General features: G+C 69.9%; 39 protein-coding genes and 2 pseudogenes. 27 read left to right on the forward strand and 14 right to left on the reverse strand.

Annotation, left to right across the window (positions count from 1 at the left end; genetic code table 11):
- Window positions 1–149: 149 nt before the first annotated feature.
- From A6A06_RS17500 to A6A06_RS43930, 4 genes and pseudogenes are all read right to left on the reverse strand, one after another.
- Window positions 150–1,166: a LacI family DNA-binding transcriptional regulator gene (locus tag A6A06_RS17500; RefSeq protein ID WP_073762238.1), complete on the reverse strand. Its 1,017-nt coding sequence runs from the start codon at window positions 1,164–1,166 to the stop codon at window positions 150–152.
- A gap of 798 nt (window positions 1,167–1,964) precedes the next feature.
- Entirely contained in the window at window positions 1,965–2,666 is a 702-nt protein-coding gene (locus tag A6A06_RS43925; protein WP_443333755.1) for a ribose-phosphate pyrophosphokinase-like domain-containing protein, read from the reverse strand.
- Between the two features lie 30 nt (window positions 2,667–2,696).
- Window positions 2,697–3,341, reverse strand: a complete 645-nt coding sequence (locus A6A06_RS42815; protein WP_073762241.1) for a hypothetical protein — start codon at window positions 3,339–3,341, stop codon at window positions 2,697–2,699.
- A 149-nt stretch (window positions 3,342–3,490) separates the two neighbouring features.
- Window positions 3,491–4,198 (reverse strand): annotated as a pseudogene (locus A6A06_RS43930) (LOG family protein); the annotation flags it as partial.
- A 631-nt stretch (window positions 4,199–4,829) separates the two neighbouring features.
- On the opposite strand from A6A06_RS43930, the gene A6A06_RS17525 reads away from it, so the two are divergent.
- The 10 genes from A6A06_RS17525 to pdxR all read left to right on the forward strand — a co-directional run bounded on the left by A6A06_RS17525 (window position 4,830) and on the right by pdxR (window position 15,238).
- Window positions 4,830–5,975 (forward strand): hypothetical protein, encoded by a 1,146-nt coding sequence (locus A6A06_RS17525; protein ID WP_199930947.1) that lies wholly within the window; start codon window positions 4,830–4,832, stop codon window positions 5,973–5,975.
- A complete protein-coding gene (locus A6A06_RS17530) occupies window positions 5,972–7,342 on the forward strand; it encodes a hypothetical protein (RefSeq protein ID WP_073762243.1) in 1,371 nt (456 codons plus the stop codon). The genes A6A06_RS17525 and A6A06_RS17530 overlap by 4 nt, the downstream gene beginning before the upstream one ends.
- 7 nt (window positions 7,343–7,349) lie before the next feature.
- A complete protein-coding gene (locus A6A06_RS17535) occupies window positions 7,350–8,093 on the forward strand; it encodes an SDR family NAD(P)-dependent oxidoreductase (protein ID WP_073762244.1) in 744 nt (247 codons plus the stop codon).
- A 30-nt stretch (window positions 8,094–8,123) separates the two neighbouring features.
- The gene (locus tag A6A06_RS17540) at window positions 8,124–9,041 is read left to right on the forward strand and encodes a TauD/TfdA family dioxygenase (protein ID WP_073762245.1); all 918 of its coding nucleotides are present in this window, start codon (window positions 8,124–8,126) and stop codon (window positions 9,039–9,041) included.
- A gap of 60 nt (window positions 9,042–9,101) precedes the next feature.
- Window positions 9,102–10,031: a hypothetical protein gene (locus tag A6A06_RS17545; protein ID WP_199930948.1), complete on the forward strand. Its 930-nt coding sequence runs from the start codon at window positions 9,102–9,104 to the stop codon at window positions 10,029–10,031.
- Window positions 10,032–10,039: 8 nt separating this feature from the next.
- Complete coding sequence (locus A6A06_RS17550; protein ID WP_073762247.1) at window positions 10,040–11,371, forward strand: amidohydrolase; 1,332 nt, start codon at window positions 10,040–10,042, stop codon at window positions 11,369–11,371.
- 318 nt (window positions 11,372–11,689) lie between these two features.
- Window positions 11,690–11,980: a hypothetical protein gene (locus A6A06_RS17555; RefSeq protein WP_073762248.1), complete on the forward strand. Its 291-nt coding sequence runs from the start codon at window positions 11,690–11,692 to the stop codon at window positions 11,978–11,980.
- A complete protein-coding gene (locus A6A06_RS17560) occupies window positions 11,965–12,885 on the forward strand; it encodes a nitrilase-related carbon-nitrogen hydrolase (RefSeq protein ID WP_073762249.1) in 921 nt (306 codons plus the stop codon). The genes A6A06_RS17555 and A6A06_RS17560 overlap by 16 nt, the downstream gene beginning before the upstream one ends.
- A gap of 32 nt (window positions 12,886–12,917) precedes the next feature.
- Window positions 12,918–13,688 (forward strand): B3/B4 domain-containing protein, encoded by a 771-nt coding sequence (locus A6A06_RS17565; RefSeq protein ID WP_073762271.1) that lies wholly within the window; start codon window positions 12,918–12,920, stop codon window positions 13,686–13,688.
- A gap of 146 nt (window positions 13,689–13,834) precedes the next feature.
- Window positions 13,835–15,238 (forward strand): MocR-like pyridoxine biosynthesis transcription factor PdxR, encoded by a 1,404-nt coding sequence (gene pdxR, locus A6A06_RS17570; protein WP_073762250.1) that lies wholly within the window; start codon window positions 13,835–13,837, stop codon window positions 15,236–15,238.
- Window positions 15,239–15,289: 51 nt separating this feature from the next.
- Here the strand turns inward: pdxR and A6A06_RS17575 are convergent, their stop codons facing one another.
- The 4 genes from A6A06_RS17575 to A6A06_RS17590 all read right to left on the reverse strand — a co-directional run bounded on the left by A6A06_RS17575 (window position 15,290) and on the right by A6A06_RS17590 (window position 20,518).
- Window positions 15,290–16,690 (reverse strand): class-II fumarase/aspartase family protein, encoded by a 1,401-nt coding sequence (locus A6A06_RS17575; protein WP_073762251.1) that lies wholly within the window; start codon window positions 16,688–16,690, stop codon window positions 15,290–15,292.
- On the reverse strand, window positions 16,687–18,726 hold the full coding sequence (locus A6A06_RS17580; protein WP_199930949.1) for an FAD/NAD(P)-binding protein: 2,040 nt from the start codon (window positions 18,724–18,726) through the stop codon (window positions 16,687–16,689). The genes A6A06_RS17575 and A6A06_RS17580 overlap by 4 nt, the downstream gene beginning before the upstream one ends.
- Window positions 18,727–18,963: 237 nt before the next feature.
- A complete protein-coding gene (locus A6A06_RS17585; RefSeq protein ID WP_073762253.1) occupies window positions 18,964–19,317 on the reverse strand; it encodes an antibiotic biosynthesis monooxygenase family protein in 354 nt (117 codons plus the stop codon).
- A gap of 85 nt (window positions 19,318–19,402) precedes the next feature.
- Window positions 19,403–20,518 carry an ATP-grasp domain-containing protein gene (locus tag A6A06_RS17590; protein WP_242440791.1) on the reverse strand — a complete coding sequence of 372 codons (1,116 nt, stop codon included), beginning with the start codon at window positions 20,516–20,518 and terminating at the stop codon, window positions 19,403–19,405.
- Window positions 20,519–21,212: 694 nt separating this feature from the next.
- Here A6A06_RS17590 and A6A06_RS17595 point away from each other — a divergent pair.
- The 13 genes from A6A06_RS17595 to A6A06_RS17660 all read left to right on the forward strand — a co-directional run bounded on the left by A6A06_RS17595 (window position 21,213) and on the right by A6A06_RS17660 (window position 36,174).
- A complete protein-coding gene (locus A6A06_RS17595; RefSeq protein WP_073762255.1) occupies window positions 21,213–22,502 on the forward strand; it encodes an MFS transporter in 1,290 nt (429 codons plus the stop codon).
- A 250-nt stretch (window positions 22,503–22,752) separates the two neighbouring features.
- A complete protein-coding gene (locus A6A06_RS17600) occupies window positions 22,753–23,862 on the forward strand; it encodes a mandelate racemase/muconate lactonizing enzyme family protein (RefSeq protein WP_073762256.1) in 1,110 nt (369 codons plus the stop codon).
- 88 nt (window positions 23,863–23,950) lie between these two features.
- A complete protein-coding gene (locus A6A06_RS17605; RefSeq protein WP_199930950.1) occupies window positions 23,951–25,231 on the forward strand; it encodes an ATP-grasp domain-containing protein in 1,281 nt (426 codons plus the stop codon).
- A gap of 926 nt (window positions 25,232–26,157) precedes the next feature.
- Window positions 26,158–27,732: a Mu transposase C-terminal domain-containing protein gene (locus A6A06_RS17615; protein ID WP_242440792.1), complete on the forward strand. Its 1,575-nt coding sequence runs from the start codon at window positions 26,158–26,160 to the stop codon at window positions 27,730–27,732.
- 6 nt (window positions 27,733–27,738) lie between these two features.
- Window positions 27,739–28,563, forward strand: a complete 825-nt coding sequence (locus tag A6A06_RS17620) for an ATP-binding protein (RefSeq protein WP_073762260.1) — start codon at window positions 27,739–27,741, stop codon at window positions 28,561–28,563.
- Window positions 28,557–29,414 (forward strand): ATP-binding protein, encoded by an 858-nt coding sequence (locus A6A06_RS17625; protein WP_073762261.1) that lies wholly within the window; start codon window positions 28,557–28,559, stop codon window positions 29,412–29,414. The genes A6A06_RS17620 and A6A06_RS17625 overlap by 7 nt, the downstream gene beginning before the upstream one ends.
- Window positions 29,411–30,898, forward strand: a complete 1,488-nt coding sequence (locus tag A6A06_RS17630; protein WP_073762272.1) for a hypothetical protein — start codon at window positions 29,411–29,413, stop codon at window positions 30,896–30,898. The genes A6A06_RS17625 and A6A06_RS17630 overlap by 4 nt, the downstream gene beginning before the upstream one ends.
- The gene (locus A6A06_RS17635) at window positions 30,895–31,716 is read left to right on the forward strand and encodes a hypothetical protein (protein ID WP_073762262.1); all 822 of its coding nucleotides are present in this window, start codon (window positions 30,895–30,897) and stop codon (window positions 31,714–31,716) included. The genes A6A06_RS17630 and A6A06_RS17635 overlap by 4 nt, the downstream gene beginning before the upstream one ends.
- An 80-nt stretch (window positions 31,717–31,796) precedes the next feature.
- Window positions 31,797–32,753 carry a hypothetical protein gene (locus A6A06_RS17640; RefSeq protein WP_073762263.1) on the forward strand — a complete coding sequence of 319 codons (957 nt, stop codon included), beginning with the start codon at window positions 31,797–31,799 and terminating at the stop codon, window positions 32,751–32,753.
- 20 nt (window positions 32,754–32,773) lie between these two features.
- Window positions 32,774–33,457, forward strand: coding sequence for a hypothetical protein (locus tag A6A06_RS17645; RefSeq protein ID WP_073762264.1), 684 nt, complete (start codon window positions 32,774–32,776; stop codon window positions 33,455–33,457).
- Between the two features lie 291 nt (window positions 33,458–33,748).
- The gene (locus tag A6A06_RS17650) at window positions 33,749–34,000 is read left to right on the forward strand and encodes a hypothetical protein (protein WP_242440793.1); all 252 of its coding nucleotides are present in this window, start codon (window positions 33,749–33,751) and stop codon (window positions 33,998–34,000) included.
- A complete protein-coding gene (locus A6A06_RS17655) occupies window positions 34,000–35,598 on the forward strand; it encodes a helix-turn-helix domain-containing protein (protein ID WP_073762265.1) in 1,599 nt (532 codons plus the stop codon). The genes A6A06_RS17650 and A6A06_RS17655 overlap by 1 nt, the downstream gene beginning before the upstream one ends.
- Window positions 35,599–36,174 (forward strand): transcriptional regulator, encoded by a 576-nt coding sequence (locus A6A06_RS17660; RefSeq protein ID WP_073762266.1) that lies wholly within the window; start codon window positions 35,599–35,601, stop codon window positions 36,172–36,174.
- A gap of 159 nt (window positions 36,175–36,333) precedes the next feature.
- On the opposite strand, the pseudogene A6A06_RS43935 reads toward A6A06_RS17660, so the two are convergent.
- Both A6A06_RS43935 and A6A06_RS17665 read right to left on the reverse strand, forming a co-directional pair.
- A pseudogene (locus tag A6A06_RS43935) lies at window positions 36,334–36,780 on the reverse strand (hypothetical protein); the annotation flags it as partial.
- A 66-nt stretch (window positions 36,781–36,846) separates the two neighbouring features.
- Window positions 36,847–37,134, reverse strand: coding sequence for a hypothetical protein (locus A6A06_RS17665; RefSeq protein ID WP_058846719.1), 288 nt, complete (start codon window positions 37,132–37,134; stop codon window positions 36,847–36,849).
- A 47-nt stretch (window positions 37,135–37,181) separates the two neighbouring features.
- On the opposite strand from A6A06_RS17665, the gene A6A06_RS17670 reads away from it, so the two are divergent.
- Window positions 37,182–38,204, forward strand: coding sequence for a nucleotide kinase domain-containing protein (locus A6A06_RS17670; RefSeq protein ID WP_242440794.1), 1,023 nt, complete (start codon window positions 37,182–37,184; stop codon window positions 38,202–38,204).
- A 36-nt stretch (window positions 38,205–38,240) separates the two neighbouring features.
- On the opposite strand, the gene A6A06_RS17675 is transcribed toward A6A06_RS17670, so the two are convergent.
- The 4 genes from A6A06_RS17675 to A6A06_RS17690 are packed head-to-tail and all read right to left on the reverse strand — an operon-like array spanning window position 38,241 to window position 40,634.
- Complete coding sequence (locus A6A06_RS17675; protein ID WP_063803485.1) at window positions 38,241–39,026, reverse strand: hypothetical protein; 786 nt, start codon at window positions 39,024–39,026, stop codon at window positions 38,241–38,243.
- A gap of 47 nt (window positions 39,027–39,073) precedes the next feature.
- A complete protein-coding gene (locus tag A6A06_RS17680; RefSeq protein WP_073762268.1) occupies window positions 39,074–39,970 on the reverse strand; it encodes an ImmA/IrrE family metallo-endopeptidase in 897 nt (298 codons plus the stop codon).
- Window positions 39,967–40,377 carry a helix-turn-helix domain-containing protein gene (locus tag A6A06_RS17685; protein ID WP_073762269.1) on the reverse strand — a complete coding sequence of 137 codons (411 nt, stop codon included), beginning with the start codon at window positions 40,375–40,377 and terminating at the stop codon, window positions 39,967–39,969. Before A6A06_RS17685 ends, A6A06_RS17680 begins: the two co-directional genes overlap by 4 nt.
- Window positions 40,374–40,634, reverse strand: coding sequence for an acyl carrier protein (locus tag A6A06_RS17690; RefSeq protein ID WP_079194095.1), 261 nt, complete (start codon window positions 40,632–40,634; stop codon window positions 40,374–40,376). The genes A6A06_RS17685 and A6A06_RS17690 overlap by 4 nt, the downstream gene beginning before the upstream one ends.
- Window positions 40,635–40,757: 123 nt before the next feature.
- Between A6A06_RS17690 and A6A06_RS17695 the strand changes: the two genes are divergently transcribed.
- From A6A06_RS17695 to A6A06_RS17705, 3 genes are all read left to right on the forward strand, one after another.
- Window positions 40,758–41,636, forward strand: a complete 879-nt coding sequence (locus A6A06_RS17695) for a nucleoside triphosphate pyrophosphohydrolase family protein (protein WP_058846725.1) — start codon at window positions 40,758–40,760, stop codon at window positions 41,634–41,636.
- 221 nt (window positions 41,637–41,857) lie between these two features.
- Complete coding sequence (locus tag A6A06_RS17700; RefSeq protein ID WP_079194098.1) at window positions 41,858–42,349, forward strand: hypothetical protein; 492 nt, start codon at window positions 41,858–41,860, stop codon at window positions 42,347–42,349.
- A gap of 70 nt (window positions 42,350–42,419) precedes the next feature.
- Window positions 42,420–44,921: a DEAD/DEAH box helicase gene (locus A6A06_RS17705; RefSeq protein WP_073762275.1), complete on the forward strand. Its 2,502-nt coding sequence runs from the start codon at window positions 42,420–42,422 to the stop codon at window positions 44,919–44,921.
- Window positions 44,922–44,944 lie beyond the last annotated feature (23 nt).

The following is a 44,944-nucleotide window of genomic DNA, read 5'->3' on the forward strand; positions in this document are numbered from 1 at the left end:
GGGCTGGGCGGTGGCGAGTGCCGGGGCCGGGCGGACCGTCCGGCCCGTGGTCCTGGCATGGCAGTGGCGCGCTCCGGGCTCGCTCCTCCCATGACTCGGGCTGATGCGGTGTGGGGGAAGACGGCCCGTGCAGGTGTGGTGGCGGTTTTTCAGCCGGCGCCGGTGGACAGTGGTGCGGGTCCGGTGGATTGCCGTATGACGAGTTCCGTTCCGAGTACGACGTCTTCGACTGCTTCTCCGATGCGGATGTCCATGAACATCTGCATGCCGTGGAAGCCCAGGTCGTTGAGGGGCAGGCGCACTGTGGTCAGGGAGGGGGTCACCAGGGAGGCGATCGGCAGGTCGTTGAAGCCGACCACGGAGAGAGCTTCGCCGACGGTGAGGCCGAGTGTGCTGGCTGCGTAGTAGACGCCCATGGCGATGTTGTCGTCGTCGCAGACGAATGCCGTCGGACGGGCGGGGGAGGCCAGTACCGCCACCAGGCGGTCTCGGACATCGCGTGGGTCCAGGGGGCACGGGAGATGGCTTGCAGTGATGCCGGGATGGCTGAGGACGCACTGGTCGAAGACGTGCGCACGCTCGGCGAACGTTGAGGTGGGGCGGTCGGCGCGCACGTGCATGATGCGTCGGTGGCCGAGCGAGATGAGGTGGGCCAGGATGTGCGCCATGCCGCCGCCGAGATCCATGCTGACGGTCGGCGTGTGACGGGTCGGGGTCTCGTCGAGGATGACCAGCGGGAGTCCGATGCGCAGATCGGCTACGTCATCGGCCGACACCGAGCAGGCCAAGACCCCGTCGATGGCCTGTTTCGGGGCGGGAAAGGGCCCGCAGCCGTCTTCTGCGGTCAGGGGGAACACCACAACGCCGATGCCGTTCGTCGCGCCCGCCCGGGCAGCGCCGGCGTGCACGGCGGAGAAGGCAGGGTTCTCCAGTGTCGGTACGACCAGAAGGATGGTTCCGGTGCTGCCCAGACGTAGACTGCGGGCAGCCTGGTTGACCTGGTAGTCGAGGTCGCTTGCCATCGTCATCACGCGCAGGGCGGTCTCCTCGCGGATCCTGCCCCTCCACTTGCCGTTCAAGACGAGCGAGACGGTCGACTGCGAAACCTGCGCCATACGTGCCACGTCGGTGGCGGTGACGGCACGAGGGGTTTGAGGTCCTTTCATCCGTATATCCGTCCACTGCAATCAGAACTCGTTCCTGCTTACGGAAGGAGTCGGCGGGACCGCAGATGATTCCGAGATCTTCTGGGTCGATCTGCTGCAATCTGCATGGAATTGGGCAGCAATGGAGTCAATATTCCTGAGGGAAGCGGTGGCAAGTCAAGTGCAAGCAGGCACGCCGATGAGCCGGGGGACGGGCCGGTCCGCGCGGCCGAGCGTGTCGCGGATGTCAAATCATGATAAAAATGCTCAAAACTGATGGGCTGTCGGCTCGTCGGGAAGGAAGCGGCCCCGTCGGGTGGAACGAGTGTGCGCGCCCGTGCCGGCGGCCGGAAAGCTTCTGCAGGCGGCAGACGGGCAGGGCTTCCGGTACGCCGGCGACGGCAGTATGCCGCGGGGCGGTGCTTGGTCCGGACAGCCCTTGCCGGGGCACCCGGCATGACGGGGACAGGGGCCCCTGTCCGTGTCGTGCCGGCGGCGGCGCCGGGATGGCCGGTGACAGGGTCTGGGGCGGTCCTTCGGTGCGATCGTGCGGTGTGTGCCTGGCTGCGCAGCCGTGCGGCCGGCGCGGGTGCCGTCCAGGGGATCGCAGCGGTGGACGAGAGCCCTTCCATGGGGGGCGTTGGCCGGCCGCGTCGGTGGTGTGCACGCTGCTGATCGCACCGCTTCCGGGCAGCCCGCCACCTGGCCGTGAACCCGGCGGGGTCAGCCTGAGGCGGGTGGCGATCACGCCGATCCGGGCGGCGGGGCTGCGTCCGCGGATCGCGGCCGTGACCGTCTCCGCGGCCGCCGCGCCGGTGATCAGGCCGGCGGCCACGGCATGCGGCACGTCACCGGTGCCGTGCGGCGCGCGCAGCGTGACGTCCGCCTGCTCCGGGCCGGTCCGCTGTTTGCCGGCCGCCGGCAGGGGCCGGTCCGGCGCCGCCGCGGGCATGGCGGCCTGGTCGGCGCCGCCCGGTCGGGAGCGGCCGGCGCCGTCTCCCGGCCGGTAAGGGGGCGCAGCAGGTCCAGATGCGGCTCGTGCACGGGCAGGAAGGCCGGCCGGGTGCCGCTCCGGGCGCACCGGCGCCCCGGCGGATCCCGTGCGCCCGAGGCGGTGGTCACGGCGTCGTCCGGGCCGGCGGTCATGGCCGGATCGGCCGGCAGGCCGGCCGTCAACGGCCTGTGCCGGCCGGGCACATGCCGGTCGTGCCGGGCGTACGTGGGATGCGGCAGCACGGCCGCAGTGCGGCCGGCGCCGTGTTCGCGGTACGACCGGGCCGGCGCCGCAAGACTCATCAGCGGCGCATCGGCGGGAGTGTGCGTGCCGGTGGCCGGCTGGCAGGGCAGGACGGTCCGGCCGGACGGATCCTTTGGCAGGCCGACGCCCAACTCGCTGTCCCAAAAGCGGCCTTCGAAGCCGTGATGGCTGCGGACGTGCCGGCCGGCCTCCTGCAGGGCCGCTTCGGCGAACGGCGCCTGGCCGGGGACGTCGGTGATGAAGCCCTCACGGAACCCGGCGATGAGCTGTGTGGGCTCATGGCCGGGGCTGCGTCACGGTGAACAGGCTGCGCACGGCGTCCTGGAGGTCATCGCCGTCGTAGGTGCGGGCCGCCGGCTCCCGCGGGTTGTCCAGGCGTTGACGGCGACGGTTTTGCTCGGGGTGCGAAACGGCGGGACGTCGCAGCCGGAGTCCTGCAGGGCGATGATCTGCCGCTCCTTGAGCCCGGGGTCCCGCTGGAGTCGCCGTACGATCTCCGGTTTGTCCTCGGGGTCGAGGATGCCGTGCGGATAGGGGGACGCGAAAACGTGATCGAAGCCCGTGAAGCACGCGGCGAACGGGTGGGGCGCCGTGGTGAGCAGACACGTGAGGACCGGACGCTCCCGCAGCCAGGCCGGGGTATCCTCCGGCCCGCCGGTCCGTGGGCAGGCGGTGAAGGCGTGCCGGCAGAGGCCGGGGCCGGCGTGCGCCCACGGCTGGAGGCGCCGCTCGGCGGACCGGGTGCTGTCGATGGGCTGGTCGCGGCAGGCGTGCTCCAGCTGTTCGGCGGTCGGCATGTCTGCGGCCGCGGGCCCGGTCTGCCGGCCGGCGGTGGTGTTCGGGAGCAGGGTGCCGTCCGTGTCGAGGGCCGCCGGCCCGGCCGGGGTCCGCGCCGTTTCGGCGGCCGGGCCGGCAAAGTCGTCAACGGGATGCGCCATGATCCCCCTCGCGCCGTCGAGAAGAGATGCGGCAGGCTGCGGTGATGTGTCAGTGAGCCCGGCAGGTCACCGGGACCGGCTCGGACGATGGCGTGGTCCGGGTGGCGCTGGTGCGCGAAGCCTTCGTCGGCCGCGTGCTGGAGGCAGCCGGGCAGGGGCTGGAAGAAGCCGTTGGTGTCGGGCAGGGCGCACGGCGTGCCGTGCAGGCCCGGCTGAGCCCACGTCAGTACCCCGGAGAACTCGCCGGCCGTGCCGAAACCGCCGGGCAGGGCGGCGAAGGCGTCACCGGGTCCGGTCATGCGGGCCTTGCGGGCAGGCGTGCCGGGCACGGTCTCCAGACGCGTCAGGCCCTGGTGCGCGACCTGGTGGCCCCCACGTTTTTCCAGGATGACACCGGCGGCCGGGGCGCCGCCCTGCAGAGCGGCGTCGGCAACGGCCCCCATGGGACCGGTGGACGCACCTGCGCAGACGATCCCCGGCCCCGGCGCGGCGGTGGTCCGGCCGGACTGGGCTGCAGCGTGATGATGCGATGACCGTCGTCCACGGAGAACACCGCGATACACCGTGACATGGCGCACGAGAAGTCCTGTCTGAGACAGGCACGGGAGAGGTGGGTGCTGCCGGGGGGCGGCTCGGCCCACGGCAGCGGAATCGGCCGGCGCAAGTCGGCGGCGCGGGTTTCGGTGCGAGAAGCAGCCGGCGGGAACCGGCCACACACACGCGACGGCGGCCTTCGGCCTTGGCGGGGGCGGCCGTTGTGCAGCGACCGGGCAGTGACCGGGCAGCGGACGGACCGTGCACCGGGACGGCCGCTGCTGCACTGCCTGTTCTTTGCCCGTGCGGCTGGTTTCCTGCACATGAGCGGGCTGCAAAGGTGCGGCTCATGCATTCGGCCGCAGGGCGCGAAACGCGCTGCCCTGCCGGCGCAGATGGCGGAAAACCGGCTCCACGCCTTTCCGGATCCCGGCACCGCCGGAAGCGCGATGAGCGGGCGCGCATGATCTGGATTCAGCCACACGGCCACATATCTGCCGGTTGTATCGAGCCAAGTACGGCGCCCGTTCCAGGCGCGGCTCGTACCGGGGGTATTTCATGATTGAACTGGGTAGTAAGCCGTCGCCGTGGGCGGCGTGTGACGGCATCTTCGCTCCGTCTGCGCAGGGGGCGCTGCAGTCGCCGACAGTACAGCCCCACGAGTTGGTCATACGTATGAGCAAGTGAGGCTTCAGCGCACCCCGAGTAGCCAACTTCCAGCAATGATCGGATACTTGTCACAGGGTCATTCGTATGACTAACCTCGTCCCCGTTCGAAGTGCTCCCTGCTGTGAACGCGCATCGCCGGCTTGCCTGCTGAGCCTGCCGGCGGCGCACGGGTGAAGCGTTGAGCATTCGTTTCTCCGGGAGCCCGTATTCCTTGCCGGCTTGCACGCTGGGGTCGGCTCTGCACGTGAGCGTGACACTTCGTCTTAATCGAGGGGGCGGTTCCACGTGAGTCAGTCTGTCCAGCTTCTTGTCGATACCCTTTTAGTCCTCGGGTTCGGAATTCAGCATTCCGCACTCGCCACGCTGAGGGTCAAACGCACGGTCAAAGCCAAGACGGGCATAGGGCCGCTGGCCTGGCGGTCCGTCGAATCACTGTCCAACGTCGTATACATCCTGGTGGCGGCCGCGCTCTGGCAGCACACCGGCAACGTGGTCTGGGAACTTTCCGGTATACCCATGGTCGTCATGTACGGCCTTGCCGCCGTGTCATGGATCTGGTACTGGCAGCTTCACCTGTTCGAGTACGACTGCGGTCTTGCCTTCGGGTCGACGACCCTCGTCGCCCAGACCGCCGGCGCTCCAGGCCCCAAGCTGATCAGCTGGAAGGTCGGCACCCGCCGCTGGATCCGGTTCCCCGTCCACACGGCCTTCTTCGGCATGTTCTTCCTGCTGCCGACCATGACCACTGACCTGCTGGTCCTGGCCATCGTGCTCAACCTCTACAACGTTGTCGGCAGCATCCTCTACGACAAGCGCCTGATCGCCATGGCCGGTGAGTCCTACCAGCGCTACATCGACGTGACGGGGCTGATCTTTCCGCCGGTGTACCGCCGCCCCCAGGGCGCGGCCGACCTGCCGATGGCATCCCCGGCGCACTGGCGCAGGCCCGCGATGCACCTGCCCGGCCTCGTCGTCGGCGTCGGCCTCGGCGCCCTGTACTACGCGCTCATCGGCCCGCACGCGGTCACCCCGATGGACATGCTGCAGGCGGGTGGCGCAGGACTGCTGGGTGCCGTCCTCAGCGGCCTGATCCTCGGCACGATCCTCAAGCCCAGCGCGTCGGAATGGGCCCAGCAGCAGACCGACCTGTCCACCACGGTCGCCCTCAACGCCGCCACCGGTGTTATCACCTGGGCCGTCATCGGCTGGGCGCAGACCGGCACGGCGCCTTCGTTCGCAGCCTTCCTGCCGCTGTGGTTCATCGTGCAGTACCTCGGCCACGTCTTCGCCTTCCTCGCCAACCGCAGGAAGTGGGGAGCGGCGCTGGGCGAGTCCGGCTCCGCCGGGCAGTCCCGGACACCGCTGGCCGCACCGGTCAAGCAGCAGGCGGGCACTGCTGCGGCAACGATCACCCCCGGAGGCATTCGGTGACGGAAACGCTCGTGACCACCGGCCTGGGACAGCGGCACACCGCCAGTCTCGGCATCCCGCTGCGCAGCCCCGCGTCCGAGACGCCGTTTTGGCACCGGGACGAGCCCGTGCTCGCCGTCGCCCGCCTCGATCCCGCGTATGCCCGGCTCAAGGAGCACTTTCCCCACGGCTGGGAGCGCCTCGTCCAGGCCAAGTCCCTGTTCGACGGCATAGCCGCCCTGGACGTCCCGCAGGTCGAGCCCTCGTCCGGGCAGCGGGAGCAGACGGTGTCCCTGGTCCGGGCGGCCGCCCGGGAACTCCTGGCGTTCGCGGACGAGGAAACCGCACCCGCAACCCAGGACGCGGTCCTGCAAGCACGAACGGCCGCCCAACGCCTGAACGCCTATGCCCGCACGGGCGCGTGGGAACCGATCACCCTGCAGGAGCCGCACCCCGACCGGCCCTGGCTCTACTGCGGCCCCATCGGAACCTGGGCCATGCGCGCGGCACAACAGTCCATCGGGTTCCTGGTGGCGGTGCCCAGCAACGATCTCCAGCAGGAGGTCGACATGGTCACCCTGCGCACGAGCTGGGTCCGTGACCGGGTGGCAGAGGTCCTGGGCAGCGAGATCAAGTCCATCCAGGACATGCAGCCGTCCATGTGCGTTTTGGACCTCCTGCTCAGCGGTGGCGAATCAGCCGTCGGACACAAGAACTTCGCGCACTTCTTCCCCCTGGAAGCCCCGCAGTCGCGGGTGAACGGGCCGGAGTTCACCGTCGTCTTCGCCAACATCCACAGACAGCGCATCCAGAACTGCTCGCTGAGGCTCTTCAAAAAGATACAGGGCGCAAACGCGCAGACACGGCTCGACGGTCTGCTGCGCACCTCGCTGCGCTGGTTCCGCGGACACGACCTCGTCCACTTCTGGCGCAAGTCCACCGTGCCCAACGAGGGCAGGCCGGCGGAGGGTCTCACCCCCTTCGAGTGCATGGCCCTGGAGGAGGCGTACGCCGACGTCCTGGGCTTGCTCTCGGCCGGGCTCTTCTCCTCCGACCTGCACCTGGGGGAGGCCTACCGGGCCGAACTCTTCCGGTACCTGTCACGACGCCACCATCACTTCGCGGACACCGCCGCCGCCGTCCTCACCGCCGGCTGGCTCCGGAGGCACCAGGTGTCCCTGGAATCGGACACGGGTAAGAACTGGCTGCCCAGCGCACGTCAGGCCCTGGAAGAACTGGCCCGCACCCTGCACAGCACGCTGTGGGAGGAGGACGCCTCCCGGGTCGCGGTCCTGCGTTCGGCCCTCGCGACGGGCGCCGACTACCAGAAGAGCCTCGCCGGCGTGTTCCGGTCACTGCCCACCGACCTGTCCTACACCTTCGGCTGAGAGAAACATGAAACAACGTACTGTCGTCATTTCCGGCGCGTCCTCGGGTATCGGCCTCGCCACCGCACGCCGCTTCGCCGCCGCAGGGGACCGCGTGGTCAATCTGGACCTTTCGAAGCCGCAGGACTGCGACGCGGTGGGCGAGTGGATCCACGCCGACGTCACGGACTGGAGCGGCATGCACTCCGTCCTGGACTCCGTACACGCCGAGCACGGCTCGATCGACGTGGTCGTCGCCAACGCCGGGATCAGCCTGCGCCGCACGTTCGTGGAGATGACCGAGAAGGACGTCCGCTCGCTCCTCGACATCAACGTGCTCGGCGTCATGGCCCTGTGGCAGGCCGCCGCCAAGCACATGATCGCCGCACGCTCCGGGGTACTGCTTGCCACCGCGTCCACGAACGCGTCCGCCGGCTATCCGTACTACGCCGACTACAACGCCTCCAAGGCCGCGGTACTGGCCCTGACCCGCACCCTCGCTCTGGAACTCGCGCCCCACATCCGCACGGCGTGCGTCAGCCCCGGCTACGTGATGACACCCATGCAGCGCGCCGAATACACCGACGCAATGTTCGCCGAGGTCAACGCGAAGATCCCGGCCGGCCGCCATGCCGATCCTGCCGAGATCGCCGACGCCTTCTTCTACCTCGCCTCCGACTCGGCACGTTTCCTGACAGGCCAGCAGATGGTGTTGGACGGCGGGGAGCTGGCCGGCGGCACGGCATCGGCGCACGGCACCGTCTTCGGCTGAGCAACTCCGCTCCATCATGAAGGGATCGATATGCAGCAAGGCTTCGAGAGTGGCCGGCATGGCAGCGGGGCAGGGACTCTCGTCACCGCCAGGGGCGATCAGCCGCTGAGCACCCTGGAGCGCGCCTGGGTGCTCGATGAACTCGCCAGGTCCGGCTACCTGCTCCTGCGGGGCTTCGCCCCGTCGATCGAGCAGTTCTCCGGGCTGGTGCAGTCGGTGTGCACCCGCACCACCCTCGACCCGGCGCGGGAATACAGCGAAGGAAAGACGGTACAGAAGGTCGACCTCGGAACCGATGCGGTGGGGCTGCACGTCGAGCACGGCACCAACCCGCTCACGCCCGACCTCACGCTGTTCATGTGCGAGAGCGCGGCCCGCGTCGGATCCCAGACCACGGTCTGCGACGGCTACCGGGTCTGGGAGCAGTTCACCGAGCAGACCCGGAAGCGGTTCGTGGACCAGGACATCGTCTACTCACGGAACATCAGCGAGGAGGCATGGCGGGCGCTGACCTCCAGCCTCCTCAACGGAGCCAAGCCGGACGACGAGATCACGGTCGACGATCTCATCGCACTGGCCAAGCTGTTCGGCGAGGACAAGCTGCAGATCCGCGCCAACGACGACGGGTCCATCCACTACGTCTACAAGGTGTCGGCAGCACACCCGACGCTCTTCGGCGACCGGCTCTCCTTCGCCAACAGCATCCTCGGCCCCTCCTATCACTACGAGAAGCCTCGTATCGCCTTCGCGAACGACGAGGAGATCCCGCAGGAGGTCATCGCGGAGATCGAGAAGGTGACGGCCGACCTGACCGAAGACCTCGACTGGCAGGACGGCGATGTCGCCATCGTCGACAACACGCGCGTCATGCACGGACGCCGGGCCATCCAGGACGCCGGCCGACGCAAGATCTACGTCGCCCTCGGATACGTCGATGACCAGCGCTGACATCCACCCGGGCGCGGCGGCGATGATCGCCGCACCCAGAGACGACGCACCGGGCGGGCAGTGAACGACGCAAGGACCTCACCGCCCGCCCGGCCCATCCAGCCGGCTGCCAAGGGCCTGTTCTACCGAAAGGAGTCCGCCATTTCTCCGCCGAAGAATTCCGTCAGCATGCTGCACGGTGCAGCGTCCGAGCTTCCGCAGCGTCGTCTCAAGGATGGCTGGTCCTACATCTACTGGAACAACACGGCACATTTCCCGCAGGAGTACCAAGACCGGATCTACTCCGTTCTCGTGGAGATCTCCACGAAGGCGTTCGGCGCGGACATGACGCCGTACTGGAGCGACCGCAAAAAAGGGCGCTTCTTCGAGAAGATCTCCAAGTTCTGCCTGCTGGTGGACCCGTTGGGCAACATCAGCGGATGGACCGGATATCATCGGCGCATCTTCGGCAACGCCCACTGCCTCTACCTGGACTCCAGCGGTGTGCTTCCCGACTCGCAGGGCGGTGGTCTCATGGGGCACATCCACGCGAAGATGATCGCCCTGGAATGCCTCAACTACGCCCCCCGGCCGGTGTATCTGGTGGCGCGGACGGAAAGCCCCGTGGTGTACCGCCTCCTGCGCAACGGGTGCGGCCCGGACAACATCTGGCCGGCCCCGGACACCGCCGTCGACAGGCAGGTCTCGCTGATTGCCACCGACGTGGCTGAATGGCTGGGCCAGAGCGACAAGTTCGACCCCGGCAGCCTGCGTATCCTCGGCGCCTACGACAATCTCGACGCCCTCTACGGCGACCTGCCCAGCTGCGGCGATCCCACCATCGACGCCTTCTTCCGCACGACCCTGCGCCCGGAGGACGCTTACATCGTGATCGCCCGAGCCGGCTTACCCAGGATCGCCCGGCAGTGGGCCAAGAGGGAGATCAAGGCGGTGCGTGCGGCGCAGTCACAGCGGTTGCCGTGGCTCGCTTCGAAACCGGCGGGAAGGTGACGGAACCCATGACTGCGCACACACCGGCCGAGGCCGAAACCGCCGAACGCACCAGGGACGTTCTGGCACCCCTGCACGCCGGTTACCTGGACGAGGCCGAGCGCCTCTACCTCGACCTGCACCGCCACCCCGAGCTGTCGCACCAGGAGGAACGCACCGCCGCCCTGGCCGCCGACTGTCTGGAAAAGGGCGGGTTCGACGTCCTCACCGGTATCGGCGGCCACGGCGTGGCAGGCGTGCTGCGCAACGGCGACGGCCCCACCGTGATGCTGCGCGCGGACATGGACGCCCTGCCAGTGCAGGAAAGCACGGGACTGCCCTACGCGAGCCAGCGGCGCGCCCTCGACAGCGAGGGCGAGGAAGTGCCGGTCTCGCACGCCTGCGGTCACGACGCCCATACGAGCAGCATGCTCACGGCGGCCGTCCTCCTGGCGCGAGCCCGGCACGCCTGGCGGGGTACTCTGCTGGCCGTCGCGCAGCCAGCGGAGGAGACCGGCGACGGAGCGCAGGCGATGTTGGAAGACGGGCTCTACAGCCGGGTCCCCAAACCCGATGTGGCGCTTGCCCAACACGTCGTACCGCTCCCGATCGGGATCGTCGGGCACCGGTCGGGGCCCATGATGGCCGCTGCCGCCGTGGTGAAGGTCAAGATATTCGGCTGCGGCGGACACAGCTCCGCACCGCAGGCGACGGTCGACCCCATCGTGATCGCCGCACATGTGATCACCCGCCTGCAGACCATCGTCGCCCGCGAGACGGATCCGGCCAGTTGCGCCGTGGTGAGCGTCGGCACCCTGCACGCCGGCACGAAGGCCAACATCATCCCGGAGACCGCAGAGCTCGGCATCAGCGTCCGGTGCTACGACGACGCTCTCCAGGACCACCTGCTCAGTGCCATCAAGCGCATCGTGGAAGCGGAAGCAGCGGCCTCCGGAGCACCCCGCCCCCCTGAGGTCGAGGTGATCGAGGGCGTCCCCGTCAACGACAACTCCCCGGTGCCCACCGCAAGGGTCCGTGCTGCCCACGAGGCATACTTCGCAGACGGCCGGGTCATCGAGATGCCGCTGCTGGCGGCCAGTGAGGACTTCCCCTACTTCGGCGCCGCGGGCGCGGGCGTGCACTATGACGGCATGGCGGTTCCCACCGTCTACTGGGTCGTCGGAAGCACGTCGGCCGAGGCGTGGCAGTCGGCTCCGGGCACCACTGCGCAGGAGAAAGTCAAGCATCTGCCCACCAACCACTCACCGCAGTTCGCCCCGGATCCACGACCCACGCTCCTCACCGCATCAGAAGCCATGGTGACGGCCGCACTCTCGTATTTGGCCGGCTCAGCCAATTGAAGGAACGACAGGTGGCGACACAACCCAACCAGAAGACCGGGATACCGAAAAGCCGCTGCGCTCGGTGCCGACGGCATCACCGGTGCCGGCATCTTCGTTCTGAGCGGTACCGCCAGCGGCATCGCCGGACCCGCAGTGACCGTCTCAACCGGTATCGCGTTCGGGGCGTCACTCATTCTCAGCCTGTGCTACGCGGAGCCGAGGTCCGTGCACGACGCCTCGGGAGACCGTACGCCCACACGAAGCGCCACCTGCCGTCGTTCGTGGCGACCGTCGTGGGCTGGGCCAACTGGGGTGCACGGGTGTGCGCCAGTTCCTGTGACCCCGGGCCTGGCGTCACCGCTGTGCTTCGTCTTCATCACTTCGGCCGGTGCCGCCGGCATTCTCACCGGCGCCGGCCGGATCGCCGTCGACGTGTGCCACGGGCAGGAGAAGAAGCGCGGTGAGCTGAACGAGCAGATGCATCTGTTGTCCGAGGATGTGCGCACCACACCGGCAACCGATGCCCTGAGCCGGCCGTGGGCGACCAGACAGGAGATCCGATCAGTGGTGAGGCGGCCTTTCATCCACTGTTCCCAGGCCAGAGGAGAAGCATGCGCGCTGTCCTGATCCAGGCTGATGTAGATCACAGCCAGCCCTTCGAACAGAGGGTCGGCGCCCTGTGCGCCGCGGTTGCCGCGCAGCGCGGCGCCGATGTCGTGATCCTTCCGGAGCTGTGGGCGACCGGCTACTTCGCCTTCGACGACTACGACCGCACGGCCGAGCCGCTCGACGGGCCGACGGTACGCGCCCTGAGGGATGCGGCGATCGACGCCGATGTCCATCTGCATGCCGGAAGCATCGTCGAACGCGGGCCAGGAGACGAGCTCTTCAACACGAGTCTGCTGCTAGGCCCCGACGGCGCCCTGCTGCACTCCTACCGCAAGGTCCACCTCTTCGGTCACCAGTCGAAGGAGTCGGCCTTCCTGAAGCCGGGGGAGATCGTGCAAGCCCTGGACACGGGGATCGGCCGGGTCGGTCTTGCGGCCTGCTACGACCTGCGGTTCCCGGAGCTGTTCCGCGTGCTGGCCGACGACGGCGCCGAGATGCTGCTGGTCGCCGCCGCCTGGCCGGCCGAGCGGATCGCGCACTGGCGATTGCTGGTGCAGGCCCGGGCGCTGGAGAACCAGGCATGGGTGCTTGCCTGCAACGCGGCCGGACGGCAGGCCGACGTCACACTGGGCGGTACCAGCCTGATCGTCGACCCATGGGGCCGGATTGTCGCCGAGGCGGACACCAGCGACGCCGTGCTGTCCGCCGTCCTCGATCCGGCCGACGTCGCTCGGGCCCGCGCCGGCTTCCCGGCCTTCTCCGACCGACGCATCCCCACCGCACGCCCGGCGGTGCGTCTGCCCGCACCGCCCGGCCGCCCTTCGCACGCACCCTCGGCGATACAGACGGCGCCCGGCGCCGCCGTGTACGACCCGGCATCCACCACGCGGCCTGCTGCGCACACCACGAGTTGCAGCCGCTGAAGAAGCCCCTGACCAACCCCGAGGAACTCTCCATGTCCCACCCCGAGACCGCAGGTTCGACCGCTCCCGCCACGCGTCGGCTCACCGTCGGCATCTCACCACGGATCGCCGCCCGCTATCCGCAGTGCCACACCGTCTTCCTGCTGGTCCAAGGCATCAAGAACGGCGAGGCATGGCCCGAGACCGAAGAGGCGCTGGCCGGGCTGGAAGCCGACGTCAGGCAGGGTCTGCGGCACATCCCGGACGAGAACGAGTCCGCCATCTTCGTCTGGCACGAACTGCTGCGCAGCTTCGGCACCAATCCCCGCCGAGCCCGCCCGAGCATCGATGCCCTGGGCCGGCGCCTGCGCACGTCGGGCCGGCTGCCCCGCGTCTCCCCGCTCGTGGACACCTGCAACCTGGTGTCGCTGACCTACATGCTCCCCACCGGCGGATTTGACCTGTCCGCATTCCACACCGGCATCGAACTGCGCTTCGCACAGCCCGACGACGTCTACGTGCCGCTGGGCGAGCCGGACAAGACCGACAGGCCACTGGAGGGCGAGGTCGTCTACGCCGACGGTCGGCAGGTGATGACCAGGCACTGGAACCACCGGGACTCCGACGTCACCAAGGTCACCGCCCGCACGCGCGACGCCGTGCTGCTGCTGGAGGGCATCGCCCCAGCCGTCTCCGCCGAGACGCTGCTGAGGGCACGCGGGGAACTCGCCGACCGCGTGGCCCCCCACGCCGAATCCGTCACTGTCCACGAGATCGACCCGCAGGCGCGGTCGGAGATTGCCTGGGAGCCGACGTCGGGATGAAGGGCGCATGACCGCCGCAGGGCGGGCCGACTGTCCAGCCGGCACCGTCGAAGGGGCCACCGCGATCCCCGCCCCTTGACCCCCGCCGCTCGCTTCAGCGCGCCTGGCCGCAGATCCCGCCGTGTGACCGAGAAGGAGAACCCGCCATGTCCTCCAGCGTCATAAGCTCCCTGGACCTGCAGTTGGAAGTGGACCTGAACCAACGTCGGGGCCGCAGCCAGCAGTTGGTGGCGGGACTGCGGCGGGCCATCGAGAGCGGCAGGCTCCTGCCGGGCGCACGGCTGCCCTCCACGCGCGGTGTCGCCGCCGACCTCGGGCTGGCCCGGGGCACGGTGACCAGCGCCTATCACCGTCTGATCGCCGAAGGGTATCTGGAGAGCGTGCAGGGCTCCGGGACCAGGGTTGCGGCCGCTCACGGTGAGGCCCGCGCCCTCCGTCCTGTGCCGGGTACGCGCGGCCCATGGCAGTGGAATCTCAGACCCGGCCTGCCGGACGTGACGATGTTCCCGCGTGCCGCCTGGGTCAGGTCTACCCAGCGGGTCCTGCGGCTGGTGCCCGCCGAGGCGCTGGACTACGGGGATCCGCGAGGCCGGCCGGAGCTGCGTCGGGCCCTGGCCGATTACCTGGGCCGCACGCGCGGGGTGGTCACCCGGCCCGAAAGGATCATCGTTTGCCACGGCTTCACCCAAGCTCTCGGCCTGATCGCGACCGTCCTTGCCGGACAGGGGACGGGGACGGTGTCGGTCGAGGATCCTTGCTATCCCCTGTTCCGAAACGTTATCGAGACGGCCGGGCTGCATGTCCACCCCGTCGGGGTGGACGAGCGGGGGCTGCGTCCGCAGGGGCTGCGCGGCCAGGCCGCGCTCGTCACCCCGATCCACCAGTACCCGCTGGGCACGACGCTGACTCCGGCACGGCGCAAGGCGCTTGTCGCCTGGGCAGAGGAGGCTGACGCGGTCATTGTGGAGGACGACTACGACGGTGAGTTCCAGTTCGGCAGGCAGCGGGTGGGGGCGTTGCAGGCGTTGGCTCCGCACCGGGTGATCTACGCAGGGACGACCAGCAAGACCCTTGCCCCGGGACTGCGGCTGGCGTGGCTCGCGGTGCCGCAGGAGTGGGTGGAGCGGATCGCGGCGGCAAAGCGGATCGCGGACCAGCATTCGGCGGCGCTGACGCAGATGGTGCTGGCGGATCTGCTGCGCTCGGGCGGCTACGACCGTCATGTGCGCCGGTGCCGTGAGCGCTACCGGATCCGTCGTGAGCAGCTCAGTGCAGCGGTGGCGCGGGGGGTACCAGGGGCATGGCTGACAGGTGAGGAGACGGGACTGCACGCGCTGGTCAGCTGGTCGCCGGACGGCCCGGGGGAGCGGGAGGTGATACAGGCCGCCCGCCGGGAGTCGCTTGCCGTGGCCGCACTGGGCGGCTACTGGGCAACACCCGGCCCCCACCCGCCGGGCCTGGTCATCGGGTACGCCACACCGCCACAGCACGGTTACGCAGGTGCGCTCGGCGCCCTGGTGCGTGTCCTGGACCGGTGCTTCGCAGCCTGACCTCCCGGGTCCGGGCGGCGAAGCAGGCCAGCAGCGGGGCGGGCCGGGAGCCTATTTCAGTGCCTGGTCCACAAGCGTTGCGGCCGCGCCGGTGTAGTGCGCGGGATCGCAGGCTGCTTCCAGTGCCTGCGGGGTGAAGATGCCGGCGGCCTGTGGCATCCCCGCCAGCACCCGCGCCAACGGGACGCCCAGCCGGGCGGCCTCGGCGGATGCCACGGTCAGCAATTCTTTAGCCGAAGCCTTGCCCAAGCGGGGTGCGAGGAGGGCGGTGACGCGTTCGGAAACGATCTGGCTGCCGGTCAGGTCGAGGTTGTGGAGCATCCGCTCTTGGCGGACGGTCAAGCCTTCGGCCAGCTCGACGGCGGTGTGAGTGGCACCGCCGGTCAACCGCAGGGCCTCCCGCAGCAGCTGCCACTCCGCATGCCAGGCTCCACCCGAGCGTTCGTCCTCCGAGACGAGGCACTGTGTCAGGCCGGTGGCGATGACCGGCACTTGCAGTGCGGCGCTGCGGATCATGGTCGACAGGACCGGGTTCTTCTTGTGCGGCATGGCCGAGGAGGCGCCCCTGCCCTCCCTGGAGGGTTCGGCGACTTCCGCGATCTCGGTGCGGCTGAGTGTCTGGACGTCCAGGGCCAGTTTGCCCACTGCTCCCGCCGTGAAGGCGAGGGCTGCCGCGACGTCGGCGAGGGGGGTGCGCAGTGCATGCCAGGGCAGCGGCGGCCGGGCCAGCCCGGTCTGCGAGGCGAAGGCGTCCAGCAACTGTTCGAGGTACTGGCCGGATGCGACGGCATCGGCGGCGCCGTCGACCCGGGCGTACTCAAGGTAGCCGGCGAGGGTGCCCGCGGCCCCGCCGAGGGAGAAGTACAGCCCGTGCTCCACTATCCGGGCCAGGCGTGTGTCGGCGTCCAGGAGGAGCTGCCGCCAGCCTGCCGCCTTGAGCCCGAATGTGGTGGGTACGGCCTGCAGGGCCAGGGTGCGTGCGGCCATGGGGGTGCAGCGGTGTTCGCGGGCCAGCGCCGCCAGGGCGTCGGCCGCCTGAGCCAGGTCGGCCCGGATGAGACGCAGAGCCCGGGCGGTGATGAGCATCGCGGCGGTGTCGAGGATGTCCTGGCTGGTGGAACCGCGGTGCACGTACTCGGCCGCCGAGGGGTGCTCTGCCGCGACCTTCTGAGCCAGCGCGCGGACGAGGCCGACGACGGGGTTGGCCGTCTCGCGGGAAGCGAGGGCCAGAGCACGGAGGTCGAAGTGTTCCGCGCGGGCCGCGTCGGCGATGGTCTCAGCTGCCCAGGCCGGCACGGTGCCGAGAGTGACCTGGGCCCGCACGAGTGCTGCCTCCGCGTCGAGCATGCCCTGAAGCCAGGCATGGTCGCCGACGGCTGCCTCGACAGGGGTGCCTGCCCGGACGGGGGAGAGAAGCCCCGAATCAAAGGGGACGCCGCACGGCGCGCTCATGAACCCGCTTCCCTTCCGCCGGACCCTGCGCCGGTGCCGGCCAAACCATCGGTTGCGGCCGGTGTACCGCCTCCATCGGTGTCGGCCAGTGCGCCGGTTCCGGACCCGCCGGTGGCCCGGGCGGGTGGGAGCGCGAGGACGGCGCGGGCGATGGCATCCGCGTCACCGAGACTGACGGAGTCGACACCGGGGCGTGCGGCGGCGGCCGTCACCCAGTGAACGGACTCGGTGGGCACGCCGTGTGCGAAGCGGCGCGGGTGGGCGCGGCCGCGGGCGTCGATGACGTGACCGGGGCAGGCAGTCACGGCAAGTCCGCCGGTCTCGTAGGCCGTTCCGCAGCCACCCTCGATCCGGAAGGGCGTGATGTGCCCGTCGTCCAGCAGCTGCCGCATCAAAGGGTCGGTGGTCCGGCGCAGGTCGGGCTCGGACAGCCGGGCCTCGATGAGGACACGTGCCCTGACCGGCGGCGCCGGTATGTCGTGGGAGGTGCACACGAAGCCCGGCCGGTGCGGGTCCGCGTGGATCTTGACGCCCGGGCCGGTCACCTGCAGGATCCCGGCCTTGATCAGCGCGACCATCTGCTCGATGCGGACGGCGGGCGGTCCGATCGACAGGAAGGCGTTGAGGGGCGTGTACCAGCCTTCCAGCTCGTTGCGGTGGGAGTTGCCGTCCAGGCCGCCGTGGTCGACGGCGAGGCGGATCTCGTTGCGCAGGTCGCGCAGAATGTCCAGGGCGGCCTTCACCGGGTTGCTCACATTCCCGCTGCGGGCCCGGAGCACATCCTGGCGCAGGTATTCGATCAGCCAGGTGTGGAAGGCATCCCGGCCGGCGAACTGCCGTCCGGCGCAGGGACGGGCGAGCCGGTCCCAGTCCCAGCGGTCCTCGGCCGCGATACCGAAGGCGTCCAGGATCTCCACCCGGTGCGCTTCAGGTTCGGCAGCAAGGTACAGCTCGGTGAACACCTCCCGATCGAAGCTGCGCCCGCAGCTGTCCAGCAGGGTGCCGTAGTAGACGCCCTCCGTCTCGCGGGCGATCAGCGGCCACAGGTCGGTCCCGAAGTAGACGCGGTCACCGTCCTGGGCGCGATGGCGCAGCTGCGCGATGCGCTGCGCGGTCAGCAGCCGCGGGACGTACCGGCCGCACGCCCCTTTCTCGTTCTCGCCGCGCGCGTGATACGGGATGCCCCGCCGCGACGTGGCGCACAACCGGGGCTCCAGCCCCGACTTCTCGTACACCAGCTCCGAGCCGTGCCGCACGAACCGGCCGCCGCGGCCACTGGTGAGCAACACCATGTGGTCGAAGAAGTTCAGGCCCAGGCCGCGCAGCAGAACCTGCTCGCCCGGGGCAATGCCGGAGAGGTCCACGTCGGACGGGTTGGCGGGAGGGACGTAGAGCAGTCCCTGCTCCCGTGCCCGGTTGGACAACAGCCGTTCTTGATCGCCGAGTTCGGCGCCGACATGCCCCTGGGAGAGGACCACGGCGTCCAGGCCCTCGATCAGCCGCCCGTTCTCCAGCAGCACGCTCTGCTGCATCGCACCGTCGTGTCCCCCGCCGAGGGCCACCGCTCGGGTGCAGTGGGTGGTGATGTCGACGTGCGGCGGGGCCGCCAGGCATATACGGGCGAACATCTCCCGCAGGTAGCTGCCGAAGAAGGCCCGCGTCGGATAGTCGTCGCTGCCCAGCCGGCGTGCCTCGGCCACAACCCACTCGTCCCGGACGGCCGCGTCATGTCCGCTCGCGCCGCTGACCTCCTGTGCCCATTCATACAGGCTGGGGCCGGGCTCCACCGGCCCGTCCATCGACACACTCCGGTCGGTCCACACCGTGATCTGGCACGCCACGGTGTTCATCAGCAGTTGCCGGGACTGATCGGTGCGCCATACCGCGCCGGCGCCGGCCGGCCAGGGGTCGACCAGATAGACGTGGACGCGCTCACGTCCTGGTGAGCGACGAGCATTGGCGCACAACCGTTCCAGTACAGAAAGGCCGCGCGGGCCGACTCCGACGACGCAGATCGACAAAGGCCTTCTGGGCACAGATATCCACTCCTGCTGCGGGAGGCGATAGGGGGTGCCGTACTCTGCGATCACCGTAGGCCGGGGCGCAGCGCCTCAACGGGCCACTTCCACGCGGCGTCACTGGTCCACTTGAGGCCGGCCGATGCGTGGCGGCCCTGGGCCGTCAGCAGCCCGTTCGGTGCGCGCACGAGTACGACAACGGGACGGCCGCCGAAGTCACGTCGGTGGCCGTCCCGTTGCCGTACTCCGCGGGACCTATGCCCGCACGAATCCGTGGCTCCGCTCCACTTTCGCCACATGGAGCGAGTAGCTCTGGTACCACTGGTCCTGCCCGCGCTTCTGCGCCGCCAGATGCTCGGCGTTGCGCCGCCACCGGGCGAGGCTGTCGGCGTCGCGGAAGTAGGCGATGGTGACGGCCAGTCCGCCGGGGGACTCCGCGAAGTCCATTCCGAGGTATCCGGGGACCTCTTTCACCAGCTCTTCCATGCGGGCGACGGTCTCGCCGTAGCCGCTCTGGTCCTCGGTGCGCACCGCGGTGAAGACCGACATGTAGTACGGCGGTTCAAAGGCATCGACAGGGGTGACCGGCGCCTTGGAGTGATCGCTCATGGCGCCATCGTAGGACAGGACGCGCCCGGCACCGAGCGGCCGACCAGGGCTGGTGATCCGGTCCGGCGGCAGAGCGGGTGCGGTTTCACTCGTCGGCCGCCTCGCCGATCACGAACGTGTCATCGGCGACCTTCTGCGCCATGGCCATCGGCAGCCAGGTCCTCTCCGTGAACAGTTCGTCCCATTCAAGTTCGATGTAGCCCTCCCTGGTGCTCCAGTTCCTGGCGGACCGGGAGAGGTCACCCCGCTTGGCGCCGATGTACATGCTCCGCACCTCGGGCGGCAGCGGGATGTCATCGCGCACGTCCAGGATCCGTCCGGGCGGGCACTTGAGGAACGCGATGGCCGACGTCTTGGTGGGCGGCGTGGCGCAGACGACGTCGAGGAGGTCGTCTCCGAGATACGAACCGACGTGCAGCCGGTAGGGGTTGAGCGAGTAGGCCCGCTCGACCTGGTCCATGATCCCGTCGCCGCCCGGCCGGGCGGCGACCTCGATCACCCAGGCCGTCCCGTCCGCGGCGAACTTGATCTCCACGTGGGCGAGACCCCGGTCGATGCCCAGCGCGGTGCAGGCGCGTACGGCGAGGCCGGTCAGCTCCCGGTCCGCGGTGCGGTAGCTCGGTACCAGGTGCGCCATCTCGGCGAACCAAGGGCGGGGGGACAGGTACTTCTCGGTCACGGTGAGGACCTGAGCGCGGCCGGCTCCGCAGAGGACTTCCACGGACACCTCGTCGTCGGAGTCGACGAGCTGCTCCACCAGATACGTGTCGCCCTGGATGTTCAACAGCGATCCGTACTCCGCGACGACGCCCTTTGCCTCCGCGAGACCGGCGACCGCCTCCTCGCGCGTGGCGGCCAGCACGACCCCTCCGCTGCCGCCGAAGTCGTACGGCTTGATGACCACGGGCAGACCGATGGCGTCGATGGCGTCGAGCAGCTCCTGCTCGCACTGGACCGGCAGGGATCGGGGAGTCGGGACGCCGGCGGCCACGAGAGCCTGCTTCATGGCGTGCTTGTTGCGGGCGTTGACCACGACCGTGGCATCCAGCCCGCCCAGCCCCAGGGCACGGTTCACGGTGTTCGCCGAACCCAGCGTCCAGTCGTTGAGCGGAACGACGATTCTGGGGTGCCAGCCCTGCTCCGCGTGCGCGTGGATCGCCTTCAGCAAGGAGTCCGGGTCCAGGGGATCAGCCGAAAGCATGTTGTCGAACATGCGGTTCGGCTTGCGTACAGCATCTTCCGCGGCTGCCCAGACGGGGAGATCTGCAGCCTGCTTGGCCCCTAAGAGAGCCCGTTCACGGAGATACTGGTCGGCGCCGAGCAGGAGTACATATTCTTTCGGCGGCATGGCTGATTCTTTCGGCGGCATGGCTGCATCCCATTTTCCATGGATCCCCCTGAGTGCGTTGCAAGGAGCACTCCGGACGGGAACGAGGCTAGTCATACGAATGACGGCATGACAAGTGCCTGATTATTGCTGGACTTTGGCCACTCCGGGTGCGCTACAGTCCCACTACTCATACGTATGACGAGTTTGTGGGGCTGTGCTGTCGGCTGCGCAGCGGTCCCTCCTGCACGGACGGAGCAACATATGTCCTCACACGCCGCCCATGGCGACGGCTTACTGCCCGCTTCAAACACGGAATACCCCCGGTGCGGGCCGCGCCGGGAACGGCCCTCGCGCTGGCCCGATACGAGCGGCACATACGCGGCCGCGCGGCTGAATACCGGCCATGTGCACCCGCTCATCACACGCCTGGTGGCGAGAACCGGACACATATGGTGCCGGTTTTTGGCCATCACCGCCGGCGGGGAAGCACCACGACTTCAGCACCCCGTGACCGGATGAACGAGCCACGCCTTTCAGCCGCCCCCACGCAGGAAACCGGCCAGCGGTGAGCGAGTCGGCGACCACAGAGCCGGCGACCGGCACAGGCTCCAAGGCCCAACGGCCCGCCGCACCCGGCGACTTCTGGAAGCTGTGGACGGGCCAGTCGATCAGCCTGCTCGGGGACAGCTTCATGGTGGTCGCCCTGCCGCTGTTCGCCGTCAGTGTGCTGCACCTGTCGGCCGCCCAGGCGGCGCTGACCCCCTTCGCGCTGAACGCGCCGTTCCTGATACTGAGCCTGCCGGCCGGCGCGCTCATCGACCGGCGCAGACGCCGTGCGGTCATGCTGGCCTGCGACGTCACCCAGGCCGCAGTGTTCGGCCTGATCGCGCTCGCCGCCTGGCTGCACCAGCTCTCCTTCGTCCTGCTGATGCTCCTTCTGGTGATCAGCGGGTGCGCGCTGGTGTTCTTCCAGGTGGCCTATACGACCTATCTGCCGAGTCTCATCTCCGATCCGGACGAACTGCACCGCGGCAACAGCCGGCTCTACCTCTCCGAGTCGGCATCCAAGACGCTGGGGCCGGTGGCGGCGGGGCCGCTGGTCGCCTTCTTCGGCCCGCTCGCCACCATCGCCCTGAACGCCGGCTCCTTCCTGCTGTCCTTCGGAGCCATCACGGCCATCCGGCATCGCGAGCCCGAGCCGGAGGCGGCGCCCGCGGAGCGCGTGGGCATGGTCCGGGAGATCCGCGAGGGGCTGAGTTTCGTGCTGCGCCACCCCTGGCTGGAACCCGTGCTCAGCGCCGGGGCGGTCTACGTCTTCTTCCTCAGCGTGCTGGAAGCCAGCCTGGTCCTCTACCTGCACTACACCTGGGGCATGTCCACCGGGGAGATCGGCCTGGTGCTGGGACTGGCAGGTCTCGGCTACCCCGTCGGCAGCCTGCTCTCCAAGCGCATCATGGACGGGATCGGGACCTCCCGGGCGCTGATCCTCAGCCTCGTGGTCAACATCCTCGGCTGCGCCGCTATGCCGGTCTTCGGTTCCGTCGGCTGGACGGCAGGTCTGATCGTCGGCGGGATCTTGCAAGGCTTCGCCAACGCGGTCTTCGGGCCCATCTCCCTGACGCTGCGACAGACCGTCACCCCGCCCGGCCTGCTCGGACGGGTCAACTCCGTGCAGCGATTCCTGCTGTGGGGCATGGTGCCGCTCGGCAGCCTGGCCGCCTCCGCGATGATCTCGCTCGCCGGACTGGCCGGCGCCCTGTGGATGGGCGGCATCGGCACCGCCCTCTCCCTCCCCGCCCTGGCCCGACGGCGTGTGCGCCGGGGCTGGAGCACGCCGGCGGAGGCGCCGGCATGACGCCGGTCCTACGTCTCGCGCCGGTACCGGGCCGGCTTCCGCGGCACCAGGCACCTGACGTGACGAGCGGGACGCGCCCCGGCCGGGCGCCCGCCTCTTTCCCCGAATCTCCCCGGTGGTTTCCACGCAAGCGACGTGGTGGCACCGTCCGCCACCCTCTCTCGGCGCGCATGGGCCGATCAGGCCGCCGTACCGTGCAGTGCCCTGCTGTTCGTCCGACGCAACCCCCTGAGTGCAACGAGGCTGATCGATGACCATCGCCGCTGTCCATGTCCACCGTCTGGTGGCGCCCCTGCACACGCCGTTCGCCACTGCCCTGGCGACCCTGACCCACCTTTCGACCGTCGTCGTCGAGATCGTGGACCAGGACGGGCGCTCCGGCTTCGGCGAGGCGCCGGAGGTGTGGACGGTCACCGGATCCTCGATCGCCTCCAGCGAGGCATGTGTCACCGAGGCGTTCGCCCCGCTCCTCATCGGTCGCGACGCCGACGACCTGGTGGAGAACTGCCGCAGGGTCAGCAGCGCGGTGGCCGGCAACGAGCCGGCCAAGGCCGCGGTGGACATCGCGCTGCATGATCTCGCCGCGGTCCGCCTCGGGATCCCGCTGGTCCGACTGCTCGGCGGCTCCCGGCTGGTGGTGCCCACCGACGTGAGCCTTGCCGTCGGCGCCGTGGACAGCCTGGCCACGGCGGCCAAGAGCCGGGTCGCGGAGGGTTTCGACGTGCTGAAGGTCAAGGTCGGCACGGACGCGGCCACGGACGTCGACCGCGTGACGGCGGTTCGCGAGGCGGTCGGTCCCGAGGTGAGGATCCGTCTCGACGCCAACCAGGGCTGGACGCCCCGCGAGGCGGTACGCATCATCCGCTCGCTGGAAGACGCCGGCGTGGGGGCGGAGTTCGTCGAACAGCCGGTGGCCCGCCGGGACGTGGAGGGCCTGGCCTGGGTGAGCGACCGCGTCGGGACCCCGATCATGGCGGATGAGTCCGTCTTCGACGTGCGCGACCTGGTGGAGGTGATCCGCCGGCGCGCGGCGGACATGATCAACGTCAAGCTGGCGAAGAGCGGCGGCCTCAGCGCCGCCCGCACCCTCCTCGAACTGGCGCGAGCTCAGGGCATGGCCACCATCCTCGGCTGCAATCTGGAGAGCGAGATCGGCACCGGCGCCGCGGCCAGCCTGGTGGCCGCCTACGGGACCACGATGGTCAGCGACCTCGACGCCGTGTGGTGGCTCAAGCGCCCCGCCGTCACCGGCGGTATGCGCTACCAGGGCGCTTCGGTCGTGCTGCCCGACGCGCCGGGCCTGGGCATCTGCGGCCTGGTCAGCGCACAGGCCCGGGAAGCCGCGGTGCCACCGGCGTGACGACCGGCGGTGCCACCGGCGGCGAGGCCGTCGCCCACGCCTGTCACGCCGGCTGAGTTCCGGTACATCAAAGGGTTGGAGCAGCAAGTTGAAGGCAGAAATACCGTCGAGGCCCCACGTCGTCCTGGTCGGCGCGTACGGCCATGTGGCGGGTCAGTTCCTCGAGGCGGCCCGCCGGCACGCGTGTGAGATCAGCTTCGTGCACGAGCCGGGCAAGGTGACCGAGGCCCATCGTGCCCTGGTCGAGCGGGTGATCGACGTCGACGATCTCGCGAACGTCGCGGCCGTGGTCAAGGCGGCACGGCAGCTCCATGCCGAGCAGCCCGTCAACCACGTCCTGTCGCTCACCGAGTTCGGTGTGGAGCCGGCGGCTGCGATCGCGGAGGAGCTGGGGATCCCGACGCCGGTCTCACGGCCGGTGACGGAGACCCTGCGCAACAAGCACCGGATGCGCGAAGTCCTCAGCACACACCCCGAGTTGCACGTGCGCAGTGCCCTGTGCGGCGGCCTGGAGGAGGCCCTGGAGGCGGCGGAGCGGTTCGGGTATCCCGTCATTGTCAAGCCCGACTCCGCGTGGGGCAGCCTCGCGGTACGCAGAGTCGACGACGAAGTCGCACTGCGCGAGGCGTTCGACGGCGTCCGGGACGTCGACCAGGCGGTGCTGGTGGAGGAGTTCCTGACCGGGCCCGAGTACAGCATCGAGGCATTCAGCCAGGCCGGGACGCACCAGCTCGTCGCCGTGACTGCCAAGGCCAAGTTGGAGAACTTCATCGAGATCGGCCATGTCATCCCGGGCGTTCCCCGAGGGACGGCCGCCGAACTCGCCGAGGTGATCGGCCGCTTCCTCGACGCGGTCGGTCTGACGGACGGCAACACGCACACGGAGGTGATCGTCACCCCGGCCGCCGGGGCGCGGATCGTCGAGTCCCACAGCCGCCCCGGCGGCGACAGCATCCCCCACCTGGTCGAGCTGGCCACGGGGGTACGCCTCGGGGAGCTGGCGCTGCTGGCCGCCATCGGGCGGAGCGACCTGCCCTGGAACGCCGACCGCAGCCGGGGGGCAGCCATCGCGTTCTGGATCGGCCGGCCCGGCACGGTCGAGTCCGTGCCCGAGTTCGGCAAGGAGGTGCGGGAACGCTGTGTCGAGATCAACCTGCCGGCCGAGGCCGGCAAGCGGACGACGGATGTCCGGCACAGCTTCGACCGGCTCGGCTTCGTGATCGGCGCGGCGGAGGACGGAGAGCGGGCTTTCGCTCTGGCGCGCGGAGTGATCGAGGAGCACCCCGTGGTGATCGCCCCCGACCAGGGCGAGCCGGACCCCTCAGCGGATCTGGCCCGGGTGCGCCGCTACGCACGCGGCCAGCTCTGACACCGGGATCCCGCCGCATCTGTTCGCGGCCGCCGGCGCGGGGGCGCTGCCGGCCGCGCAGGCCGCGCCGGGATGGTCCACCATGGTCCGGGAACCCGTCCGGTTTCGACCCTCGCCGGGCTGGGCCGCAGGCGCCGGACGCAGGCACCGCTCCCGCCCCGCCGCCGACACCGCGACGGCCCGGGAGGGCATTTCAGTCCGTCACCACCGCTACCACCGCAGAGGCCGAGAGCAGCACCACCCCGCTCAGCAGAAGATCGACGGCTCGCCTGGGCTGCATGTACTCCATGCGCACCAGTCGGGAAATTCCGATCACGCGATCCGGCCGTCGATCACAGCTCAGGTGCGAGACGAAATCGTCGTGCCCGCACCCTGCGCTCACGCGGGATCCTCACCTCCTTCTTTGCCGGATACACCGTCACCGAGCCGCCCCTGCCGTCCCGGCGCACTGCGCGCCGACCGGATCGGCCGGCGCGCAGTGCGCCGCCGTGAGGTTCGGGGAAGGTTTCACCGGGGAGTTCGGGTTTTGGTGCCATTGATGCGGGGTTGCTTTTGTGCTGGTCAGAGGGCATTCAAGCTGGTTGATCTTGGTGGTGGGTTTCCGGATTTGTGATGGCGTGGTCCTGGATCGTTCGGTGCTGTGTTTCTCGAACCTCCTCCTTCGTGGCGTGCTCTATAGCGCATGAGGGCGCGGGGTGGAGGCAGGACGGGGATCTGTCACCCGTCCCAGTGGTCGCGGGGATGTGTGTCGGGGTGACGGCTCTAGCGTCTCCTCCGTCGCCCTTGTTGCGGGCTTCATCGTGAACTGCCCTGTGTGGGACGGTAGTTGACTGCCCGGAGGCTGGTGCTGTGATCACTGCTCGGATACCGGTCTGCTCTGTGCGCGCCTGCCGGTTCCGGTGACGGCGGGCGAGGCCCCTGGGGCTGTGGACATCGGTTTGGGGAGGCATCGAGACGAGCTGCGTCCCGCCGCGGTACGCGAGTTGCTGCGGCTGCGCGCGTCGGGGGAGTTGACGACGGCGCATGTGCGGCTGGTCGCCGAGGCGGTGGGCGTGCACATCAGGACGGTGTGGAGCTGGCTGAAGCAGGCGGAGGAGACCGGCAGTGTGGAGAAGCCGGAACGTCGCCGCTTCCGTGTCACCGAGGAGATCGTCGACGTCCTCGCCGACTGTCAGGGCAATGTGAAGCGTGCTCATGAGCGTCTGGTCGAGCTGGCGGTGGCGGCGGGTCAGGAGCCGCCGGGTCTGACGACGCTGCATGATGCGATCGCCCGGGATCTCGATCCGGGTTTCATGGCGGGTCTGCGCCAGGGGATTCCGGCGGCCCGTGGCTTCGATCCTGCGTTCCAGCGTCCGCGGGTGGCCCGGAACGAGGTGTGGGAGGGGGATCACAAGCAGGCCGAGACGGTGGTGTTGATGCCGGACCAGAAGCCGTCGCGGGTGTGGGTGACGTGGTTCGAGGACCGCGGTTCGGGCTATGTGATGGGCTGGGCGGTGACCGCCGGTTCCGCGCACCGCGGTTCGGTCCTCGCGGCCGTACGTGCCTCTGTCCTGCGCGAGGCGCCTTACGGTCCGGCCGGCGGGCTGCCGTGCCTGGTCCGTGTCGACGGCGGCGCGGATTTCCTGTCCAAGACCGTCCTGCGGGCTTTCGGGCTTCTCGGCGTGCCGGTGCACCGGGTGCGCAGTGCTCGGCACAAGGGCGGGATCGAGCGGCTGAACCGTACGAGCATGACCCGGTTCTTCGCCGATCTGCCCCGCTATACGAAGGCGCCCCGGCTCGATCACCGCTGCCGCGTCGGAGACCAGGACCCGCCGCTGACTTTCGAGGCGTTCGTCGGCCTGCTGAGGGAGTGGGTCCATAAGTACAACACCGAGCACGTCATCGAGCGCACCGGGATGACGCCGCTTGAGGCCTGGCAGGCGGATCCCGCCGAGATCCGGCCCGAGCCGAGCGCGTCCGAGTTGCGCGCCTTCATGCTGGAGAGCGACCACAGGGTACGCAAGATCACTAGTCACGGGGTGGAGTTCAACCGTCGCGCCTATATGCCCGAGAACGGGGTGGGCCGGATCGGGCTGGAGGTGCGGGTGCGGTGGATGCCGCACCACACGCACGAGATCGACCTGTACACCTTCCGTGGCAACCGCTATCTGGGCCGGGCCTTCCTGAGCGACGAGGCGAGCGAGGAGCTGCGCGCCAAGGTGCTCCTCGAGCGCGACGAGCACAGCAGCCGGCTGCGGCAAGCCTTGAAACGCTCCGCGGAGCGCAAGCAGGAACGCCATCTGCCGTCCACCCGGCCCGAGGCGCCCGTCCGTGCTCTGCGGATGACCGAGGCCGAGGCCCGCGCCGAACTGGACGGTGCGAAGGCGCCCGCCGCGCCGCGGCGCCGCACCCAGCCGTACCGGCCCCTGACCCCTGTCCCGGCTGCGTGGAAACGCCCCGGTCAGGACCTTGAGCGCACCGTATCCGCCGACACCACAACCGACACCGAAGTCAAAGGATGACGCCTCGTGGCAACTGCCTCCAAGCGCAAGCATCTTGGTCAGCGCCGCCAGCCGGCCGCCACGGCCGAGAGTGAGATATCGCGGCGCCGCCCCGATCTGCGCCCGCAGCACTTCCTCGGTCTCAAGGACTCCACGCTGGTCGCCACGGACACCCTGCTGCAGATCAAGGACACCGTCATCGACACCGTCGAGTCGCAGGCCATGTCCGTGATCTACGGTGACCCCGGACTCGGTAAGAGCTTTTCCACCCGGGCCACGATCCAGGAGATGAACCCCGACCTGATCTTGCCGCTCGACTTCGCCCGCTCCCGCCCCGGGCCGAAGGACCTGCGCGAGGAGCTGTTCCATCAGATGCGGCTCAACTGCAAGATGCCCGGCACGCCGACCGCGTTCGACAAGCTGTTGCGCGAGGCCCTGCCGCGGCGCCCGTATGTGATCGTGTGTGACGAGGCGCAGCAGTACCGGCGGGAGAATTTCGAGTTCCTGCGCAAGCTGTGGGACAACTGCGAGCCCAAGCCCGCCATCGTGTTCGTCGGCGGCCGCGAGGCCTACGAGACGCTGCAGAGCGACCCGGCCCTCGCCTCCCGGATCTACATCCGCCTGGAGATTCTCGCGATGACCGAGGGGGAGATCCTCAAGGCGGTCCCCGACTCCCACCCCGTGTGGCGGGGCGTGGACGAGGCGCTGCTGAAGCGGATCGACACCCAGTACGCGCTCGGCTCGTTCCGTGAATGGGTCAAGGTCACCAAGCATGTCCTCAAGGGCATGGAGTACTTCGGGGCCGACCAGGTCGACGACCGTGTCGTGGACTGGGCGTTGGGCCGATGCTGACCACCGAGTCCGCCGAGTCTCCAGGGTTTTCCGCGCACTCCGTGTGGGGCGAGGCGGCCGCGGCTGGGCCGCTCGCTGTCCTGGGCGACGACGCTGCCTTGTCCGGCCTGCATTTTCTGCGTGTTGAGGGGATGCGGACGCTGCTCACCCCGGCGATGCTCGCGGTGGGCTTAGCGCTCGCCGCCGCCGCGGCCGAGCGCCGTTTCCTGTGCGTGCTGGGCGACGCCGGGGTCGGCAAGACCTTCGCCGTCCATGCCGCCACACGCCGTCTTGGCGAACTCGGCTCGCTGCTGTCGCTCGAGTTCAGGGCACAGCCGGCGCCGGCGGACCTGCGCAGCGCCCTGCACCGGACCCTGGGACTACTCGGCCAGGCGCCTGCCGATCCGGGGGCCGCGGACACGCTGATCCGGCACGCGCTGGCCGATCGGCCGCGGATCGTGGTGGTCGAGGACGCCCACCGATTGTCGGCGTCCTGCATGGAGTACCTGCGTTTCCTACACGACGGTGCCCCGGGCGGGCTGTGTGTGGTCCTCATCGCCGCCCGCCGCGGCGAACGGCGCCTGCGCGCCCAGCGGATGCTCGCCACCCGCACCGCCGGCTGGCTCCACGTTCAGCCCCTCATGCGCGATCAGATCCCGCTCGCCCTGCACGCGCTGCACCCGGTGTGGCGGGGCGTCGAGGCCGGTGTCCTGATGGCGCTGGATGCCCGGCTGGCCGGCGGCGCGCTGCGCCGCTGGGCCGTGATCACCCATCACACCCGGCAGCTGCTGGCCCGTGCCCGGGCCGACGTGCCCGACGGGCGGCTGCTCGCGGCGGTCGCCGACCGGATCGACGGCGGACGGTGCGCATGACGCTGTCGGCGCCCGCGGTCGCTGCCGGCGGTGTACCGGACCGCCCGGCATCGACGCCGCCCCCGCCCGCGGCCGTCGCGGCGGGGCCGGTGCGGCTGCTGCTCGACGGCGAGGACGACCGTACGGTGCACCGGGCCGCCTACCAGTGGGCGGACGCGGCCCGCGGCCGGATCGCCGTCGATCCCACCCCCAACACCACCAGCCCCGCCTACCTTGCGCTGGATGTGCTGCGCGCGATGGGCCGGTCCGGGTTCTCCCGCGAGGGCGCGGAGCGGATGTCCACCGACCCGGCCTGGCGGGCGGTGACCTGCTGGATCCTGACCGCCGGGGTCCGCGAGGTGATCGTGCTGCGCGCCCACCGTCTCACCGTCGAGCGGCTGCGCCGGCTGGCCGTCTGGCGCACCGAGACCGGTATCCGCCTCACCCTGATCGCCCACACTCCGGATCCGGCCGGCATCCGGCGCCTGACGGAGCACCTGGCCGCCGCCGCTATGACGGACGTGGTGCACGTGCAAGGCGCGGAGGCGGTCCTCGACGCGATCGGCCCGGCCGCCGCCCGCCGGCCCATCGGCCCGCCCCCGCCCGATCACGCCTACCCCCTTCCCGCCGTACCGCGTGCCTCGGTTGCCGCCTTCCGCGCGCAAGCCTGGCGCCGCCAGAACGGGGCCGACTTCGCCCATACCGACGGCCAGTACCGCGCCGGCTACGCCGCCGCCCGCACCTGGCTGGCCCGCACCCTGCCGGCGAAGGCGTCACCCGCCCCCACCAGCAGCGCAGGCAGCGAAGACGTCGGTCCGGCCGGGCCGACCGCGTTTGACCTGCACGAGAGTGAGGCGCTGCGGCTGTTCCTGTCCCGGCTCACTGCGTCCAGCCCCAGTCCCGAGCACACCGTGGCCCGCGTACGCGGTGCCCAGGCCGGCCTGCTGACCTGTGCGGTGCTGCTGAATGTGCCCGACGACCTCACCCGCCGCGCCGGGCCCGGGATCACCACCGTGCCCCTGACCCCGCGCACCGTGCACACGATCACGATGCGGCTGCCCAACCCGCTGCGCGCCGCCGCCGTCGCGGCCCTGCTGTTCACCGGCACCGCCACCTCGCTGCTGGCGATGACGCAGATCGCCGGCGTCGACGAGGGGGCCACGCAGGTGGCCATTGACCGTGACGGTCGGATCAGCCCCGGCGCGCCGCCCACGGCGCGGCACCTGTACGCGATCCCGCCCCGTGCCCGCCCGCTGCTTGCCGCCGCGCTCGCATTCCGCCGCCGCACCCCGCGCACCGCTCCTGCGCACGGCCTGTTCGCGAACTGCTTCGGCACCACGCCCCGCCTCGAGTCCCTGATCGCCGACGCGGGCCTGGCCGTCCCCACCCTGAACCACCCGCACACCGACGACGACTGGCACACCGCCGCCCGCGGCTGGCACCTGCACACCCCCACCCTGCCCGCCCTGGATGTTCTGCCGCGCCTGGGCCGGGTGCGCCCATGAGGGACGAACTGCCGCTCGACGGGCGGGACACGACGGACATGATGACCTTCGATCTGGCGCTGTGCCGTGAGCGCGCCCGTGCACGCGATCTCACCGACGAGGACCTGGCCGCCCTGACCGGCATCCCCACCACCGACTGGGACAAGCGCCTCAACCCCCGCACCCTTTCGGCCGCAGCGCTGTTCGCCCTGGCCCGCGCCCTGGACACCGACCCCGCCTCGCTGCTGCACGAGGGCGGGCCCACCCGGCGCCCGCAGCCTCGGCCCCGCTCGGGGCCGGCGGGGAAGGCCCCGTATGCCACCGTGCTGCACGCCGCCCTGCTGCAGACCGGCCGTGTCCACCCCGACGACCTGGCCTCGGCCCTTCAGTGGCCGGCGCACCGGCTGCAGCATGCCGCGGCGGCCCTGGCCGTCCAGCTCGAGCAGCAGGCGGGCCCGCACCGGCTCGTGAACACCGACACCACCCTCCACCTGGCGGTGCAGCCCGGCCTGCTCACCGCCGCACAGGAGCAGAACCTGCACGAGGGAGGTCATACCGCGGCCAGCCTCAGCCCGGGCGAGGCCGCCGCCCTGATGCGCCTGCTGCACGCGGCCGCCCACCATCGTCCCCACGCCGTGCCCGCCGGGCAGCTCCCGCGCCTTCAGGGGCGCCGACTGCTGGCCCCCTTCGACGGCGAGCCGACCCCGCACCCCGACGTGCTGTTCGCCCTCGGCCTGGCCGACCATCCACTGCCTGCCTCCGGCGTGTCCGCCGACGCCGCAGCGCCCGCCACCGCGGCGGCCGGTACGCCATCACCGGCGACAGGGACCGGGCGATGACGCCGCGCGAGACGGCCGCGGGTGAGCAGAGGACCGGCCCGTGGCGCCCGACATGGTCACCGGGGAGCACCCGCCCCGGCTTGCCGCCCCTCAGCGCGGTCCACGACGTCGGCGACGACTACGCCTTCATGGCCGCCGCCCTGGCCGCTCATACCCCCGCGCGCGGCCGCATCACCGTTCATCCCACCCCGGTGGCCGGCGCCCCTGCATCCCTCGCCCACGATCTGCTGCGCGCCCTGGGCAAGCACCTCCCGCTCCACGGGAGCCCGGAGGCCGTCGCCTGGGCGGCCCAGGCCGAGATCGCCTGGCGCGCGGCGGCCGCCTGGATGCTGGCGCTGCGCATCGGCCACCTCGTGGTCACCCGGGCCCACCGCATCAGCTCCCGGCACTTTGAACACCTCTTCGCCCTGCGGGAGTTGACCGGCATGCGCCTGACCCTGCTGTGCCACGGCCCCGTTCCGGCCGCCCTGGCCGACGTCCTGCCGGCGCTGGCACCCGAGCAGGTGCATACCCTGACCGCGGCCCGCCGTGTCCTGGCGGCGGCCGGGCCGGAGCCGCACACGGCCGGCCACTTCGCGTGGTGGCAAGCCACCGCGCAGTTCCCGCCCCACCCGGGTGAGCCGTGCTTCTGGCTGTCCCTGCGGCGCAAGACGTCCCGCGCCGACCTCGAGGCGGCCTCCAAACGCCTGAACCGCACCGTGCTTCCGCTGCCCGCACCCGGCCGTTTCCCACCCGAGCCCGATGAGCACACCTTGTTCCTCGCGCACCGGCTGCACGCGCGCATCGCCCACCCCGTCCACGCCGCGGCACTGGCCCTGCGCATCCTCACCGGCCGTCCGCCCTCCCAGTTGCCCGGCCCCACCGCGCCACCGTCCGACTCCCGGACACCCTCCGGCCGTCCGGCGCAGATACCAGCGTGGGCCGCAGGCCTCCTTCAGGCCGCGCACTGCTTCGGGAACCTGGACCGGATGCGCAGCGAAGGGCCGCTGCGGCTGAGCAGGACACGCAAGAGCCGTTCCACCCCGACAAGGCGCTGACAAAGATCAGGGAGCAGACGATGACCGAGCCGGCCCCTGAACTCCTCGCCGCGATCCGCCGTGACTACCACGCGGGCGAGCAGCAGCCTGAGGCCCTGGCCGAGCGCCACGGCGTCGAAGGCCGCACGGTCATGGAGGCGCTTACGGCCGTAGTGCCCATGGAACTCGACATCCCGGCCGATGAAGAAGCGCTCGCGTCGGTCCGCCAGTGCCTGGCGATGCTGCTGGAAAAGGACCAGGCCACGGCGCCCGAGCAGCGCCGCGGCATCTTCGAGCTGTACCGGGAGCTGACCTGGCGCACCGGCCGGTGCCCGGTGTCCTGCCGGTGGGTGTGGCAGCACATCACCGCCTGCCGCGCGCAGCACGCCAGCGCCGGCCCGGCCGGACCGGCGCCTTACGAGCGCACCTGGGCGGGCGCCGCCGGCCTGGACACGGCGGAATACGTCACCGGACTGATCACCGATGCGGTACGCGACCTGGCCGACCTGGCCATCGAGGGGGCGATGCCGGCCGCGGACGGCGCCGAGCTCGCCCTGGTCAGTCTCGCCGCCGCCCGGGCCCGCATCGACCGGGCCCTGACCGAAATCGCGGCCACCGGCCTGGTCAGCGGTCTCACCCTCGCCCGGATGAGCGCTTTCACCCGCATCCCCGCAGACGAGCTGGTCCAGCAGATCGAGGACGACCACCGCCTCATGGAGGCCTGAACCAGCACCTGCCCGCAGCCCGAGCCCGGGAGGACCGGGAGGACCGGGAGGACCGGGAGGACCAGGCGTCGCACAGTCCGCGCGGTCGGCAGCGGCCCTCAAAGCCACCTCTTGGGGAAAGCCCCGCCCCGTCTGGGACGCGACGGCGCGGCGCAGGGTGCGCGCAGGGGGTGTGGTTCTTGCCGACCGGCCGCCGAGGCGATTCCCGGGATAGGGCGGGTCCACTACTGTCCGCATATTGCTGACTATCAAAGAATTGATTATGTCAGTGGAATTGGTATCATTGGGGATGTGTTGGATGCGAATGTCGAGCGTGAACTCGTAGCGGCGGTCGAGGTGTTGAGGGTCGCGGAGGAGCAGGTGGCTGCCGCCCTGAGGGTGTTCCTGGCCCGGGACCCGGTCACCGGGCGTCCGGTGCACGGCCGGATCGGCCGGGCCGCGGAGATCACCGGATGGGGTCAGCAGCGGGTGAAGGAGACCGTTACTCCGGCCCTCGCCGAGCGGCGCCGCGCCCAGCGCGGGGATGCACAGGGGAGCCGGTGATGAGCGGCTTCGACGCAATCGACTCCCTGCTCGCCTCCGTCGCCCCCGAGGCCGGCCTGCCGGATGCGGCCGTACGCCGTGAACTGCGCGAGCAGGCAGGCTTGTCGAAGGCGCAGGTGGCGCGGACGCTCGGGGTGAGCCCGTCCACGCTGGCCGGCTGGGAGACGGGCCGGGACCCCTCTGGCGAGGCCCGTACGAAGTACGCCTACCTCCTGGACGGCCTCGCCGCGAAGATCGCAACCCCCGATGCCTCTGACATCCCTGAGACGGAAACAGCCCCGCCCCCGGCGCCTGCGGTATCGGGTTCCGGCGAACCCTCGGCGTCGCCCGTTGACGACGAGGCCGACGATGTCGAGGCGCTGGCCGTGCCGGAGTCATGTGTGCTGTGCTCGAATCCGGCCGGGCAGCGGGTGGCCGGGTTCCCACAGCATCTCGATCCAGCCGACTGCCGGCCGGTCGCGGCCGGCGCACCGGCGGCAGCGGAGCAAGAAGCGACACCGGCTCCGGCCGCACCATCTCCACTGCCGTCCGCCCGGTCCGCGAACGCCCGCCCCGAGCACCGGCCGGCCCAGCCGACCCGCCGCGCCGAGCGGCCCAGGCCGCCGGTCGGCCGCGCCTTCCAGCTCGCGGGCGAGCCGGCCGATCTGATCGGCCGGGTCGTCGAGGCGGCACTGGCCGCCAGTGAGGGCGATGTCGAGGCGGCGACCGCGGCCCTGGCGCGGAAGGCGATCCCGGACGCGATGGCGCTCCTGGATGCCACCCGGATCGGCGGCCGCTACGACGTGATCGCGCACCCATGGATGCCGGACATCCTCAAGAGGCAGTCGTCGCGGGGCGCGGACCAGGTGTGGGAGGCCCGCCCGAAGTGGACCAGGGCCCACCTCCCGCCCGGCGAGCACGAGGTGACCGCCCTCGATATCAACGGCGCCTACCTCTCCGCGCTGAAGACCCACCTCCCGCTCGGTCAGCTGGAACATTCCTCGGGCGGGGTCGGCCACGACCGCCGCCGGGCGGGCGTGCACTTGATCACCCCACCTTCCTGGGACCATGAGGACGTGCTCCCGAACCCGATCGGCCAGCGCGACGAGCCGGGCCCCTTGTGGGTGACCGAGCCGACCCTGCGCCTGCTGTTGCGCCTGTCGGGCCCGAAGTACGCCCTGTGCGACCCGCCCGAGATCCACGAGTCCTACACCTCGGGGGCGACCGAGGGACTGCTGGAGAAGTTCCGCATCGCCCTCAAAGACGCCCGGGATACGGCGATCGCCGACGGCGATGAGGTCACGCTGGAGTATGTGAAGGCGATGTACTCCAAGTTCGTCTCCACGATGGGGACCTCGAACTACAACCGTGAGCTGTACCGGCCGGACTGGATGCACCTGATCCGCTCGCAGGCCTTCGCCAACCTCTGGATGAAGGCCCTCAAGGCCCACGATGCGGGCTTGACCGTGGTGCGCGCGATGGGCACCGACGAACTCCACGTCATCGGCGACTGGCGGCGTGTCTTCCCGGAGGGCCGCGGCGTTACCGAAGTCAAGATCAAGGACATCTACACGGCGGGCACCGCAGACGCGGCGGCGCCGCACACTGAGGAGGCGTAAGTGCCGGACAGGAACCACGAGTTCGGCAAGTACGGCGCCCAGGGGATCAAGGGCTACGAGGCCGCCGCCCGCCAGCTCGACACCCTCGTCGAGTTCATCGCCACTCCCATCACCCAGCGCCGCGGCATGCTCGCCCGCCTGCACTACCTCACCCGAACCGAGCACGCCAGGGCCGCCGCCCGCCAGGCGGGCCTGAAGGTCACCGACCGCACCCTGAAGCGCTGGGCCGACGGCAAGGCGACACCGTCGAAGAAGAGCCTCGCCCAACTCGAGGCCGCCTACCGGCAGGTACGCCGCCAGAACGTCGCCCGCCACCTCCTGCAACGCCTCAACCGCGGCGGACGCGGCACCCGCGTCGAGTTCCACCCCCTCAACCAGTCCCAGGTCCCCCGCCCCTACCAGCGGGCCGTCACCTTCCGCAGCCTGAACGTGCGCCACTGGGACCGCATGGTCCAGGCATGGGCGGCCGGCGACAACGAGGCCATGGACGACGCCTGGTTCACCGGCATCACCGCCGACCTCGGCTCCGACTACGGCTCCTACGAGTACGTCATGAACATCGGCTTCGCCGCCTGAGGGGGTGTCGGGTGCCGCACGGAGGAGGAGCACACGTCGGCCGGGGCGTGACCGGGCCCGCTCACGTCCGCTGCATGGTGGTGCGCGGTGGTACGTTCCCACGGCGCTGACGTCTTCGCCGGCGGCCTGCCCGCCGTCCCTGCCCGCGCGCATGGGGGTCAGCGCCGGATCGGCGGCGTAGGCGGCCAGCAGCGCTTCGGGAGGCCGGCCGTGCGGCCAGGCTGCACTGATCGACAGGGCGGTCAGACCTGCGAGCCGGAACGCGTCCTGCGTGCCCAGTTTGGGCAGGTGGCGCAGGAACAGCCCTGCCAGGTTCTGGAAGGCGCGCAGCGCGGCGTTCTTGTGCTCGACGGCGACCGTGGCGGACTTGCCGGGATGGGGCGACGGTTCGAGGGCTGCTGCGTGGTTGGTTCTGTACCGCATCGGCGCACGCTGACGGGCGGTTGAGCACCTCGGCCTCTGTACGTACGTCTGGTGCCTGGCGTCGGATGCCGACTCGGGGCGCGGCCTCTGCCCTGAATCTCTTCGCCGAGTCGATCGGCCGAGGTCTGCGGCATGCCGGAGAGGCCGCCTGTCAAAGGGCGGTGCACGCAGCCGTGACCTCATGGCGTTTGGTGACGTTGGTTGAGTCACCGCAGGAGCCTGGGGGAGAGCGTTGTGGCGGAAGCGGTGTCATCTCCTGTGCCGGGTGCGTCCGGGAGAGCGTACGAGCGGCAGGTCGTCGCGCGTGTTGTCCGCTTCGAGGGCATCGGCGGGCATCTGGCGGTAGGAGTGGAGGAGTTCGGCGATGAGGGCGGGGCGGACCTCGGCCGCCGTCACGAGTGCGGCCAGTACCTGTGAGCGCGACGTCTGCTCCCCGGCGGCGGCCGCGGCCCGGACCAGGACGTCCAGCCTTGCGTCCACGTCCTCCGGCCAGTCGACCAGTGTCTTGCGTCGTGGACGCTGCCAAAGCAATTCCACACGTCCCCCTCGCTGACACTTATCTATATCCAATATATATTGAGCCCATGGCGACGATGCTGCAAGAGCGTTCAGAGCAGAGGGACTTAGACCACGGCCCTGTGAAGGTTCGCGTGGCAGGCCGCACGCTGAATGCGACGCCGGTGTTCGACACCTACTGGCGCTTTGCGGCGGCGCGCCAGAAGGTCTACGAGGCGCGGCTTGCTGGGGGAGAGGGTCCGTTCGCCGACGACCCGATCCTGCAACGCTACCGTTTCACCAACTGCTTCCGGGCCGCCGACCGGGTCAGCCAGAACCTGATCGGCGGCGTGATCTACCAGGGCGAGCAGGCGTGGGAGGAAGTCTTCTTCCGGACCCTGCTGTTCAAGATCTTCAACAAGACCTCGACGTGGCGGTTGCTGACCGGGGAACTGGGAGAGGTGCGGTGGGACACCTACGACTACCGCGCCTTCGACCGCGTGCTCTCGCAGGCTTTCGCCGCAGGGCAGCGGTTGTACTCGGCCGCCTACATCGTGCCCCCGCCGCAGCTCGGCGGGGAGCGCAAGCACCAGAACCACCTGCGGCTGCTGGAGATGATGATGGCCTCGGACGCGCCGCAGCGCGTGCTGTCCGCGCCCACGCTGCAGGACGCCTACGAGGTACTGCTGGGCTTCCCGGCGATCGGGCCCTTCCTGGCCTACCAGTTCGTGATCGACCTCAACTACGCGGCCGCGATGCCGTTCTCGGAGATGGACTTCGTCGTCGCCGGGCCCGGAGCACGCGACGGGATCCGCAAGTGCTTCGGCGCGGCGGCCGACGGCATCGAGGCGGACGTCATCCGCTACATGGCCGACACCCAAGGCGAGCACTTCGCCCGGCTCGGCCTTGCCTTTGCCGGGCTGCGCGGCCGCCCGCTGCACCTGATCGACTGCCAGAACCTGTTCTGCGAGGTCGACAAGTATGCCCGGGTTGCCCATCCGGACATCGCCGGAATCAGCGGGCGCAGACGCATCAAGCAGACCTACCGGCACCAGGCCGCCGCCATGCCGGCCTGGTTCCCGCCCAAATGGCAGCTCAACTCCTCCGACTGACACGGCGTGCTGCCGCACCGCCCGCCCGGCGGGTCCTTATGCCGCCATGCGGCCGGTGCCGGTCAGCAGCGGACGCAGCTTCGTGACGGGGCCGTCCAGGCGGGCATGGCCGGCCACCACGGTCAGGGTCCCGCAGGCCAGTCCGGCCTGCTTGGCGATGTAGGCCAGCAGACGGCCCAGGCCGAGATAGTTGCCGTAGGCGCGCTCGAACATGAAGTGGCTGCGGTACAGGGCCGCGGCGTGCACGCGCTGGTCGCGGTCCAGCTGGAGCGAGAGGTGGCTAAGGCAGGGGAAGCCGATGTAGCTGTTGTCCTTCCCGGCGGTGTGGACCAGCAGGTCCGCACCCGCCTCCGTGTCCGCGGTTGCGGCCAGGTCGATCTCGTACCCGGCGGCTATCTTGGTGCCCGCGGCCTGGGCCCGCAGGCGGCTGATGACGGTGCCGAGCTGGTCGACGCTGTCTTTGGACGCCGCCGGGTAGAAGACCAGGCGGCCGAAGTAGGTACCGCGGTGGTTGCCCGGATACCGCTTGATCGCCGGATACATCCGCCGGTAGCGCTCGGCGAGCTCACCCGCACTTGCAGTCCGTGCCGCCAGGGCCGCGGGAAACAGGGTGCTGGCCACGGTCTCCAGTGGCCACAGCCCGAGCGCGGTGCGCAGCCGGTCCAGTTCGGCGCGGAACACCGGGTCGTCACGCGTCGGCTCGGCGATACGCACCACCGTGTGCAGGCCGGTCCGGCCCGGGTTGTCCTTGCGGTCCAGCTTGTTGCAGGCGGCCACCCAGGCCTGGGTGACGTCGCGTTCGGCCACGGTGAAGCTGTGCATCAGTCCTCCTGACACTGTCGGGCGCGATCCGGGAATTGATCTTGAGCTCAGGCGGGCCAGGTATCGTCCACTCCGGCACGCGGCGCCTCGCGGACCACCTCCAGCCGCACCACGGTGCCGTGCCCAAGCACCGCGACCTCGACCAGGCCCCGTTCACCTGGCGGGACCTCGTCGGTCACCACGGCGCTGGCCAGCGGCGTCGTGCCGTCACTGGTCCACGGCTCCAGCCCTTTGGGCAGGACGTCGAAGACCGCGTGGTCCAGGTGCAGCACCAGCACATCGCCCGCGTCGGCGTACACCGTCTGCCCTTCGGAGTGTGCTGTGATCACGTGAACCTGGGCGTGCGCCGGCAGTGAGGCGCCTCCTGCCAGCGCGCTGCGCAGATCTCCGGGAGGGATCTTGGCCCACTGACCGGCCCGGCCGGCATCCAGCAGCCGGAGGTTCACCAGATGGCGCACCGTCCCGGCATACGACGTGCCCAACTCGCGCGCCAGCCGGTAGGCGTGCTCGGGGCGGGACGGCCGGCCGCCGCAGATCCTCTCCAGCGCCGCCCGCACCGCGGGCAGCGGCATCAGGAACCATGCGGCGAACGCCTCGGCCGTCTTCTCCTCCTCGGGCCAGCTGCCGTTGCCCCAGCGCAGCGCGGGATCGAGCTCCTGGTCGGCCGCAGTGCGGTGGCCCAGCCAATGGTGCCCCAACTCGTGTGCGGCCGTGTGCCGTTGGGTGACCGCGTTCAACGATGCGTTCAGCAGCACGGCCGGCCCCGCGTCGGCAGGGGAGTAGTACACACCGAACAGGCGGGGCATCGGCTGCGCCATGCCGATCACGCCCGCCGCCCCCAGCGCCCGGTGCACGTGCACGTACCGGGCGCGGTCGATCCCGAGGTCACGGTGCGCCTGGACGGCGGCGATGGACGCAATGCGGTGCGCTAAGGCCCAGTTCACGCCGTCGGCCCCCCGCCGTCGGCGCCCTGCTCCTCACGTTCTGCTGCGCGCCGGAGCGTGAGGTACTCGGCGAACTCCAGCACGGTCTTGGCGTCGCCGTCGGTCAGCTGGGCCAGCGCCCGCGGCAGGCCCGCCAGCGCGTACTCGCCGGCATCGGCGTCCTTCTCCTCGGCCAGGAAGTAGGCGACCGGCTGCCGGTACAGGCGGGCCAGCTTCTTCAACTCCAGGCTGTCCACCCGCCGTTCGCCGCGCTCGATATCGCTAATGGCCGAGCGGGGGATGCCGGTGGAGTCCGAGACGAACTGCTGAGACATGTTCAGGTAGTAGCGGCTCTTCTTCAGCCGTTCGCCGAGCCGCACCATCTCAGGGTCGCGCTCACGGTTGCCGGTGGTGGGGGGAGGGGTCATGACTGTTGCCTTTCAATGATGGCGTCCAGGACCGCCGCGGCGAATGCCCGCACCGACCGGGTGGCCTGGGCCGCTTCCCGGTCTGCGGGAATGGCGACGTGGTAACGCTCCTCGATGCGCGTGAGTATCTCGACCACCAGCAGCGAGTCCACGGGCAACTCCCGCCCTCCCTGCTCGAGTTCCGCACGGAGCTCGTCGGGGGAGACGCCCTCGTGCTCGGCGATGAAGTCGATGACGAGCGAGGTGATGTCGTCCATGCTCGGTGTGTCCGCGTTCGGCAACTCTCCCCAATCGTCTGCATTTCCAACGGCGCCGTCGTAGCATACGACACATTGTCGGGAAAGCCAACGAGGCTGTCGCAAGATCAGACAGGTGTGAGAGTGGACTTCAAGCGCTACCAACAAGCCGCCGTCAAGACCCTCCAACCCCCCACCGAGGGCACCGACCCCGTCCTCGTCCCCCTCCTCGGCCTCGCAGGCGAAGTCGGATCCCTGACCACCGCCTACAAGAAATTCCTGCGCGACGGACCCGCCTTCGAACAGGGCAAGCACCAATTACGCGAGGAACTCGGAGACGTGCTGTGGTATGTCGCCGCTCTCGCCCACCGCTTCGGACTCGACCTCGACGACGTCGCCGCCGCCAACCTGGAAAAGACCAAGGACCGCTGGCGCCCCACACCCCACGACGAACACGCCCCCTTCGACGCCAGCTTCCCCGCCCACGAACAACTGCCCCGACAGACCTCACTCACCTTCACGCCCACCAAGACCGACGACGGCCGCACCGTCGTCACCCTCACCCGAGAAGACGGAACCCCCGCCGGCGACCCGCTCACCAGCGCCTCCCACGTCGAAGACGGCTACCGCTTCCACGACATCTTCCACCTCACCCACGCCGCCATCCTCGGCTGGTCCCCCGTGACCCGCTTCCTGCTGGGCCGCAAACGCAAGAGCGACCCCCGCGCCGACGAAGCCGAAGACGGCGGCCGCGCCATCGCCATCGAAGAAGGCATCTCAGCCCTCGTCTTCTCCTACGCAGCCCGCCACCGCTACCTCACCGACATCACACACATCGACCAAGAACTCCTCGCCACCATCGGCCACATGACCGCCCACCTCGAAGTGAGCGTCTGCCGCGCCGCAGACTGGGAATACGCCATCCTCACCGGCTACACCGCCTGGCGTCAGCTCCGCGACCACGACGGCGGTACCGTCCACCTCGACCTCGACCAGCGCACCCTCACCGTCACCCAACCCTGACAGCAGCTGTACGCAGGAACATCAGCACCGAAGGCCACGTGACACCTGCAGCTGAACCGAGAAGGTCGACCACAAACCACCGCTACCTCGCCTTCGAAGACGCGCTCCCTACTAGAAGATCTACCGCTGCGCGGCGTGTTTGTTGTTCTATGGCCGTCGCGCACGGGCGCGCGTGACGATGAACGGTGATACCCGAGGAATTGAGCTTGCCGGAGCGGACCGTGGAGAAGACCGTGACCAGCGCCGACCATGTGCACACGGCGGCCACGGTCCGCCGTCGGCAACGCACGTTCGTGCCACCGTCGGAGTTGCACCCCCACCGCCCGACCACGGCCGACACCACCCTGCTGGACCAGTTGTTCTATGCGACGGTGGACGAATGCACTGACCCCGACTGCCGCCCTCTGCTGCTCGACCGCGTCGCGGTCGACGCAGGGGCGACGCGCAAGCTGGTGGAGTGGGCCTGCCATATCGCCTCCGAGATGTACTGCGAGCTTCCCGCGGAGCTCGTGGACGAAGACGAGGCAGCGACCACCGTCTTCCACCCCTCGCCCTTCTTCTGCAGGCTCGCCGCGCAGTACCAGAACCCTGGGCCGACCTTCACCACATTGTTCGCCACGTATGACACAGCTCAGCGCCGTCAGGTGGCAGACAATGCTGTCGCTCTGGTCGACGGATTCCAGGTGTGGTGGACCGACTTCCTCTTCCAGTGACCTCCCCTCCTGCCCCTGCGGGAGGATGGCCGTCGAACGCCCGTTCCTGCGCGAGTTGAGGTTGCACGCGATGCCCACCAGCCCCGAGCCCGCTGCGCTGACGCCCCAGACCACCCCCGCCGCCACCCGCCGGACGCTGCGCGCGGATCAGCAGCGTGCGGTGGACAGCGGGGGACGCGGCCTGAGAAGGCCCAGGAGCCGCGGGCACATGGTCTCTGCGTGCGGGACCGGGAAGACGTTGATCGCGCTGCGGACGGCGGAGGCTCTCAAGATCCGGTTTCTGCTGGTGGTGGTGCCCTCAAGGGATCTGATCGGCCAATGGGCGGCAGTGGCCCGCGCAGACGGCCGGACTGAGCAGTTGATGGCGGTGTCGTCGCTCAACGCCGACAAACACCCTGTGCTCGCCAAGGCGGGGGCGGCGTCTACGAGTTCGGGGGAGTACCTGGCGTACTGGCTGGTCCAGCGGGCCAAGAAGGGCGAGCCGGCGACTGTGTTCGTCACCTTGGACTCGCTCCCCAGGGTCGAGGAGATCCAGCACTCCGTTTTCCCCGCGCCCGCCTTCGATCTCGCGATCGTGGACGAGGCGCACCGTACCGCGGGCAGTTGGGGCAAGGAATGGACGATGGTCCACGATTCCTCCCGCATCCGCGCCGACCGCCGTCTCTACCTGACTGCGACCCCGTATGAGTGGGAGGCGCCGCGCCTGGCCGAGGCCCCGGACACGCGCCCGCAGCTCAAGCGCACCGCAACGACCGTCCCCACCTGGGAGTCCCCGTCCCTGATTGCCTCAATGGACGATGTGAAGGTGTTCGGGCCGCGCCTGCACACCTACACTCACGCCGAGGCGATCGAGGACGGCGTTCTCGCGGACTACCAGCTCCTCGTCCCCACGGTCACCGACACCGATCTGCGTACCGTCCTGGCCGACCCCGACCGTATGCACACCGGCTTCGCCCCGACCGCGCGCCGTACGACCGCCCTGCATCTGGCTGTCCTCAAAGCCATGCGCGAGCACGACCTCAAGCATGTGATCGTCTACTTCCAGCAGGTCGCCGACGCAGAAGACTTCGCCCGCCAATTTGGCCACACCCTGCGCACTCTCCCACCCGACCAACGCCCCTCCTGGGCGAGCACGCTGTCCGTCTCTTCGATCAACGGCAACCACACCCCCGACCAACGCGCCACGCTCCTGACTCAGTTCGCCACCGCCGACCGTGCGGTGATCACCAACGCCCAGGTCCTGTCCGAGGGCATCGACCTGCCGGCCGTGGACGCGATCGTGTTCGCCTCCCGTACCGAGAGCGTGCGCCGCATCGTCCAGGCCCTGGGCCGCGCCCTGCGCAAACCCCCCACCACCAAGGTGAAGACGGCGAGCCTGATCATCCCCGCCTACACCCCACCCAACTCTGATCTCACCGACCTCCTCAACACCCCCTTCGAAGCCCTCTGGCTGATCACCGCAGCGTTGCGCCATCACGACCAGACCATCGCCGCCCGCGCCCCGCGCAAGGCCACCGCGCACCGCCTGGACAGTGCCACCCACCGTCTGATCGCCCGCCGGTTCCGCTTCGACTTCACCCTTGACCCGGGCACGATCGCCCAGGCGATGGACCTGTTGGCCTGGCCCTCAACCGGGGCAGCCCTCTCCGCGCCCCGCCGCGCGGGCCTGGCCGCCGCCCTCCGCTACCACGCCGAACACGGTCACTTGAAGGTCCCGGTCGATTACACCGACGCCTACGGCTACCGCCTGGGAGCCTTCATCGCCGGCCAGCGCACCGCCCGCCGCCGAGGCACCCTGAGCGCCGACTGGATCGCCGAACTCGACAACCTCGGCATGATCTGGGACGAGCACGAGGCCGCCTTCGAATCCAACATGACCCTCGTCGAGGCCTTCTACGCAGAACACGGTCACCTCGCCATTCCCGTTCAGGATCTCGGCGGCCAGTTCCTCGTCGACCAGCGCGGCCTCGCCCGCAAAGGACGGCTCCCCGAAGCCCGCCACACACGTCTCACCGCCCTCGACCCCGACTGGCTCCTGCCGCACGGACCCGACTGGCACCGCAAGTACCACCTCCTGGCCCGCCACCTCCACACCGGACACGACCCCGCCACCCTGCGCCGCGACACTGTCATCGACCACGTCAAAATCGGCACCTGGCTCCACCACCAACTCACCACCTTCAACGCCCTCAACGACGACCAACGCCGCCTCCTGACCCGCCTCGGCCTCACCCCCACTCACATCACCCTCACGACGAAAACGAAGGCGAATAAGACCACCACCCCCGTCAGACTCAGCACCCCCAACACCAGAAAACGCCGCTCCTTCGAACAGACCGCCACACTGCTGCGCGCCTTCGTGGAACGGCACGGCCACCCTCCTGGTGCTCGGGAGGGGATCGACGTCGACGGAGAACGCGTGATGATCGGACCGTGGCTTTGCAAGACCCGCACCGCCCAGAAGAACGGTCAACTCTCCGAAAACAGAAGCCAGTTGATCCAGAGCATCCTCAACGAAGCCAGCGTCGTTCCTCCCGAAGAGGAGCGCCCCGGATTCTCAGAGATCCCGTAACTTTTCTGCCCGCGATCCCACTA

Source organism: Streptomyces sp. CB02923 (assembly GCF_001905005.1).
Taxonomy (GTDB): Bacteria; Actinomycetota; Actinomycetes; order Streptomycetales; family Streptomycetaceae; genus Streptomyces.

Bases quoted from the DNA above. Each gene is read 5' to 3' on its own strand.
- A6A06_RS17675 (WP_063803485.1), bottom strand. From the start codon at position 39,026: ATGCACAGCTTCACCGTGGCCGAACGCGACGTCACCCAGGCCTGGGTG.
- pdxR (WP_073762250.1), top strand. From the start codon at position 13,835: ATGTCCTCCAGCGTCATAAGCTCCCTGGACCTGCAGTTGGAAGTGGAC.
- A6A06_RS17500 (WP_073762238.1), bottom strand. From the start codon at position 1,166: ATGAAAGGACCTCAAACCCCTCGTGCCGTCACCGCCACCGACGTGGCA.
- A6A06_RS17630 (WP_073762272.1), top strand. From the start codon at position 29,411: ATGACGCTGTCGGCGCCCGCGGTCGCTGCCGGCGGTGTACCGGACCGC.
- A6A06_RS17535 (WP_073762244.1), top strand. From the start codon at position 7,350: ATGAAACAACGTACTGTCGTCATTTCCGGCGCGTCCTCGGGTATCGGC.
- A6A06_RS17670 (WP_242440794.1), top strand. From the start codon at position 37,182: ATGGCGACGATGCTGCAAGAGCGTTCAGAGCAGAGGGACTTAGACCAC.
- A6A06_RS17560 (WP_073762249.1), top strand. From the start codon at position 11,965: ATGCGCGCTGTCCTGATCCAGGCTGATGTAGATCACAGCCAGCCCTTC.
- A6A06_RS17690 (WP_079194095.1), bottom strand. From the start codon at position 40,634: ATGGACGACATCACCTCGCTCGTCATCGACTTCATCGCCGAGCACGAG.
- A6A06_RS17635 (WP_073762262.1), top strand. From the start codon at position 30,895: ATGAGGGACGAACTGCCGCTCGACGGGCGGGACACGACGGACATGATG.
- A6A06_RS17625 (WP_073762261.1), top strand. From the start codon at position 28,557: ATGCTGACCACCGAGTCCGCCGAGTCTCCAGGGTTTTCCGCGCACTCC.
- A6A06_RS17645 (WP_073762264.1), top strand. From the start codon at position 32,774: ATGACCGAGCCGGCCCCTGAACTCCTCGCCGCGATCCGCCGTGACTAC.
- A6A06_RS17705 (WP_073762275.1), top strand. From the start codon at position 42,420: ATGCCCACCAGCCCCGAGCCCGCTGCGCTGACGCCCCAGACCACCCCC.
- A6A06_RS17655 (WP_073762265.1), top strand. From the start codon at position 34,000: ATGAGCGGCTTCGACGCAATCGACTCCCTGCTCGCCTCCGTCGCCCCC.
- A6A06_RS17685 (WP_073762269.1), bottom strand. From the start codon at position 40,377: ATGACCCCTCCCCCCACCACCGGCAACCGTGAGCGCGACCCTGAGATG.
- A6A06_RS17565 (WP_073762271.1), top strand. From the start codon at position 12,918: ATGTCCCACCCCGAGACCGCAGGTTCGACCGCTCCCGCCACGCGTCGG.
- A6A06_RS17575 (WP_073762251.1), bottom strand. From the start codon at position 16,690: ATGAGCGCGCCGTGCGGCGTCCCCTTTGATTCGGGGCTTCTCTCCCCC.
- A6A06_RS17600 (WP_073762256.1), top strand. From the start codon at position 22,753: ATGACCATCGCCGCTGTCCATGTCCACCGTCTGGTGGCGCCCCTGCAC.
- A6A06_RS42815 (WP_073762241.1), bottom strand. From the start codon at position 3,341: ATGGCGCATCCCGTTGACGACTTTGCCGGCCCGGCCGCCGAAACGGCG.
- A6A06_RS17585 (WP_073762253.1), bottom strand. From the start codon at position 19,317: ATGAGCGATCACTCCAAGGCGCCGGTCACCCCTGTCGATGCCTTTGAA.
- A6A06_RS17550 (WP_073762247.1), top strand. From the start codon at position 10,040: ATGACTGCGCACACACCGGCCGAGGCCGAAACCGCCGAACGCACCAGG.
- A6A06_RS17590 (WP_242440791.1), bottom strand. From the start codon at position 20,518: ATGCTTTCGGCTGATCCCCTGGACCCGGACTCCTTGCTGAAGGCGATC.
- A6A06_RS17540 (WP_073762245.1), top strand. From the start codon at position 8,124: ATGCAGCAAGGCTTCGAGAGTGGCCGGCATGGCAGCGGGGCAGGGACT.